At 67.5% G+C, this 55418-nt stretch carries 57 protein-coding genes, 1 other RNA gene and 1 riboswitch (1 of these 59 cut by a window edge); of the genes, 28 read left to right on the top strand and 30 right to left on the bottom strand.

Annotated features, from left to right (window positions below; all coding sequences use genetic code 11):
- Positions 1-315 precede the first annotated feature (315 nt).
- The 4 genes from LGY53_RS22955 (at position 316) to LGY53_RS22940 (ending at position 3882) form a co-directional block, all read left to right on the top strand.
- Entirely contained in the window at positions 316-960 is a 645-nt protein-coding gene (locus tag LGY53_RS22955) for a hypothetical protein (RefSeq protein WP_225728748.1), read from the top strand.
- 200 nt (positions 961-1160) lie between these two features.
- Positions 1161-1898, top strand: coding sequence for a zinc ribbon domain-containing protein (locus LGY53_RS22950; RefSeq protein WP_225728895.1), 738 nt, complete (start codon positions 1161-1163; stop codon positions 1896-1898).
- Positions 1856-3025, top strand: coding sequence for a bifunctional RNase H/acid phosphatase (locus LGY53_RS22945; protein ID WP_255663945.1), 1170 nt, complete (start codon positions 1856-1858; stop codon positions 3023-3025). The genes LGY53_RS22950 and LGY53_RS22945 overlap by 43 nt, the downstream gene beginning before the upstream one ends.
- 152 nt (positions 3026-3177) lie before the next feature.
- Positions 3178-3882 carry a S1 family peptidase gene (locus LGY53_RS22940; RefSeq protein ID WP_225728746.1) on the top strand — a complete coding sequence of 235 codons (705 nt, stop codon included), beginning with the start codon at positions 3178-3180 and terminating at the stop codon, positions 3880-3882.
- Positions 3883-3907: 25 nt separating this feature from the next.
- Here LGY53_RS22940 and LGY53_RS22935 read toward each other — a convergent pair whose 3' ends face one another.
- Positions 3908-4714 (bottom strand): helix-turn-helix domain-containing protein, encoded by an 807-nt coding sequence (locus LGY53_RS22935; protein ID WP_225728894.1) that lies wholly within the window; start codon positions 4712-4714, stop codon positions 3908-3910.
- 202 nt (positions 4715-4916) lie between these two features.
- Between LGY53_RS22935 and LGY53_RS22930 the strand changes: the two genes are divergently transcribed.
- The 3 genes from LGY53_RS22930 to LGY53_RS22920 all read left to right on the top strand — a co-directional run bounded on the left by LGY53_RS22930 (position 4917) and on the right by LGY53_RS22920 (position 6354).
- On the top strand, positions 4917-5339 hold the full coding sequence (locus tag LGY53_RS22930) for a hypothetical protein (protein WP_225728745.1): 423 nt from the start codon (positions 4917-4919) through the stop codon (positions 5337-5339).
- Positions 5340-5373: 34 nt separating this feature from the next.
- Positions 5374-5790: an SgcJ/EcaC family oxidoreductase gene (locus tag LGY53_RS22925; RefSeq protein ID WP_225728744.1), complete on the top strand. Its 417-nt coding sequence runs from the start codon at positions 5374-5376 to the stop codon at positions 5788-5790.
- Positions 5791-5865: 75 nt separating this feature from the next.
- Complete coding sequence (locus LGY53_RS22920) at positions 5866-6354, top strand: GNAT family N-acetyltransferase (protein WP_225728743.1); 489 nt, start codon at positions 5866-5868, stop codon at positions 6352-6354.
- Positions 6355-6404: 50 nt separating this feature from the next.
- On the opposite strand, the gene LGY53_RS22915 is transcribed toward LGY53_RS22920, so the two are convergent.
- The 5 genes from LGY53_RS22915 to LGY53_RS22895 all read right to left on the bottom strand — a co-directional run bounded on the left by LGY53_RS22915 (position 6405) and on the right by LGY53_RS22895 (position 9526).
- On the bottom strand, positions 6405-6932 hold the full coding sequence (locus LGY53_RS22915) for an NUDIX hydrolase (RefSeq protein ID WP_225728742.1): 528 nt from the start codon (positions 6930-6932) through the stop codon (positions 6405-6407).
- Between the two features lie 70 nt (positions 6933-7002).
- Positions 7003-7857 carry a TIGR03619 family F420-dependent LLM class oxidoreductase gene (locus LGY53_RS22910; RefSeq protein ID WP_225728741.1) on the bottom strand — a complete coding sequence of 285 codons (855 nt, stop codon included), beginning with the start codon at positions 7855-7857 and terminating at the stop codon, positions 7003-7005.
- A gap of 5 nt (positions 7858-7862) precedes the next feature.
- Positions 7863-8258, bottom strand: a complete 396-nt coding sequence (locus tag LGY53_RS22905) for a MerR family transcriptional regulator (protein ID WP_225728740.1) — start codon at positions 8256-8258, stop codon at positions 7863-7865.
- A gap of 49 nt (positions 8259-8307) precedes the next feature.
- Positions 8308-8871, bottom strand: coding sequence for an NUDIX hydrolase (locus LGY53_RS22900; RefSeq protein ID WP_225728739.1), 564 nt, complete (start codon positions 8869-8871; stop codon positions 8308-8310).
- A gap of 40 nt (positions 8872-8911) precedes the next feature.
- Positions 8912-9526, bottom strand: a complete 615-nt coding sequence (locus LGY53_RS22895) for a TetR/AcrR family transcriptional regulator (RefSeq protein WP_225728738.1) — start codon at positions 9524-9526, stop codon at positions 8912-8914.
- 117 nt (positions 9527-9643) lie between these two features.
- Here LGY53_RS22895 and LGY53_RS22890 point away from each other — a divergent pair, with 117 nt between their 5' ends.
- The 3 genes from LGY53_RS22890 to LGY53_RS22880 all read left to right on the top strand — a co-directional run bounded on the left by LGY53_RS22890 (position 9644) and on the right by LGY53_RS22880 (position 13908).
- Positions 9644-10885: a cytochrome P450 gene (locus LGY53_RS22890; protein WP_225728737.1), complete on the top strand. Its 1242-nt coding sequence runs from the start codon at positions 9644-9646 to the stop codon at positions 10883-10885.
- Positions 10886-10955: 70 nt separating this feature from the next.
- Positions 10956-11127: riboswitch (M-box (ykoK) riboswitch) on the top strand.
- Between the two features lie 220 nt (positions 11128-11347).
- The gene (locus LGY53_RS22885; protein WP_225728736.1) at positions 11348-12550 is read left to right on the top strand and encodes an FAD-dependent monooxygenase; all 1203 of its coding nucleotides are present in this window, start codon (positions 11348-11350) and stop codon (positions 12548-12550) included.
- A gap of 608 nt (positions 12551-13158) precedes the next feature.
- Positions 13159-13908: an aminoglycoside adenylyltransferase domain-containing protein gene (locus LGY53_RS22880; protein WP_225728735.1), complete on the top strand. Its 750-nt coding sequence runs from the start codon at positions 13159-13161 to the stop codon at positions 13906-13908.
- 15 nt (positions 13909-13923) lie between these two features.
- Here the strand turns inward: LGY53_RS22880 and LGY53_RS22875 are convergent, their stop codons facing one another.
- The 3 genes from LGY53_RS22875 to LGY53_RS22865 all read right to left on the bottom strand — a co-directional run bounded on the left by LGY53_RS22875 (position 13924) and on the right by LGY53_RS22865 (position 16709).
- Positions 13924-14970 carry a hypothetical protein gene (locus LGY53_RS22875; protein WP_225728734.1) on the bottom strand — a complete coding sequence of 349 codons (1047 nt, stop codon included), beginning with the start codon at positions 14968-14970 and terminating at the stop codon, positions 13924-13926.
- 703 nt (positions 14971-15673) lie between these two features.
- Positions 15674-15958, bottom strand: a complete 285-nt coding sequence (locus LGY53_RS22870) for a hypothetical protein (RefSeq protein WP_225728733.1) — start codon at positions 15956-15958, stop codon at positions 15674-15676.
- A 46-nt stretch (positions 15959-16004) separates the two neighbouring features.
- Positions 16005-16709, bottom strand: coding sequence for a DUF4386 family protein (locus LGY53_RS22865; RefSeq protein WP_225728732.1), 705 nt, complete (start codon positions 16707-16709; stop codon positions 16005-16007).
- Between the two features lie 37 nt (positions 16710-16746).
- Here LGY53_RS22865 and LGY53_RS22860 point away from each other — a divergent pair, with 37 nt between their 5' ends.
- Positions 16747-17367, top strand: a complete 621-nt coding sequence (locus LGY53_RS22860; RefSeq protein ID WP_225728731.1) for a TetR/AcrR family transcriptional regulator — start codon at positions 16747-16749, stop codon at positions 17365-17367.
- Between the two features lie 30 nt (positions 17368-17397).
- Here the strand turns inward: LGY53_RS22860 and LGY53_RS22855 are convergent, their stop codons facing one another.
- Both LGY53_RS22855 and LGY53_RS22850 read right to left on the bottom strand, forming a co-directional pair.
- The gene (locus LGY53_RS22855; RefSeq protein WP_225728730.1) at positions 17398-17916 is read right to left on the bottom strand and encodes a TrmH family RNA methyltransferase; all 519 of its coding nucleotides are present in this window, start codon (positions 17914-17916) and stop codon (positions 17398-17400) included.
- Between the two features lie 151 nt (positions 17917-18067).
- Complete coding sequence (locus LGY53_RS22850) at positions 18068-18955, bottom strand: alpha/beta hydrolase (RefSeq protein ID WP_225728729.1); 888 nt, start codon at positions 18953-18955, stop codon at positions 18068-18070.
- Between the two features lie 36 nt (positions 18956-18991).
- Here LGY53_RS22850 and rnpB point away from each other — a divergent pair.
- From rnpB to LGY53_RS22835, 3 genes are all read left to right on the top strand, one after another.
- Positions 18992-19422, top strand: an RNA gene (rnpB, locus tag LGY53_RS22845) — RNase P RNA component class A.
- Positions 19423-19492: 70 nt separating this feature from the next.
- Positions 19493-19966 (top strand): GNAT family N-acetyltransferase, encoded by a 474-nt coding sequence (locus LGY53_RS22840; protein WP_225728728.1) that lies wholly within the window; start codon positions 19493-19495, stop codon positions 19964-19966.
- Positions 19967-20047: 81 nt separating this feature from the next.
- On the top strand, positions 20048-20896 hold the full coding sequence (locus LGY53_RS22835; protein WP_225728727.1) for a slipin family protein: 849 nt from the start codon (positions 20048-20050) through the stop codon (positions 20894-20896).
- A gap of 179 nt (positions 20897-21075) precedes the next feature.
- Here LGY53_RS22835 and LGY53_RS22830 read toward each other — a convergent pair whose 3' ends face one another.
- Complete coding sequence (locus LGY53_RS22830) at positions 21076-21462, bottom strand: hypothetical protein (protein WP_225728726.1); 387 nt, start codon at positions 21460-21462, stop codon at positions 21076-21078.
- A gap of 437 nt (positions 21463-21899) precedes the next feature.
- On the opposite strand from LGY53_RS22830, the gene LGY53_RS22825 reads away from it, so the two are divergent.
- Together LGY53_RS22825 and LGY53_RS22820 are read left to right on the top strand one after the other, a co-directional pair.
- On the top strand, positions 21900-22232 hold the full coding sequence (locus LGY53_RS22825; protein WP_167473734.1) for a hypothetical protein: 333 nt from the start codon (positions 21900-21902) through the stop codon (positions 22230-22232).
- Positions 22233-22242: 10 nt separating this feature from the next.
- The gene (locus LGY53_RS22820) at positions 22243-23727 is read left to right on the top strand and encodes an RNB domain-containing ribonuclease (RefSeq protein WP_225728725.1); all 1485 of its coding nucleotides are present in this window, start codon (positions 22243-22245) and stop codon (positions 23725-23727) included.
- Here the strand turns inward: LGY53_RS22820 and LGY53_RS22815 are convergent.
- From LGY53_RS22815 to panB, 5 genes are all read right to left on the bottom strand, one after another.
- A complete protein-coding gene (locus tag LGY53_RS22815) occupies positions 23724-24602 on the bottom strand; it encodes a CHAD domain-containing protein (RefSeq protein ID WP_225728724.1) in 879 nt (292 codons plus the stop codon). The two genes, LGY53_RS22820 and LGY53_RS22815, sit on opposite strands and share 4 nt — an antisense overlap.
- 2 nt (positions 24603-24604) lie before the next feature.
- Positions 24605-25567: a prolyl aminopeptidase gene (pip, locus tag LGY53_RS22810; RefSeq protein ID WP_225728723.1), complete on the bottom strand. Its 963-nt coding sequence runs from the start codon at positions 25565-25567 to the stop codon at positions 24605-24607.
- Positions 25567-25932: a hypothetical protein gene (locus tag LGY53_RS22805; RefSeq protein WP_225728722.1), complete on the bottom strand. Its 366-nt coding sequence runs from the start codon at positions 25930-25932 to the stop codon at positions 25567-25569. Before LGY53_RS22805 ends, pip begins: the two co-directional genes overlap by 1 nt.
- A 144-nt stretch (positions 25933-26076) precedes the next feature.
- The gene (locus LGY53_RS22800) at positions 26077-26928 is read right to left on the bottom strand and encodes a phosphotransferase (protein WP_225728721.1); all 852 of its coding nucleotides are present in this window, start codon (positions 26926-26928) and stop codon (positions 26077-26079) included.
- A 3-nt stretch (positions 26929-26931) separates the two neighbouring features.
- Positions 26932-27801: a 3-methyl-2-oxobutanoate hydroxymethyltransferase gene (panB, locus tag LGY53_RS22795; RefSeq protein WP_225728893.1), complete on the bottom strand. Its 870-nt coding sequence runs from the start codon at positions 27799-27801 to the stop codon at positions 26932-26934.
- Between the two features lie 145 nt (positions 27802-27946).
- On the opposite strand from panB, the gene LGY53_RS22790 reads away from it, so the two are divergent.
- The 5 genes from LGY53_RS22790 (at position 27947) to LGY53_RS22770 (ending at position 36566) form a co-directional block, all read left to right on the top strand.
- Entirely contained in the window at positions 27947-29464 is a 1518-nt protein-coding gene (locus tag LGY53_RS22790) for an alpha/beta hydrolase (RefSeq protein WP_225728720.1), read from the top strand.
- A 68-nt stretch (positions 29465-29532) separates the two neighbouring features.
- Complete coding sequence (locus tag LGY53_RS22785; protein ID WP_167473740.1) at positions 29533-30873, top strand: glutamine synthetase family protein; 1341 nt, start codon at positions 29533-29535, stop codon at positions 30871-30873.
- 101 nt (positions 30874-30974) lie between these two features.
- Positions 30975-33986 carry a bifunctional [glutamine synthetase] adenylyltransferase/[glutamine synthetase]-adenylyl-L-tyrosine phosphorylase gene (locus tag LGY53_RS22780; RefSeq protein ID WP_225728719.1) on the top strand — a complete coding sequence of 1004 codons (3012 nt, stop codon included), beginning with the start codon at positions 30975-30977 and terminating at the stop codon, positions 33984-33986.
- 72 nt (positions 33987-34058) lie between these two features.
- A complete protein-coding gene (locus tag LGY53_RS22775; RefSeq protein WP_225728718.1) occupies positions 34059-35006 on the top strand; it encodes an endonuclease/exonuclease/phosphatase family protein in 948 nt (315 codons plus the stop codon).
- Positions 35007-35111: 105 nt separating this feature from the next.
- The gene (locus LGY53_RS22770; protein ID WP_225728717.1) at positions 35112-36566 is read left to right on the top strand and encodes a metallopeptidase; all 1455 of its coding nucleotides are present in this window, start codon (positions 35112-35114) and stop codon (positions 36564-36566) included.
- Here the strand turns inward: LGY53_RS22770 and LGY53_RS22765 are convergent, their stop codons facing one another.
- The 3 genes from LGY53_RS22765 to LGY53_RS22755 are packed head-to-tail and all read right to left on the bottom strand — an operon-like array spanning position 36567 to position 40541.
- On the bottom strand, positions 36567-37412 hold the full coding sequence (locus LGY53_RS22765; protein ID WP_225728716.1) for an alpha/beta hydrolase: 846 nt from the start codon (positions 37410-37412) through the stop codon (positions 36567-36569).
- A 28-nt stretch (positions 37413-37440) separates the two neighbouring features.
- Positions 37441-38874: a M20/M25/M40 family metallo-hydrolase gene (locus tag LGY53_RS22760; protein ID WP_225728715.1), complete on the bottom strand. Its 1434-nt coding sequence runs from the start codon at positions 38872-38874 to the stop codon at positions 37441-37443.
- Positions 38871-40541, bottom strand: a complete 1671-nt coding sequence (locus LGY53_RS22755; protein ID WP_225728714.1) for a CocE/NonD family hydrolase — start codon at positions 40539-40541, stop codon at positions 38871-38873. The genes LGY53_RS22760 and LGY53_RS22755 overlap by 4 nt, the downstream gene beginning before the upstream one ends.
- Positions 40542-40588: 47 nt before the next feature.
- Between LGY53_RS22755 and LGY53_RS22750 the strand changes: the two genes are divergently transcribed.
- Positions 40589-41590 carry a DMT family transporter gene (locus LGY53_RS22750; RefSeq protein ID WP_225728713.1) on the top strand — a complete coding sequence of 334 codons (1002 nt, stop codon included), beginning with the start codon at positions 40589-40591 and terminating at the stop codon, positions 41588-41590.
- A 14-nt stretch (positions 41591-41604) separates the two neighbouring features.
- Here LGY53_RS22750 and LGY53_RS22745 read toward each other — a convergent pair whose 3' ends face one another.
- Both LGY53_RS22745 and LGY53_RS22740 read right to left on the bottom strand, forming a co-directional pair.
- Positions 41605-42711: a glycosyltransferase gene (locus tag LGY53_RS22745; protein ID WP_225728712.1), complete on the bottom strand. Its 1107-nt coding sequence runs from the start codon at positions 42709-42711 to the stop codon at positions 41605-41607.
- Positions 42711-43451 (bottom strand): DUF2334 domain-containing protein, encoded by a 741-nt coding sequence (locus LGY53_RS22740; RefSeq protein ID WP_225728711.1) that lies wholly within the window; start codon positions 43449-43451, stop codon positions 42711-42713. The genes LGY53_RS22745 and LGY53_RS22740 overlap by 1 nt, the downstream gene beginning before the upstream one ends.
- Positions 43452-43700: 249 nt before the next feature.
- Here LGY53_RS22740 and LGY53_RS22735 point away from each other — a divergent pair, with 249 nt between their 5' ends.
- Positions 43701-44159, top strand: coding sequence for a hypothetical protein (locus tag LGY53_RS22735; RefSeq protein WP_225728710.1), 459 nt, complete (start codon positions 43701-43703; stop codon positions 44157-44159).
- Between the two features lie 46 nt (positions 44160-44205).
- On the top strand, positions 44206-44940 hold the full coding sequence (locus LGY53_RS22730; RefSeq protein ID WP_167473749.1) for a DUF4191 domain-containing protein: 735 nt from the start codon (positions 44206-44208) through the stop codon (positions 44938-44940).
- Positions 44941-45040: 100 nt separating this feature from the next.
- On the opposite strand, the gene LGY53_RS22725 is transcribed toward LGY53_RS22730, so the two are convergent.
- Complete coding sequence (locus LGY53_RS22725; protein WP_167473750.1) at positions 45041-45496, bottom strand: RDD family protein; 456 nt, start codon at positions 45494-45496, stop codon at positions 45041-45043.
- A 286-nt stretch (positions 45497-45782) separates the two neighbouring features.
- On the opposite strand from LGY53_RS22725, the gene glnA reads away from it, so the two are divergent.
- The 3 genes from glnA to LGY53_RS22710 all read left to right on the top strand — a co-directional run bounded on the left by glnA (position 45783) and on the right by LGY53_RS22710 (position 48721).
- Positions 45783-47219, top strand: a complete 1437-nt coding sequence (gene glnA, locus LGY53_RS22720; protein ID WP_167473751.1) for a type I glutamate--ammonia ligase — start codon at positions 45783-45785, stop codon at positions 47217-47219.
- 129 nt (positions 47220-47348) lie between these two features.
- Complete coding sequence (locus LGY53_RS22715; RefSeq protein ID WP_225728709.1) at positions 47349-47867, top strand: hypothetical protein; 519 nt, start codon at positions 47349-47351, stop codon at positions 47865-47867.
- A 281-nt stretch (positions 47868-48148) separates the two neighbouring features.
- The gene (locus LGY53_RS22710) at positions 48149-48721 is read left to right on the top strand and encodes a hypothetical protein (protein WP_225728708.1); all 573 of its coding nucleotides are present in this window, start codon (positions 48149-48151) and stop codon (positions 48719-48721) included.
- Between the two features lie 78 nt (positions 48722-48799).
- Here LGY53_RS22710 and LGY53_RS22705 read toward each other — a convergent pair whose 3' ends face one another.
- The 3 genes from LGY53_RS22705 to LGY53_RS22695 all read right to left on the bottom strand — a co-directional run bounded on the left by LGY53_RS22705 (position 48800) and on the right by LGY53_RS22695 (position 50383).
- Positions 48800-49426 (bottom strand): hypothetical protein, encoded by a 627-nt coding sequence (locus LGY53_RS22705; protein WP_225728707.1) that lies wholly within the window; start codon positions 49424-49426, stop codon positions 48800-48802.
- Between the two features lie 47 nt (positions 49427-49473).
- Positions 49474-49728, bottom strand: coding sequence for a hypothetical protein (locus tag LGY53_RS22700; protein ID WP_225728706.1), 255 nt, complete (start codon positions 49726-49728; stop codon positions 49474-49476).
- A gap of 133 nt (positions 49729-49861) precedes the next feature.
- A complete protein-coding gene (locus tag LGY53_RS22695) occupies positions 49862-50383 on the bottom strand; it encodes a hypothetical protein (protein WP_225728705.1) in 522 nt (173 codons plus the stop codon).
- A 107-nt stretch (positions 50384-50490) separates the two neighbouring features.
- Here LGY53_RS22695 and LGY53_RS22690 point away from each other — a divergent pair, with 107 nt between their 5' ends.
- Complete coding sequence (locus LGY53_RS22690) at positions 50491-51456, top strand: purine nucleoside permease (protein ID WP_225728704.1); 966 nt, start codon at positions 50491-50493, stop codon at positions 51454-51456.
- Position 51457: 1 nt separating this feature from the next.
- Here LGY53_RS22690 and LGY53_RS22685 read toward each other — a convergent pair whose 3' ends face one another.
- The 4 genes from LGY53_RS22685 to LGY53_RS22670 all read right to left on the bottom strand — a co-directional run.
- Positions 51458-51961 (bottom strand): GNAT family N-acetyltransferase, encoded by a 504-nt coding sequence (locus LGY53_RS22685; protein ID WP_225728703.1) that lies wholly within the window; start codon positions 51959-51961, stop codon positions 51458-51460.
- Positions 51962-52050: 89 nt separating this feature from the next.
- Positions 52051-53073: a winged helix-turn-helix domain-containing protein gene (locus tag LGY53_RS22680; RefSeq protein WP_225728702.1), complete on the bottom strand. Its 1023-nt coding sequence runs from the start codon at positions 53071-53073 to the stop codon at positions 52051-52053.
- A gap of 80 nt (positions 53074-53153) precedes the next feature.
- Positions 53154-53525 (bottom strand): hypothetical protein, encoded by a 372-nt coding sequence (locus LGY53_RS22675; RefSeq protein WP_167473761.1) that lies wholly within the window; start codon positions 53523-53525, stop codon positions 53154-53156.
- A gap of 87 nt (positions 53526-53612) precedes the next feature.
- A protein-coding gene (locus LGY53_RS22670; RefSeq protein ID WP_225728701.1) for an elongation factor G-like protein EF-G2 crosses the window boundary here: on the bottom strand, positions 53613-55418 show its 3' portion. Its footprint extends 372 nt past the window's final position; 1806 of the gene's 2178 nt are visible here — the last part of the coding sequence; its start codon lies off the right edge, out of view; it ends in the stop codon at positions 53613-53615.

Genomic DNA, 55418 nt, shown 5'->3' with positions numbered 1-55418 from the left:
CAGAGGGGGTCCGCGATGCTATCGCGGAGTTGGAAATGGGCGTGTCGAGTGTGCGTACTGATCCATGGACAATCGGGGCGAAGGGTTGATGCCGCGGCCCCGCCCGGGTGAGCCCACCGAATTCCCTTGGTGCGCATAGGCACAGAGCGTGGTCCGTAATGCCACTATCCGGAGGTTGGGACGCGCGTCTCGACCTTGTGCACCGATCGGTGGGTGGTAGGGGCGGAAAGGTAGCGGGCGGCGTGTCTTGGCGTGTTCGGATCCGATCTGGCGGGTCTGCCGAGTGATGGCGGCGTACCGGGGTACAACTACCGCATGAATTTCCCGGTGGAATTCGGGTTCGTGCAAGTCGGCCTGATTCTCATCATCGTGGTCGGGCTCGCGCTGCTGGTGACGGCGATCCTGCGGGTGCGCAAGGTCGGGCTGCGGGTGCTCATCGGACGCGGCGCGAGCGGGCTGGTGCTGCTGCTCACCGCGGTGGTGCTGCTGTGGGTGGCCACGCTGATGCAGACCTATCTCGGTCTGACCGGCGAGATCAAGGCCGCGCACGTGGTGGCGAGCGCGGTGCCCGGCCAGGATCACCAGCTGAAGATAGACCTCACCCTGTATGGCGACGACGAGCATCCGGAGCAGCGCAAGACCTATCAGGTCGAGGGCGATCTGTGGGTGCTGCAGGCCAATATCGTCGAATTGGAGCCGTGGGTGAACGCGCTGGGTTTCCACTCCGGATACAAGGTGTCGCGGCTGTACGGCCAGCGGCTGGACGGGGTGGCCACCAGCCAGCACCAGATCTTCCTGAACGGTGACGACCAGGATTTCTTCAGCGATATGCGGTCCGGCAAGTGGTGGACCGATCCGTTCGTCCGCTCGGCGTACGGCAATGCGGTGATCTCGATGCCGGGCGACTACGACGTCTATATCTCGCGCGATGCGATCAAAACACGCAGTGCTGGTCATTGAGCAACGCGTGGTGTCGGCCGTTGACCGGAGTTCCGGCCATTGAGCGCAGTGTCGACTGTTGAGCGCGATGACGGCCATTGAAATTATGGGTGCCGGAAATTAACTACCACCCGTGCCGGGTGGCCAGGAGCCGAACAGGTCGGTGCGCGAGGTACGGTTGAGGACCCGACCCGTCCATAGCGTGCAGGAGTTTGTCCGCGTTGAATGTCGAACCATCCGTCCAGGCCAAGCTGCTCCAGCTCGCCGCCGTCGACGCCGAACTGACGCGGATCGCGCACCGGCGCGCCGTGCTGCCCGAGCAGCAGGAGGTGGCGCGGCTGGAAGCCGAGCGCAATGCGCAGAAGGACGCCGCGGTCGCGGTGGAGATCGTGCTCGACGACCTGGACCGCGATATCCGCAAGCTGGAGGGCGAGGTGGACGCGGTGCGCAAGCGCGAGCAGCGCGACCGTGGCCTGCTCGACGCGGGATCGGTTGGCGCCAAACAGTATTCGGATATCCAACACGAGCTCGGCAGCCTGGAGCGGCGCCGCTCGGTGCTGGAGGACGAACTGCTCGAGGTGATGGAGCGGCGCGAGGCGTCGGCCGCCGATCACGAGCACGCGGGCGCCCGGCTCAGCAAAGCCGAGGCCGATCTGGCCGACGCGGAACGCCGACGCGATGAGGCGCTCGCGGATCTCGAAGTGGCGCAGGGCCGTTGCGACGGCGAGCGGACCGGCCTGATCGGGCTGTTCCCGGCCGAACTGCTCGCCGTGTACGACAAGCAGCGGGCCCAGCACGGTGTCGGCGCCGCGCTGCTGCAGGCGCGTAAATGCGGCGCCTGCCGGATCGAATTGGACCGCGGCGAGCTCGCCCGGATCGCCAAGACGGCGCCCGATGTGATCGTGCGCTGCCCCGAATGCGGTGCGATCATGGTGCGCACCAAGGAATCCGGTCTGTGACAGAACTGTCGGTGATCGTCGAGGCCGATGGCGGTTCGCGGGGTAATCCCGGGCCGGCGGGCTACGGTGCGGTGGTCTATGACGCCGACCATGTGCGGGTGCTCGCCGAGCGCCGGGAGAGCCTGGGCGTCACGACCAACAATGTCGCCGAATACCGGGGCCTGATCGCGGGTTTGGCGGCCGCGGCCGAGTTGGGCGCCCGCACGGTCGCGGTGCGGATGGATTCCAAACTGGTGATCGAGCAGATGTCGGGGCGCTGGAAGGTCAAGCATGCGGCCATGATTCCGCTGGCCGAGCAGGCAAGGGCGCTGGCCGCCGGATTCGACCGCGTGACGTTCACCTGGATTCCGCGCGAACAGAATTCGCACGCCGACCGACTGGCGAATATGGCGATGGATGACGCGTCGCTGGTCGACGAGGTGCGCGCGGCGAACGGCGCGGACCTGCGCGACCCGGCCGAAAACCCGCTCATAGCAAGGGAACCGGCCGCCGCACCGGGTTGGACCGGCGCGACTGGGCGGCCGACCCGATTGCTACTGCTGCGCCACGGCCAGACCGAATTGTCCATTCAGCGCCGGTATTCCGGCCGCGGCAATCCCCCGCTCACCGAGCTGGGCCGGGAACAGGCCGTGCGTGCCGCGAAAATGCTTGCGGCGAAAGGGGATATCGCCGCGATCGTATCGTCGCCGCTGGACCGGGCCGTGGCGACCGCCGAGGCGGCGGGCGCGGCGCTCGACCTGCCGGTGCGGGTGGTGGACGGCCTGATCGAAACCGACTTCGGCGAATGGGAAGGGTTGACCTTTTCCGAGGCGGCGCAACGGGATCCGGAGTTGCATGCGCGCTGGCTCGGCGATCCCGCCGTGGCCGCGCCGGGCGGCGAAAGTTTCGACGCGGTCCGCGAGCGGGTGGAGGCGGTGCGCCGCGATCTGGTCGCGCTGCACCCGGGCGCGAATGTCGTTGTGGTGAGCCACGTCACGCCGATCAAAACGTTGTTGCAGCTGGCACTGGGAGTCGGGCCCGCGCTGCTGTACCGTCTGCATCTGGATCTGGCGTCGCTATCCATCGCGGAGTTCTATCCGGATGGTGGGTCGTCGGTGCGATCGGTCAACGACACCTCGTACCTATAGAGCCGTGTGGCGCGACCCGAAGCTGTGATAACTGAACACTAGCTGGTTCCGCGTTCCCGGACTTTCACCTGCCGCTATTCCGCGACCGCGCCTATCTTTGATCTTGCAGGAGATAGCCGCGCGATTCGGGGGGACCGTCATAAGGAGAAGTTGTGGCTAGGACATTCAGGTGGGTCACCGCGGTGACCGCATCCTTCGCGGGTCTGGCCGTGGCGGGCGCCGGGGCCGCACAGGCCGATCCGAGCGCTGTGCTCGGCGGCAGCTCCGGCATCATCTTCGACACGGACGCCGCCTGCTCGCTCACCACGATCGGCCACGACAGGGCCGGCAGGCTGGTCGGGCTGACGGCGGGCCACTGCGCACCCGTCGGCGCGAACCTGATCGCCGAGCGGACCAGGGAGGCCGGGGTGGTCGGCCGGGTGGTCTACTCCGATAACGGCGACGGAATCGACTACGCCGTCATCGAATTCGATCCGGACCGGGTGATCCCGGTGCGCACCGTCGGCCCGACCACCATCGACGGCATCGGCGCCGCGCCCGGATTCGGCGGCACCGTCTGCGCCAACGGGCGCAGCAGCGGTTTCGGCTGCGGTGTGGTGTGGGGTGTGCTCGACGGCACCACGATCAACCAGGCATGTTCACGGCCCGGCGATTCCGGTGGTCCGGTCACCGTCGGCGACCGCCTCGTCGGCATGAACCAGGGCAGGCTGACCGGGCTCGGCCCGATCGGCTTCGACGTGCCGTGCACCATCGCCGCCATCCCGTACCACTCGCCCGCCTTCTTCGCCTCGATCGACCAGATCCTGGGTGATATCGATGCGCGCGGGGAGGTCGGCGCCGGATTCCAGCCGATCTGACGAAAACCGTTGTCCGGGTGGATGATCACCCTGCCGCAGTATTCGCCGCCGCCAGCCCGCGCAGGGCGGCGGCGGTGAATTCGTCCAGGGGATAGAACAATTCGATCGCCAGCTCGGAGAGGGTGACATCGGCGGGTGCGCCGAAGGTGGCCATCACGCTGAACATGGACAGCTCACCGTGCGGCGTCCGGATGCGCACCGGCACCTCGAACGGACTCGGTTGCGCGTCGGCGTCTTCCGGGCCATCCGGCGGGAGGGGATACGCGGACACCTCGTCGAGCAGCGCGCGCAGTTCCGGATCGCCGGTGGCATCGGCCTGCCGGGTCAGTCGCTCCAGGAACAACTCTCGCACCTGAACCGGATTGGCGAGGCTGCGCGACAGACCCTCCGGATGCAACACCAGCCGATAGACATTCGGCCGCGGCAGCAGCAGGTGCTCCGGAATGCCTTGCATCAGTACGGACATCGCGGAGTTGCCGAGGTGCACGTCCCACCGCCGGTCGACGACCACCGCCGGATACGGTTCGTGCGCGGCCAGCATGGTGTCCAGCGCGCGCCGGGCGGCGGCCAGACCCGCGTCACCCAAACCGGATTCGCGGTAGGCGGGTGCGTAGTCGGCCGCCAGCAACAGCGTATTGCGTTCGCGCAGCGGCACATCCAGCGCCTCGGACAGCCGGAGCACCATCGCTCGACTCGGTTTGGCCCGGCCGGTCTCCACATAGGACAGATGCCGCGCCGAGGTGTCCGCCGACAGCGCCAGATCCAGTTGGCTCAGCCTGCGCCGCTGCCGCCACTCGCGCAGCAGCGGGCCGATTCGCGACGGGTTCTGCATGGATGCCACCTGATCAGGCTAATCGCCGGCAACGATGCCCGGCCATGACCTCAGAGGTTATTGAGACGCATACCGCACGGCGGCAGGGTGGATAACGGGCGGCTGATCTTTCAGGCCAACCCGGCCGAAGGAGAGTTCTGGGTGATTTCGACGCCCACGGCCGACAAGCTCGAACTCCCGCCGAGAAAGGTATGGAACCTAGATGAGCACATCGACGATGCAGGCCCAGCCGTTGGCTATCCGCGCCGAACAGGGTTTTCTGCGCATGGCGCTGCGGACGGACGGCTGGGGCACCGGCGCGTTCGGCGTGGTGCTGCTGGCTGGGGCGGTCGCGCTGCGTGATCCGCTCGGGCTGCCGACGGGGTGGTCGATTCCGTTCGGCGTCGCCATGGTCGGCGGCGGTTTGGCGCTGCTGCTCATCGCCGGTTACCCGGTGATCGCGGTGCGGCAGGCGGCCACGGTCGTCGTGGTGAACGCGGCCTCCGCGGTCGGCATGGTGGCACTCGCGTACTCGGGCCTCATCGACCTGACCGGTCTCGGCGTCGCCTTCTGCTGGGTCGGGGCCGCCGTCGTCGGCGCCTTCGCCGCCCTCGAGTACACCGGTCTGCGCAAGCTGCGCGATTGATCATCTGGAAGCTCGAAACATGATGTACGACAACATGATCGAATCCGGTGATCGCGCGGCGCTGCTCGCCCTGGAGCGGGCTCAGGCGGCGGCATGGGCGGCGGGTGACGGAGCCGCCTTCGCCGCCACCTGCACCGAGGATGCCGACTTCGTCTCAGTTATCGGCGAATTCATCAGGGGCCGAAGCGAACTCGCAAAGGTGATGCAGGAAGGCTTCGATGGCTTCATGAAGGGCACCCGCTGGTCGGAACCGCGCGAGGTGACAATCCGCTTTCCGGCGCCCGATCTCGCGATCATGGTGACCAACGGCCTCTGCGTGTTGCGCGACGGCGTCGAAACCTGCCGCCCGGAAGACCTTTCGATCCAGACGAGGACCGCCGTAAAGGCGGATGGCAGCTGGCTGTTCACCTCGTTCCAGAACACGCGCATCCGGCCATCGGGGCCCGCCTGATCCGGGTGCGTTGAAAACCGTTGGTGCACTTGCTTGGAGCCGTCGTACGATCCAGTATTCCGAGAGCGAGGTGCGGTGGACAGTTCGGAGATCGGCATCAGGCGGCTCGGCCCGGACGAGTGGGCGACCTTCCGCCGGTTACGGCTGCTGTCCCTCACCGACGCGCCACACGCCTTCGGTGCGACGCTGGCCGAGGCGCAGGGGCGTACCGAAGCGGTGTGGCGGGCGCTGCTGGCCGGGCGCGTCCAGTTCGTCGCGACCGTCGACGGTGTCGAGGTCGGCACGATCGGCGGCCTGGCCGATCCGGAACGCGATGGAGCACACCTGATTTCGATGTGGGTAGCGCCCGGGGCGCGGGGGACCGGTGTCGGTGACGTCCTGGTGCGCGCGCTGCTCGACTGGGCCAGGGGAGCGGGATATCGCAGGGTGTGGTTGGAGGTTGCGGAGGGGAACGTTGTCGCCGAAAAGCTTTATTTGCGAAATGGATTCGCGCGTACGGGGGTGCGATCCATTATCTCGCCCGTGAATCCGCGCCCGGAATTCGAGATGGTGCTGGAGTTCTGAGCCGGTGGGCTCGGTGACGCGCGCTGGCCGCCGTACATGCTCGGATCGGCTCAGTCGTTGCGGCGTTCGTGCAGCAGCAGGAGGGTGTAGGCGGCGACGGTGTGCGAGTCGGTGATCTCGCCGTCGGTCAGCATCGCCTCGACGGTCTCCCGTGGGAACCAGGCCGAGCGCATGTCCTGTTCGGAGTGTTCGCGTTCGGGTGCGCCGTCGGTGAGTTCGGTGGCCAGGTAGATCCAGCCGCGCTGGCTGCTCATACTCGGCGCGCTGTCCACCGTGCCCAGGTGGATGAGTCGCCCGGCGCGCAACCCCGTCTCCTCGCGCAATTCGGTGTGCGCCGCGGTGACCGGGTCGTCGGCGGGGCAGGAACCCGCCGGAAACTCCCAGCGCCGCAGCCCGAGCGGATATCTGAACTGTTCGACGAGATGAAACATGTTGTCCCGCAATGGGATGATCATGGCGAAGTCGGGGAGATCGACCACGCCGTATATCCCGGTCGAATCGTCGGCCCGGCGCACCACATCCTCGCGCACCGAAATCCACGGATTCGTGTACATCGTCTGCGATCCCAGCGTCTCCATGGCTCGATACTGCCGGAGATCGCGCCGGTCCGGCGACTCGAGTGGGATCCGCTGCTGACTCGGCGCGAGACTATTCAGCCGATAGCTCGAAACGTGCGGCGAATTCGGTCATTTCGTCGAATAGTTCGGTGAGGTCGTCCGCTGGTACCGGGATCACGATCCGGGTGACGCCCTGGGCGGCCAGACCTGCCACCCGTTCGGCAGGCATATCGAGCGAACCCCAGCGGGTGTATTCCAGTGCGGCCGGATCGCGCCCGGCGGCGGCCGCCTCGTGTCGCATCAGCTCCAGTTGGGTGGTCCGTTCGGCCGGGGCGGGCATGCCGCCCGCGAAATAACCGTCGCCGCGCCGCCCGGCCCGGCGGGCGGCGGCTCGACTGCCGCCGCCGATGTGAATCGGCAACCGGCCCAGCGGTTTCGGGAAGCTGCACAGGTTCTCGAAGTCGAAGAACTCGCCATGGAAGCTCACGCCGTCCGCGTCGCCGGACCACAGCAGCCGCAGCACATCGATGGCCTCGTCGGCGCGCCTGCCCCGGCTGCCGAAATCGATACCGGCCGCCCGCGCTTCGCCAGGCAGCGCGCCGACCCCGACGGTGAGCAGGCGCATGCGGCCCTTGGACAGCACGTCGATGGTCGCCAGCCGCTTCGCGAGTTCGACCGGGTTGCGGTGCGGCAGTAGGAGTACGCCCGTGCCGAGCAGGATTCGTTCGGTGGCCGCGGCGACGAAGCTCAGCGCGTCGAGCGGTTCCAGATAGGGGAGCTGGGCGGGTAATTCCACTGCGCCGAACATCGCTCCCGGATAGAGCGCGAGATGATCGGGCAGGTACAGCCCCTCGAATCCGCACCGCTCGGCGTGCCGTGCGACCGCGATGAGCCGGTCCGGATCCACGCCGTGGAACGGCGAACTATAGCTGATGGCGAAACGCATGTCGGTCAACGGAATTCGCATTTCGGTGCGGCGGTGCGCAGCCGGTCGAGCAGTTGTTCGCGCAGCGCGGCGAGCTGGCCCATCGTCGCGTCGACCTGATCCAGCTTGCGGCGCAGGGCCTCCCGCGAATCCGCGCATTCGGCGCTGATGTCGTCGCTATCCGGAGTCGCTTGTTCCGGCATCGCGGTCGCGCGCAGGCAGGCGACGAACGGCTGGATCTCGGCGAGATCGAATCCGGCGGCGAGCAGCGTCCGGATCTCGTGTACCACCGGTAGTTCCGTCTCGTCGTAGATCCGGTAACCGTTGGCCGAGCGGCGCGCCCGCACCAGACCGTGCTGTTCGTAATACCGCAGGGTGCGGGTGCTGGTGCCGACCCGCTCGGCCAGTTCGCCGATGAGCATGCGACCTCCTTCGATGCGTCGGCCGCAACGGTAAACGTTGTCACCGGCGTCAAGGCAAGATCGCGGCCTCCAGTTTGCCTAGGAAACGCCCGAAATGCGGATCGGATTCCGGGACGGCGAACCGGTCGATATCCCACCACCTGCCGTCGTCGAATTCTCTTGGATCCAGCCGATATTCGCGGGTGCGGTCGCCGCGGACGACGTACCAGAGGCTCACGTCCTCGTGCCCGGCGTCGATTCCGACCGTGGTGGTGATCGTCAGGAACAGCGGTGCGGTGCCGACGACGCCGAAGTCGGGCTCGATGCCCAACTCCTCCAGCGTCTCCCGGCGGGCCGCCGCGAGCGGATGTTCACCGGGCTCGACATGGCCGCCGGTCGGCAGCCACAGCCCGGCCAGTCGGTGCAGGCCGAGCAGGACTGCCCGGCCGTCCGGGTCGACGAGCACCGCGTAGGTGACCAGATGTCGCGGCGGAGTCGCGGGTTTCGCGCGGCGGAAGACATCATCGGTCGCATCCAGCCAGCGCAGCGTTCGGGCGATGTGTTCGCATTCGAGCGCGTCGAACGGTTCGATCCCACACACGATTTCGGCGATGGCTGCGGTGGCAGGATGCATGGCGGGACTGTAACGCCGCCCACCGACAGGAATCTCGAGGTCAGCGCCGGTCGAAGTGGGTGCGCACCAGGTCGGTGTAGTAGGCGATGACACGCTCGGGCGGGAACTCGCCGGGTTCGGCGAGAGTGAGGCGTCCGGCGTTCCAGACGAGCGCGTCGATGGCGCGGGCGGTCATCGCGACGTCGAGGTCGGCGGTCGAGGCGCGGACGAAATCCTCCAACGCGGTGACGAGTTCGCGTCGCCAATGCTCCATCCGGCGGCGGAAGTACGGTGTCGCGCTGTCCACCAGTACGAAGGCGGCTCGCCAGCGGTCCGGGGCCTCGGTGACCGCGCGCAGGAATCCCGCCAGGTAGCGCAGTGCGTCGGCGGCCGGGTCGCCGGTCGGGCGCAGCGGCACGATATCGGAAAGTTGTCGGCGGGCAAGTTGTTCCTCCCGCTCGAGCGAGCTGCGCAGTAGGTCGTCGGTGTCGGCGAACTGGCTGTACACCACCGGCCGGGTGACACCGGCCGAGCGCGCCACCGCATCCATCGAGACCTTGTGGATGCCCTGTTCGACGATGATCCGCAGCGCCGCGTCGAGTAGTTGGGCGCGCCGCTGCTCGGGGGCCATGCGCGGCGCGTAGGTGCGATTGCGCCGGGTCGCCGGTTCGGTCATCGCTGGTTCTCTGTTCTGTGTGGAAGGTCTTCTCGGGGCTCTTGACAGCGGGTGGCCCATTCCAGGATGCTACAAGGACTGTAGCTACAGTATATGTAGCATTTCTGGAGGATCGTGATGACCACGACGGACGAGCCGATCGGCATCGCCGACTACCTGAGCCTCATCGACCCGGCCAACCGGCCCGATCCGTACCCGCTGCTCGCGCGGATGCGTGCGGCCGGACCGTTCCGGCTCGGTTCCGCGCCCGTCGTCGTCTTTCCGGGGTACGCGGACTGCGCGACGGTGCTGCGGCATCCGGATGCCCGCGTCGACCGCAGGCTCAGCGCCTTCGAACTGTCGCAGTTCCCGGACCCCCGCACCGGCGACGACGAACGCGGACCCGCCTTCCTGTTCCGCGATCCGCCCGACCACACCCGGCTGCGGCGGCTGGTCGCGAAGGCGTTCACCCCGCGCGTCGTGCAGACCATGGAACCGAGGATCACGGCGCTGGTGGACGGCATACTCGATCGGGTCTCCGGAACCGAATTCGACGTCGTCGCCGAGCTGGCCTATCCGCTGCCGGTCACCGTCATCTGCGAATTGCTCGGTGTCCCATTGGAAGACGAGGCGCGGCTGGGTCGCTGGTCGGCGCTCATGTCGCGCAAACTGGATCCGGCATCGCGCTCCACCGCCGAATTCGCCGCCGATCCCGCGGCCGTCGACCAGGCGAGCGACGAATTGTACGAATATTTCGAGGAATTGACGGTTCGCAGGCGCGCGGACCCCGGGCCGGACCTGCTGTCCGAACTCATCGCCGCCGAGGAGGCCGGCGACAAGCTCAGCCACGACGAATTGATAAGCACCTGTGGGCTTTTGCTCATCGCCGGGCACGAGACGACGGTCAACCTGATCGGCAACGCGGTGCTCGCGCTGCTGCGCAACCCCGAACAACTCGCCGCGTTGCGCGCCGACCCGGCTCTCGCCGCCGCCGTGGTGGAGGAGACGCTGCGCTACGACCCGCCGGTACAGCTCGCCCCGCGAATCGCCGCGGCGGACCTGCGGATCGGCGATTTCCCGGTGCGCCGCGGCGAGGTCATGATCATGCTGCTCGCCGCCGCACAGCGCGATCCGCGACTGAATCCGGACCCGGACCATTTCGACCCACGGCGCGACATCCGGCATCTGGCCTTCGGTGCGGGGGCACACTTCTGCCTCGGGGCGCCGCTCGCGCGATTGGAGGCGCGAGTCGCGTTGACGCGCTTCGCATTACGGGTTCGCCAACCACGCCTGCTGCTGGACCCGCCGCCCTACCGCGACCACGTCACCCTGCGCGGTCCGGCCGCGCTGCCCGTCGGTTTCGCGGAGATCGCACCCTGAGCGCGAAAACTCCTTCGCGACAGTAAGAATCGCTTGACTTCACCGGCGAGCGCGGGTCAGTATTTTCAGGTCAGCACCTCGCTAGGCGAGGCTCCTGTACGAACACAGGCCACTGATCCGACGACGTCGAGAGACGCCCAGGGTCAGGACAGATCTCCCCGGATTAAGGGGTTATCCGAAGTGGCTTCCCCGGCAACGGGATACGTCGTGCAGTGCCGAAGCTCTGACGAGAGGGGTGCCAGCCCGTCTTCGGGTTCCCCTTTGTGCCTTCATGGTGATTGCCGCGGCGAGGAGGTGGGGGACGACATGATGTCCGGCGATAGTCCGTATCCCAGTCCGGTTCCGACATATACATTCCCAGCTCGCTGCGACACTCCGATCGCCTGACGAACGTTGGCGCGGTATCTCTTGCCGTGCCTGGAAACTGTTGCAGTGAACGGGTTTTCGCAAAGGAAGTGCAATATGCAAATCCTCGTCTCCCGCGCCAGCATCGCCGGACCCGTCCTGTCCTACTGGCTCACCCGGTACGGATTCACCGTAACCGTCGTCGAAAAGGCGCAGACACTGCGCAAAACCGGTGGCCACGCGGTCGACCTGTTCCGGCCGTCCGTGCAGATCTCCGAACAAATGGGTGTGCTGCCGCGAATCATGGAGCGCGCCACCGGAACCGACTACCTCACCGTGCACACGGGCAGCCGCCGGGTGCGCTTGGACCAGGCCAAGCTCGCCCGGGTCGCCTCCGATCGGCACGTGGAGATCATGCGCGACGATCTCAGCGAAATCTATTACGACGCAACACGAAACGATGTGGAGTATCGGTTCGGCGATTTCATCACCGCGATCACCGCGGACGGCCGCGTCAGCTTCGAGCACAGCGAACCGCGGGAATTCGATCTCGTGGTCGGCGCGGACGGGCTGCGCTCGAATGTCCGGCGGCTGGTCTTCGGGCAGGTGCCGGAACGGTTTCTGGGCGGCTACCTCGCGGTGGCCTCGGCGCCACGCGAACTCGCGGTGCCCGGCGAGTTCGAGGCGCGGTTGGCGGTCGGCCGGGTCGCGGGGATCTACACCGCCCAATGCCTGACCGACTCCCGGATCATCTTCCTGTTCCGGCCGGAACGGGAGCTCGATTACGACCACCGCGATATCGATCAGCAGAAGCGGTTGGTGCGCAAGGCATTCGCCGGTTCGGCGCCCGAGGTCGACCGGTGGCTCGCGGTGCTCGACGATACGCCCGCCTTCTATTTCGACTCGATCACCCAGCTTCGGCTCGACCGCTGGTCCCGGGACCGGGTCACGCTGGTCGGCGATGCCGCCTACTGTCCCGGTCCGGTGGTCGGCGGCAGCACCAGCCTGGCGATCGTCGGCGCCTACACCTTGGCCGGGGAACTCGCCGCGGCCGGTGGCGACCACACCGTCGCGCTGCCCGTCTACGAGGCGGTGATGGCGGAATCTGTCCGGCGTAGCCGGATATTCGCCGCGCGGGCGGCCGCGACGATCGTGCCCACCTCCCGCCTCGGCATGTGGGCATTCATCCAAGCCGGACGACTGGTCACGGCCCTGCCCACCGGGTTGGCTCGCGCCGCAACGCAACTCGGCGCCCGCGGCCTGCGGATTTACGACTCGATGCCGGTCAAGCATTACGACACTCCGCTGGCGTCGGTCTAGGGACTGGATCTCTGGGTACGCGAGAACTGACCGGCGGGAAATGGTCAGGAGGTGATGATTGTGATGTCACCGATGTTTATGCAGTTGATGGACATGTTGCGCGACTGGTGGAACATGATGTTCCCCGATATGCCCATGTAGTGACACCGATCGATCGGCCGGACAGCGCAGCCTCGGCACAGCGCTGTCCGGTTGATTGATGCTCACATGCCGTCAGCGCTTCGAACCCGCCGTCCGTTGCTCAGAAGCCGCAGCGGGAGTTGACCGCGTCCCTCGCGCCTTTGGATTCTTGCCTGTGCAGGATGTTCACGACCTGGTCGTCGGGGGCCGAGGCCGCGCGATTCAGTTGTGCCACATCCGCTTTGAGCGTCCATTCGGATTATTTCCGAACGACAACATAGGCAGATATGATCCGTCATCACCTAATTCTGTTCCCAGGCCTGGGAATTGGGTCGATCCGGTGAGATATCGACACCGCGAACGGTAACGGATCTTCGGGTGATATGTGCGGTGCGAAATGAGCCGGTGATATATCGACTACCGAGCGGCAACGAGTCCTCGGGTGACATACGCGCCGTGCGAAATGAGCCGGTGTCTAGAGTTGCGGCATGGATGCCGCCTCGGACCGTTACGCCGGTGATGTCGCATCCGCGATGGCGACGGTGTTCGGTTCGCGCCTGGTGGGCGTCTATCTGCACGGCTCCGCGGTGCTCGGCGGCTTCGACGCGCGGCGCAGCGATATCGATGTCCTTGTCGTGTGCGCGAATTCGCTAACGGTGGCCGAGCGATCGGCCGTCGCCGCCGGGTTGAACGAGGAACGCCTGCCCTGTCCGGCGCACGGACTGGAATTGAGCGTCGTCACACTTCCGGTCACCCGGAATCCGACAGCTCGGCCGCGATTCGAGCTGCATGTGACGACGGCACCCGATGACAGCAAAGTAGTCGACGGCCATGAACATGCGGGAGATCCGGATCTGGTACTGCATTTCGCCGTATGCCAACAGGCTGGACGCCTCGCCGGATCAGGTGGGCCTGCGAGCGAGGTGTTCGCTCCGGTCGCCGCCGAACTGGTCCTCGCCCAGCTGGCGCGTGAGCTGCATTGGGCCGCCGAGCACGCCGCAGGCGAGTACGCGGTGTTGAATGCCTGCCGCGCTTGGCGATTCGCGGTGGACAGCACATTCGTATCCAAAATCGATGGCGGTCGGTGGGCAATGGATCGTGTGCCCCAGCCGGACCGCGAGCTGATCCGCACCGCGCTGAACCGTCAGCGCTGCCTACCCGCCGCCGAGCTGAGCCCCAGCGCTGTAGGGCAATTCGTGCATCGGATACTCGCCCGGGTCACCAGCGCATCGGCGTAGCGTCGGCGTGCGGACTTATTGCATCAGTTGGACCCGCGGGTGGTCGGACGAGGCCGGGCAAACGCTGATGATCTGGTTGTATCCGCGTGCGATGACAATCTTGGTCGGGTAACCCGGTCCGTCTGGATAGCCGATGCCCACTGCGGTGTCGCGATCCTCGTAAGGGATCCAGCTGTGCTGACTCGAATCCCATTCGGAGGTAGCGATGGTCAGCAGCGGCCGGGTGGGCGTGCCGCAGGTGGGACATGGCTGTGGGTACGGGTCGGTGGTGCCCCAGCCGATCCAGCCGCCCACCTTCCATCCCGGTGCCACCGCCAGATTCGAGTTGTACAGTTCTTCGATCACGCCGTCGGCGATGTCATCCGCTTCGACGCCTAGGCGGGCAGCGTGTTGTGTGAGCTGTTTCAGCTGTTCACGTAGGTCGTCGTCGAGTTCCAGCGAGCGGGGGTATTCGATCACCTGCTCCGGCGCGATCGTGCACGGTTCAGGCAGATAGTCCCCGGTCTGGATTACCGCCGGTTGTGGGGGATCGGTGCGGAGGTCGGTGACCTCGGCCGCGGACCGCCAGAACAGTGCGGTCTTGGGCATGTATTCGTCGTCTTCGGGGTGGTCGAACGGGCACCACAGCACCTGCAGCAGGTCCGCACCCGCGGGCGCGGGTAAATTGGGCACGTCACGCGCGTACAGCTGCGCGACCGGCAGCATCGCTATCGAACCGGGATACGGTCGGGGGACAGGTGATCGATCCTGCCACCGGGGATGAATGCGGTCGTAGGCCTCCCGCACCTGCGGAGTCATAGTTCCGCCGGATCGTGCGGCATCTCGTATCAGTCTCACGTCCGCCAGGGGTGCGGGCGAACCCAGTGCGTTCAAGTCGTGGGGGCCGTCGCAGTGCGGCCACGGCTCGGCCGCCGGCCACAGCAGCGGCCCGCCGACCGAACTGTCCTGCGGCGAGGGGTTTCCGGGGCGCGGGTGCAGGCGGGTCGCGGTGCGAGCGAACGGTGCCAGCGCGGGGAGTACGGCCGCAACGTCGACCGGCCGGGGCGGGGTGGTGTAAGCCATGGAACCTCCAGTGGGCAGCGATGTTCGATCTCTCGTGACAGCGATGCCCTGTGCCGCAGTCGATCTCTAAGCGCGACAACGACTGCGGTACAGGTGAATTCGCCATTGTCACCGAACTTACGGGGATAGACCGGCGGTGCGCGTGGTCGCATGCCGCCCGCAGTGAGAAGCCGGATATGGCGTTCGACGTCCGCGCCTTCGGCCTGGCTACCGGTTGACCGGGCTGCAAAAGGCGGGGGTTTTATGAAATCGGATCTGCCGGTGCGGGGTTCGAGCTTCCCTCTGTGGCTGGGCGCCCGGTATCGGCGCTGGGATGGGCGCTGACCGAATGGCGCGGTGCGCAGGCTGGACCAAATCCATCGGTGGCTATCGGTTTTCGGCGATTTGCCGAAGTGCTCATACATGGTGGTTGCTGCTGCGGTGCATCATCGCCGGTGCGGTACGGGATCGGCGTCAATTCAGGGTGTGGCTCGCGAATCCAACTTGGGAGCAACTGATTACGACGATGACCGGCACGGGACCGTATCACTGCGACGGCTTCGGGGGGCGCAGTGCTGCGGCCAAGCCGAATAACGGTGCAGAGGCCATCGCAGCAGCCGAAACGCTAACGGCGCGAATCTGGATGCGGGCTGGAACCCGATGAATCGAAAAATCCCGCACGCTGCCGCGAAAGCCTGCTGCGCGACCCGGTTTCGAAATCCGCTCAGTCGAAAACGACCGGACGTAAGCGTCCCGTGTATGTCGCGGCCCGGTTGAGCGCGTCGCCAGCCGCGTCGAGTTCGAGCAGCGCCTCCTCGAACACCTCACGTGCCCCCGCGATGCAGTAACCGGGGGTGGTGAGCGCGCCGATCCCGTCGGTATCGATCAGCAGACCCGAGGCGGGCAGCTCACCATAGTCGTCGGCCAAATCCGCCAGCTCACCGCGCAATTCACGCAGCCGCGCCAGCAACTGTTCTCGGCGCCCTTCCAGGGCAAGTGGATCGATCATCGCGGACTCCCGAAAATGTCGTTTGTCCGCAATCTACGCCCACGGCTCAGGATGCGACCGCAAGCCGGTTGGCGCGCAACCGGATCAGCGTGATGCCGTAGACAACCAGCCACACCGTCCAAATGAGCCACCCGACCAGTCCGACCAGCGCGAGCGGACTCGGCCGGTCGAGCATCAACGGGGTGAGCAGCGTCCAGGTGAATTGCAGTGCGGCGGCGATGAATCCGAGTGCCGCATGCCACGGTTGGATGAGCCGGGCGCGCAGGCCGCCCATCGAAAGTCCGATCATGGCCGTCGCGAGGAAGGTGCCGTTGAGGTTGAACACGGCATTGTGCAGCGCGAACAGACCGGCCGCCGTAGCCGAGGTGTGTTCGGGAATCGTGGTGAGCGCCAGGCGCAGCGCGCTCACCACCGTGAAGGTCGCGGTTTGCAGGATCAGGCCCGCGAGGCCGACCAGCGACCAGGCGGAGATGTCGGCGCGCTCGAACTCGCGCAGTGCCGCGAACGCACCCGCGCCGAAGGTGACGACGGCGAAGAACGCGACCGGTGTCGCCGCGAGTGCCCATCGGACGACCTCGCCGTTGTCGTCGAAAAACCTTGTCGTATCGGCGATACCGGTGCGGCCCTCGGGCAGCCCGGCGGGGAAGAGGATGAGGTTTATGCCGATGATGGCGGCGGCGAAGACGATCGCTCCGATGCCGCCGATTCGAGTGAAGGGCCAGGTCGGCCCGCCAAGAGCTTTACTAACCATGTATTCAATATAATAGGTGTAAACTGAAAGGGGAACGATGAAGGAGCGGCGGCGCTACGACTCGATACGTCGCGCGGCGCAGGCGCAGCAGACCAGCGCGGCGATCGCCGATGCCGCGCGCGAGTTGTTCGTCACGCGCGGCTGGGCGGCCACCACCATTCGCGAGGTAGCCACGGCGGCAGGCGTTTCCGTGCCGACCGTCTACGCCGCATACGGCAATAAGGCAGGGCTCGCCCGCGCACTGGTCGATGCGGCCGATCTGTCCGCGGACCTGGATCGGATGCTCGGCGAATTGGATTCCGCCGCAGGCGATCCTGCTAAACAGTTGGCCGCGATGGCCGGTTACGACCGCAGGCTTTACGAACGCTCCGGGGATGTGATTGTGCTGCTGCGCGAGGCCGGGCGCACCGAACCCGAACTGGCACACGCCTATCGGGAGGCACGCGACCGTGCCGACGACGCCCACCGTCAGGTGTTCGCCGCCTGGCCGAAAGGCACCCTGCGCCAGGGGCTGGACCTCGACACCGCCTTGGATATCTATGCCGCGCTGTGCAATATCGATATCTATCGCACGTTCATCGACGAACGCGGCTGGACGCCGCAACGGGTGCAGCGGTGGTGGGCCGCCGCACTGCCGAGGGAACTGCTTGCCGAATGACGCACCAAAGCCCATGCGGCCGAGGCGGATTCAGCAGAGACCGGCCAGCTTGTAGAGCACCAGCGAACCCGCCACCGCGACATTGAGGCTGTGGCCGGTGCCGACCATCGGGATCTCCACCGCGACGTCGAGCCTTTCGAGCCCCTCCGGCGGAATGCCGTCGGATTCGTGGCCGAGCAGCATGATCGTGCGGCGACGGGCCGGGGGCAGATCGGCCAGCCGGATGGACTCGTCGGTGAGTTCGACGCCGACCACGGCCGAACCGCCGTCGCGCTGACGATCCAGCCAGCGATCGACCCGGCCGTCGATCCAGTGCACGCATTGCCGGTGCCGCAGGGTGTTTCCGTGCGCGAGCGCATCCGGAATCCATGGCCGCCGCGGCACCGCGAGACAGGCGCCGACGGCATCGCAGGTGCGCAGCAGGGTGCCCAGGTTCACGCCGTGCTTGGGCCACAGCGGTGCGGCGATCAGATGATTCCAGCAGCCGTGCGCCCGCCTGCGGCGCTGCCGACGCAGCTCCGGACGCGTCCGGAGGCGCGCCGCGGTCATCGGCGGACGGGAAGACCCTTCCCGAAAGGCTGGGGGACAACGAGATTCATATACGGGGATGCTTCGCGGCGCATCGGGCCATCGACGAGGTCTGCCGACGAACAGGCCGGACCGGTGGTCCCAGGATACCCGGCGCGCCGCGAGCTCGATCTCACGGGCGCAGCACCGAGACCAGGAATTCGATCTGGTCGTAGACCGCCCGCTCGAAATGATCGTCGAAGTAGACGTCGAAATGTCCCACCGGATAACGCTTCACGATCGCGTGCTTGGTGCGTTCGGCCGCCCGCAGCGCCGATTTGGCCGGCGCGATCGAATCATGGTCGGCCACCGCGTACAGCACCGGCATCTTCAGCGCCTTCGCCCGGCGGCCCGGCGCGTCGAACAGCGCCGAAAACGCGATCCGCGCAGCGACTTTCGGCTCATACCTCGGGCTCTCCTCGGCCAGCCTGCCGTAACCCTCCGGCACATCCGACGCGCTCATCAGCGCCGCCGAACGTTTGCGCCCGGCCAGCCGGATGCGAACCGGCTTGCGCCGCAACGGCCCGATCAGCAGATCGGTGGCCGCGATCGTGGAAACCTTGGTCAGGCTGATCGGGCCCTTCGCCAGCGCCGATGCCCACCCGCTGGTGAACGGGACCTGCGCGACGACGGCGGCGATGTAGGCGTCGTCGGGCGCCACCGATAGCACGTGCCCCCCGCCGAACGAGGTGCCCCACAACGCGATTCGGGTCGCGTCGATACCGCGCAGGGTGCGCGCGTACGCGATGGCCGCATGCCAGTCCTCGCGCTGGCGCGCGATATGCACCAGCTGGCGCGGGGAACCCTGGCTGGCCCCGAAATGCCGGTAATCGAAGACCAGCACGGCCATACCGGCGGCGGCGAAGCGCCGTGCGTAACGATCCAAGCCCATTTCACGGTTGCCCCCGAGACCGTGCCCCATCACCACGAGTGGGCGGGGCTTGGGGACGCCGTCGGGTGGATACAGCCAAGCGGCGCACTGTTCGCCGCCCGACGGAAAACTGACCTCGACACGTTCCATGACGCCCGAGGGTAGCGGGTACCCTGTACCGGCGGACGAGTTGGCCGGGCGACCGCGGCGTTGGGAACGGGCACCTGTGTGCCGCCGCCCGCCGCCGAGGAAAGTCCGGACTCCACAGAGCAGGGCGGTTGCTAACGGCAACCCGGGGTGACCCGCGGGACAGTGCCACAGAAAACAGACCGCCCGCGGCGGCGGACCTCGCAAGAGGTGCGGCGTCGCGTGGTGAGGGTGAAACGGTGCGGTAAGAGCGCACCAGCGCCCCGGGTGACCGGGGCGGCTAGGTAAACCCCGCCCGGAGCAAGGTCGAAGGTCGCATCGCTCGCGGTGCGGCTGCGCAGGCGTTCGAGGGCTGCTCGCCCGAGCCTGCGGGTGGGCCGCTCGAGGCACCCGGCGACGGTGTGTCCAGATGGATGGTCGCCACCCGGCTCGGCCGGGGACAGGATCCGGCTTACAGGCCAACTCGTCCGCCTGTAGTTCGCATCACGGGGAAGCGGATCTTGTTGCCGAGATCCGGTGCAGCCGCGCACGATCGAAATCATGATCGTGCGCAGACTGGCCGTCGACGAATGGAAGATCACGCGGCAGATCCGGCTGGACGCCTTGCGGGGTTCGCCGCAGGGCACCTTCGCCACCACCTACGACATCGCGGCGGAGTGGACCGACGAACAGTGGCGCGACTGGCATCGCGGCCGTGAGCTCTTCGTCGCCGAACTCGACCGATCCCCGGTCGGCTGTGCCGGATTGCTCATTCAGGAGGGCCTGCCGGTGCTGGTCTCGATGTGGGTGAATCCGGTGGCCCGCGGCACCGGCGCATCCGACCACCTCATCGACGCGGTGATCGCCCGCGCCCGCGAAACCGGCCACCGGGAACTGCGCCTCTGGGTGCTGAAGGACAACCGCCACGCCGAAAAACTCTACGAGCGAAAGGGTTTCGTATTCACCGGCCGCGATCAGCCATCCAGGATGAACAATCCGCGCCGCGAACGGGAGATGATCATCGGCGTGGCGTGAATCCCCTCCCGGCCGCGAAGATCGGTGCCACGGGCCGCGTCTCGGTGCAATCATGAATTACAGCGAGATGGAAGTGACGCCATGGATATTCTGGAGTTTCTGGCGAGCATCGTGGGGATTGCCGTGGTTGGCGGCGGGATCGCGACGGCGGCGAGTGCGCGGGTGGTCGCACAGTACGAGAAGGGGTTGATTTTCCGGTTCGGGCGGGTGGTCGCGACGCGGGATCCCGGGCTGCGGTTGCTGATTCCGTTCGTGGACAAAATGCGGAAGGTGTCGACGCGGATCGTCACCATGCCGGTTCCGGCGCAGGAGGGCATCACCCGGGACAACGTCACGGTACGGGTGGACGCGGTGGTGTATTTCCGGGTGATCGATCCGCAGCGCGCGGTGCTGGAGGTGGAGAACTATCTGTTCGCGGTCGGGCAGGTGGCGCAGACCTCGCTGCGCTCGATCATCGGCAAGAGCGACCTGGACGACCTGCTGTCCAACCGTGAGGAACTGAACAAGGGCCTGGAGATCATGATCGACAGCCCGGCCCTGGCCTGGGGCGTGCACATCGACCGGGTGGAGATCAAGGATGTGGCGCTGCCGGACACGATGAAGCGCTCGATGTCACGGCAGGCCGAGGCGGAGCGGGAGCGGCGCGCCCGGGTGATCTCCGCCGAGGGTGAACTGCAGGCGTCGGACATGCTGTCGCGGGCCGCCGCGCAGATGGCGGAGACACCGGCGGCGCTGCAACTGCGTCTGCTGGAAACCGTGGTTCAGGTTGCGGCGGAAAAGAATTCGACGCTGGTGCTGCCGTTCCCGGTGGAGTTGCTTCGCTTCCTGGAACGCAACAGCCTGCCCGCGGCCGGCCCGAAAACCGAAGCGCCTCAGCCGAAATCCCCGGACGACACGCAGGCGACCGGCCCGACCGGAACACAGGCGTAACAGGGTCGGCGTATACCGATACGGGTGCGGCGCTCGCCGCACGTCGTATCGGCGACAACGTTAGGACCGGACCGATGTCGGTGCTGATTCCCGTGATCGCGATCGTATTGATGATCACGATCGGATATGTGCTGAAGTACCTGCCGCAGCGGCGGGAGATACCGCGCGATAACTGACGATCAGCCGCACATGAGCTTGGCCATCTGGTAGATGGCCTGCGACTCTTCGGGTGTGGGGTCGGCGCTGGGTGACTTGGCGCGCGCGCCGACGTTCTTCACCACTTCGGCCTCCGGCTTGCCCGCTTTAATGTCGGTGCAGGTATCCGTGAGCACACTCGCGATCTTGGTCTCGTCCTTGTCGACGATCAACTTCGGGAAAGCGTTCTTGAAGGCGACGACGAACGCGCCCGCCCTCATATTGTCGACTCCGGCCGGGGCGGCGGGCTTGGCCGAGGTGGTCGCCGCGGACGCGGGGGCGGAACTGGACGCCTTGTCGCTGCCGCAGCCGGTGAGCAGCAGAGCAAAGGCGGTGGCGCAGGCCGCGATTGCGGCGGTGGTTCGTATCACGGAGCGCGATGCTAGCGGGCCGGAACGAAAGTCGCCTCCCGTGAGGTTAACGGGAGGCGACCGGAACCGGGACGGTGAAAGCGCCGAGCTACAGAGGTCCGATGAGTAGAACCGATGCCCAGTAGGCGGCCTGATCGGCGCCGAGCACGGGGAGAAGGAAGTCGTAAAGGAACGAGGACATCTGCGTGGAACTCCCAATTCGTCGACGTACGGGAACACTTCGGAATGCGCGGGCCGCGAACGTATCCCGCGCCGTCCGGCCACACTAGCAACCGGCGCCCGCCCGTGTCCGGCGCGCCGGGCCGGCACCGTGATTCCCGGGTAACTGGCCTAGAACGTGAGCGACGTCATAAAGTATTCGCCGTTGGCAAGGCCCGTTGCCGGGCGGCAGCGGGCCACTCACATCTCGATCGCTCCGAAAGCAGGTCTCAACACATATGCGGGTAGTTCGCTCCTTGGTCGCCGGTGCGTTGATCGCCGGGGCCGCTTCGCTTTTCGGCATGCTGGGCGCCGGTTCCGCCGGTGCAGTCGCGGTTACTCCGCTACCGGGTGGGGTGCAGGTCGACCTCAGCCCGGCCGACACGGTTTGGGTGCACCAGACCCACTTCGGTCAGGTGATCGCGGGTCTGCCGCATCCGTCCGCCCCCTCGTTCGGGGCGGCTTTGGACGCGGCGGCCGATGTTTCGGCCTCGGTTCCCAACGGCCGGGTCACGTTCACCGTCTACGGTCCGTTCGATCAGTTGAACGGCACCATGCTGGCACTTCAGTAGTTCGGACTCCGTGGAACTACATCAGCGGATCGTCTCGGCGCCGGTGGATTTCGGCGCCATCCGTTCCGAATTCGGCCTCGCCTCGGCATATCCCGCCGAGGCGAGTGCCGAGGCCCGCGACGCGGTCGACGCGTTCGCGGGCGCCCGGATCGATCGCACGGACATCCCGTTCGTGACGATCGATCCGCCCGGCGCCATGGATCTGGACCAGGCGCTGTATCTCGAACGCACCGGCACCGGATTCCTGCTGCATTACGCGATCGCCGATGTGGGTGCGGTGATCGAACCCGGCGGCGCGCTGGCGAAGGAGTCGGGCGCGCGCGGCCAGACCTACTATCTGCCCGACGGCACGGTGCCGCTGCATCCGCCGGTGCTCTCGGAGGGTTCGGCGAGCCTACTGCCCGATCAGGTGCGCCCGGCCGCGCTGTGGACCATTGAACTCGACGAAAATGCTGAGCCGCAACGGTTTTCGGTGGTACGCGCCACCGTCCGATCGCGGGCCCGGCTCGATTATCAGCGGGTGCAGGCCGCCGTGGACGCCGGGCGGGCGCTGCATCCATCGATCGCGGCCCTGCCGGAATTCGGCAAGCGGCGCATCGAGGCCGGGCTGGCCCGCGGCGCGATCGGTTTGCGGTTGCCCGCGCAGAGCGTGGTGCGCGACGACTCGGCCGAGGGACATTGGCGGCTGGTGGTGGAGCCGCGCACCGCCGCCGACGACTGGAACGAACAGGTTTCGCTGCTCACCGGTATGTGTGCGGCGCGAATCATGTTGGACGGCAACGGTTCCGGTGAGCGCATCGGATTGCTGCGCACCATGCCGCCGCCCGCCGACGCGGCCATCGAATCGATGCGGCGGACCGCGCACGCGCTCGGCGTGCCATGGCCGGACGATCAGCCGGTGGGACGGATGCTGGCCGGGCTGGATCCGAATACCCCTGCGGCGCTTGTCCTCATGTCCGAGGCCACCGGCCTGCTGCGGGGCGCCGGCTACACCGTGCTCACCCACCCCGTCGGCCCCGCCTCCGATCGTGCGCTGGCCGGGGTGGACCCGGATGTGGTGCGGCACAGCGGGATCGGCGCGCCCTACGCGCACGTCACCGCGCCGCTGCGGCGGCTGGCGGATCGATTCGCCACCGAGATCTGTATCGCGCACTGCGCGGGAACCGAAGTGCCGCAATGGGTTCGGGACGGGCTCGGGACCATCACGGAAAGTATGCGGCGCAGCGACGGTTTGGCGGGCAAGGTGGAGCGCGCATGCATCGACCTCACCGAGGCGACGCTGCTCGCCTCCCGCGCGGGCGCCGAATTCGACGCGGTGGTGGTGCGGGAGGCCAACGGCAACCGTCCCGCGGAGATCTTCGTCGCCGATCCGCCGGTGCTCGGCCCGTGCGTCGGCGGGCCACCGGAAGGGGAATCGGTTCGGGTGCGGTTGATTTCGGCCGATCCGACAGCGCGAAAGGTCACCTTCGCCTTTCCCGCGCAGGTACGGGATTAGCGGCCCGACACGAAGGCCGCGGCCGACGGATATCTGGCAAGCGCCTGCCCGGCGGCGAGATCCTCGGCGGCGGCCAGTATTTCGTAGATCGACGCCTCATCCCGCGCATCGGTCCGCTCGGCCGTGGTCAGCAGCGAATCGCGGGATTCGACGGCGTCGCGATGGTCGCCGAGCACGCCCTGCAGCTGTTTGGCCTGGCCGCCCAGCTTCTCGGCGTCGCGGCCGAGCACATGCGCGGCGGCATCGCAGGAATACCGTAACCGCTTGGCGCCCTTGCGGATATCGTGCAGCAGCTCGATGCGCTCGGCGGCCGGAGCACTCGGCTCGGCATAGACCAGCCTGCGCAGCCGTTTCAGATCCTTGCGCAGCACCCGTTCGAAGGCCTCCTCGGCCGGTAGCCCGGCGCGGTCGGGACGCAGCGGCGGCGCGGTGCGCCAAGCCGAGAGTTCGCCGCGCAGTTTGTGATAGCGGCTGCTGTGCAGGACGTCGCGGATCCGGTCGTGCGCCGAGGCGTACCTGGCCCGCTCGGCCTCGACGAGGTCGGCGGTGACATGTTCGATCGGCGCGGATTCCGCCGCACCGGCGGATGTGTTCTCGGCCAGTAGGGTCTCGAAGCGGTCCGCGCGCACCTCCGCGTCGCGCGCGACGCCGAGGACACCGGCCAGCCACTTCAGCTCCTCCTGCACATCGGCGACCGGCGCGGCATCGAAAAGGCTTCGGTACGAGCGCAATACGCTGCGCAGCCGGCGGGTGGCCACCCGCATCTGGTGCACGGAATCGGGTGCGTCGGCGCGCACGTCGGGTTCGGCGGCCAGCAGCCGGTCCACATCGTCGCGCAGTGCCTTGACGATCGCGGATCCGGCCGTGGCTGCCATCGTCAGCTCGCTTCCGCGAATCCGTCGGTGGCCTCGACGAGGCGGTCGACGATGCCGGGTTCGTTGGAGGCGTGCCCGGCGTCGGGCACGATATGCAACACCGACCCGGGCCAGGCCCGATGCAGATCCCATGCGCTGGTCGCCGGGCAGACCACGTCGTAGCGGCCCTGCACGATCACCGCCGGAATGTGCGCGATCTTGCCGATATCGCGCAGCAGCTGCCCCTCCTCGAGAAAGCCGCCGTTGCGGAAATAGTGGTTCTCGATGCGGGCGAAGGCGAGTGCGAACCGCGGTTCGGCGGATTCGCTGACCCGATTCGGTTTGGGCAGCAGCGAACTCGTCGAACCCTCGTAGACGGACCAGGTGATGGCGGCCTCCTGCGCTATCTCCGGGTCGGGGGAGTGCAGCAGGCGGTGGTATGCCTCGATGAGATCGCCGTCGCGCTCGGCGGCGGGTACGGGCGCGAGGTACTTCTCCCACTCGTCGGGGAACAGCGCGGCGATACCGCCGTTGTAGAACCAGTCGAGTTCCTTGCGGCGCAACAGGAATATGCCGCGCAACACCAACTCGGTGACGCGCTCCGGATGGGTTTGCGCGTAGGCCAGGCCCAGCGTGGAACCCCAGGAGCCGCCGAATACCTGCCAGCGCTCGATGCCGAGGTGTTCGCGCAGCAGCTCCATATCGGCGATGAGGTTCTGGGTGTTGTTGGCGTCCAGGCTCGCGCCGTCGGCGATGTGCGGGGTGGATCTGCCGCAGCCGCGCTGGTCGAACAGCACGATCCGGTAGCGCTTCGGATCGAAGAACCGCCGGTGGAACGGTTCGGTGCCGCCGCCGGGGCCGCCGTGCACGAAGATCACCGGTTTACCGGCCGGATTGCCGCTGACCTCCCAATACACCTTCTCGCCCGCGCCGACGTCGAGCATGCCGGTGTCATACGGTTCGAGTTCCGGGTAGAGAATCCGCATCAAAACGCCAATCCCGAGGCCAGGTCCGGGATCTGCAGCGCGTCGATGGCCTGCGCCCGGACATCCGAACAGCTTTTCGTGGTGACCCGATCGATGATCGGTTTATCGGCGAGCACGGCACCGTTGATGGCGCCGTTGCGCAGCGCCCACTCGTGCACCGCCGCGTTCAGGCCGATCTTGCCGAGGGTCGGCCCCTGCACCCGCCAGTTGGACAGCTCCGGACGGATCATGTCGCACAGTTGCGCGGCCGCCTGGTCGGAGATCTCCGGGCCGGCCGGCTTCGACGGGCTCGCCGAGGAGGTCGTCGAGCCGGAGCTGCCGGTCTGCGCGGGATTCGCGGAGTTGCCGCAGGCGGTGACGGTCACCGCGACCAATCCTCCCGCGAATAGCAGCAGGCTACGGGGCATCCAACGGCGTTGCGGCATAGGCACCTCATGCTCGAGTCGTGTTTGTCCGCATCTACTCTGCCACCTTTTCCCGGACGGGTCGCGGGCGAACTTTGGGGATCGTCAGCCGAAGCCGTCGCGAACCTCGTCGAGCAACTCGCGCAGCACCCTGGCCCACTCCGGCGCCGACGCGTCGATCGTGCGCCAGGAATTGAGCACGACCAGCGGGGCGAGGCGATCGGCCAACGCCACCTCGGTGGACGAGACCGGACCGTACTCGCGCCACCGGTCGAGATAGCGGTTCCGGTGCGGACCGCGCAGGGTGCGATGGGACAGGAAGGGGTGGGTGAGCACCGCGTCGCCCCAGTCGAAGATCAGGCCGCGGTCCGCGAACACATTGCCGGTGTGCAGATCGTTGTGTTCGACGCTCAGCCTGCCGAATTCGGCCAGGGCGGCGGCGGATTCGGCGATCCGCGGGCCGAGGCCGGGTATCCGAGATTCGAAGTGCCGATAGACCGTGATCAGTTGTGGCGGCGCGAGATCGGGGATGCCGGTGGCGCGCAGCTCGTCCAGGTGGCTTGCGGCGGCGTGCTGCAGATCGACGTAGGAGTCGATCAGCGCGGCCCATTCGGCCGGGCTGTCGCGGGCCGTCACGCCGCCGTCCGGGCTGAGCAGCCAACCGCGATCGGGTTGAACGGCAAGGGGTTCCAGCACGCTGCCGGGTCGCAGCCGGGCCAGTGCGGACAGCAGCGGACCCTCGTGGGCGAAGGCGCGCGCGTTCGCCTTCACCCACACCTGGCCCGCATCGGTGGGGATGCGGGCCAGCAGCGACCAGTCGCGGCGGCGGATTTCCGTTGCGGGGCCGGTGATTTCGATTCCCAACCGCGCGAGTTCGGTTGCCGCCCAATCGATCAGCGGATCGATCGGTTGGCCGAGCAGCGAAACGGGAGCATTCGCCGCCCGGTCGTCCGTCACGGATCAGAAGGTGTGCTCGGGTCCGGGGAAGACGCCCCGGCGCACCTCGTCGGCGTAAAGTGCCGCCGCGGTACGCAATTCGTCGCCGACATTGCCGAAACGCTTGACGAACCTGGCGGTCTTGCCGCTGGTGTAGCCCGCCATGTCCTGCCAGACCAGCACCTGGGCATCGCAATCCCGGCCTGCGCCGATGCCGACGGTGGGAATGGTGAGCTTGCGGGTGATCTGACCGGCCAACTCGGCCGGAACCATCTCCATCACCACCGAGAACGCACCGGCCTCCTGCACCGCGATGGCGTCGGCGATGAGCTGTTCGGCGGCGTCGCCGCGACCCTGCACCCGGAATCCGCCGAGGGTGTTGACGCTCTGCGGTGTGAAGCCGAGATGCGCCATCACGGGGATGCCTGAGCTGGTGAGCAGCGCGATCTGCTCGGCGACGCGCTCGCCGCCCTCCAGCTTGATCGCGTGCGCCTGGCCTTCCTTCATGAACCGGGTGGCGGTGGCCAGCGCCTGCTGTGCACCGCCTTCATAGGTGCCGAAGGGCAGGTCGGCCACCACCAGCGCATGCGGCGCGCCCCGCACCACGCCGCGGACCAGCGGCAGCAGCTCGTCCACCGTGATCGGCACGGTGGTGTCGTAGCCGTACACCACATTGGCCGCCGAATCGCCGACCAGCAGCACCGGGATACCGGCCTCCTCGAACAGCCGCGCCGAGGAGTAGTCGTAGGCCGTGAGCATGGCCCACTTCTTGCCCGCGGACTTCATCTCCTGCAGGTGCTGCACCCGGGTCTTGCGCCTGGCCGCCTTCGCGGTCGGACCGGCCGTACTGGGCGCAGCGCCGTAAGCAGGGGTTTCCGTATCGGATACGGACATCATCGTCCCTTTCGTCGAATGCCTCGGGGCCCGTAACGGGTCCCCGGGTTTGTCTGACGCATTCAGTCTGCCAGCCCGATGACGGCCGGATTAAGGGCCGTGACCGGTGCTATTGGTCACAGGGGGATGGTGCAATATCTTTGCCATGTCGTCGGTGCGGATGGGTGTGTTCGGGGTCGCGGTGCTGGCGCTGGTCGCGGGTTGTGCGAGCACGGGCGATCCGATGCCGCCCGCACCCGCGGGACTGGAGAAGTTCTACGCGCAGACGGTGCACTGGGGTGATTGCGCCGGATTCACCGACGGTTCGACCCGATTCGCGCCCGCCACCGAATGCGCCCGGGTCGCGGTGCCGATCGACTACGCCGCACCGGACGGCCCGACCGCGCAGATCGCGGTGTCGCGGCTGCGGGCGACCGGCAAGAAGATCGGCTCGCTGCTGATGAATCCGGGCGGGCCGGGTGAGGCGGGGCTGGCGATGTCGGCGCTCGGCGGGCGCACGCCGCTGGCCGAACGTTTCGACCGGGTCGGCTTCGATCCGCGCGGCGTCGGCGCGTCCACCCCGGCGATCCTGTGTCAGACCGCGCAGGAGAACGACGCGGAGCGCAGCGAACCGCCGAAGGACAATTCGCCGCAGGGCATCGCCGATATCGAGGCCGAGAACAAGCGATATGCCGATCGCTGCGTGCAGCGCAGCGGCCTGAATTTCCTGGCCCATGTGGGGACCAAGGAGGTCGCGCAGGATATGGATGTGCTGCGGGCGGTGCTCGGTGATCCGAAACTCACCTATCTCGGCTATTCCTATGGAACCCGGCTCGGTTCGGCGTATGCCGAGAAATTCCCGACGCGGGTGCGGGCGATGGTGCTCGACGGCGCGATCGATCCGACACAGGATCCGGTGGCCGAATCGCTGCGCCAGGCCGCGGGCTTCCAGACCGCCTTCAACGCCTACAGCGCCGACTGCGCCAAACGTGCGGACTGCCCGCTCGGCACCGACCCCGCCGCGGCGACCGCCCGATTCCGGGAACTGCTGAATCCACTGTGGGACAAGCGGGTTCCGACGTCCGACCAGCGCGGGCTCGGCTACGACGACGCCATCACCGGCGTGCGGCAGGCGCTCTACTCCGACGAGCTGTGGCCCGGTCTCACCCTCGGGCTCGCGGAATTGCGCGACGGCCGCGGCGACACCCTGCTGCGGTTCGCCGACATGTATGAGGCGCGTCGCGACGACGGCACCTACAGCAACCGGATCGACGCGTTCAACGCCATCCGCTGCGTCGACGATCCGCGCGTCACCGATCGGGCGGTGGTCGCCAGGCAGGACGCCGATGCGCGGCGCGCCGCGCCGTTCGCCGACGACGGGCGCGGCACCGGCGTCTCGGCGCTGGAGCTGTGCGCCACCTGGCCGGTGCCGAATACCACTGTGCCACACCATATTTCGGCGCCCGGCCTGCCGAAGACGGTGGTGGTGTCGACCACCGAGGATCCGGCGACCCCGTACCAGGCCGGTGTCGACCTGGCCGGGCAGTTGGGGGCCTCGCTCATCACCTACAAGGGGAGCAGGCATACCGTCGCGCTGGTGGCCGGCGAACAATGCGTCGACAGCGCGGTTTTCGACTATCTGGTGTCGCTGAAGGCCCCCGCCCCGAATCTCACATGCGGATGAAACGCGCGGGCGTAATCCGGACTCCGTATGTAACACGGATTTAACGCCGCGCACCTACGCTCGCGGACATGGATCGCCAGAAGGAATTCGTGCTGCGGACGCTCGAAGAGCGGGATATCCGCTTCGTGCGGCTCTGGTTCACCGACGTGCTTGGTTACCTGAAGTCCGTTGCCATCGCCCCCGCGGAACTGGAGGGCGCCTTCGAAGAGGGTATCGGCTTCGACGGATCGGCCATCGAGGGCTTCGCCCGGGTCTCCGAGGCCGATATGGTCGCCCGCCCGGATCCGTCCACCTTCCAGGTGCTGCCGTGGGCCACCAGCAAGGGCCACCAGCACTCCGCGCGGATGTTCTGCGATATCACCATGCCCGACGGCTCCCCGTCCTGGGCCGACCCGCGCCACGTGCTGCGCCGTCAGCTGAACAAGGCGGGCGATGTGGGCTTCAGCTGCTATGTGCATCCGGAGATCGAATTCTTCCTGCTGGAGAACGGTCCGCTGGACGGCTCGCGGCCGACCCCGGCCGATAACGGCGGCTTCTTCGACCAGGCCGTGCACGACGCCGCGCCGAACTTCCGCCGCCACGCCATCGACGCGCTCGAATCGATGGGCATCTCGGTGGAGTTCAGCCACCACGAGGGCGCGCCCGGCCAGCAGGAGATCGACCTACGCTACGCCGACGCGCTGTCCATGGCCGACAACGTGATGACCTTCCGCTACCTGATCAAGGAAGTGGCCATCGACGAGGGTGTGCGCGCGACGTTCATGCCCAAGCCGTTCGCCGAATATCCGGGTTCGGCCATGCATACGCATATGAGCCTGTTCGAGGGTGAGGCGAACGCCTTCCACGATCCGGACGATCCGATCAACCTGTCGGAGACGGCGCGCGCGTTCATCGCGGGCATTCTGGAGCACGCGCCGGAGATCAGCGCGATCACCAACCAGTGGGTGAACTCCTACAAGCGGCTGATCCACGGCGGCGAGGCGCCGACGGCCGCCTCGTGGGGCCGGTCGAACCGGTCGGCGCTGGTCCGGGTGCCGATGTACACGCCGAACAAGTCGTCCTCGCGCCGGGTCGAGATCCGCAGCCCAGATTCCGCGTGCAACCCGTACCTGACCTTCGCGGTGCTGCTCGCGGCCGGTCTGCGCGGTATCGAGAAGGGTTACACGCTGCCGCCGGAGGCCGAGGACGACGTGTGGTCGCTCACCGCCGCCGAGCGGCGCGCCATGGGCTTCCGCGAGCTGCCCGGCACGCTGGACGAGGCGCTGCAGGCGATGGAGCGCTCGGAGCTGGTGGCCGAGACGCTCGGCGAGCACGTCTTCGACTTCTTCCTGCGCAACAAGCGCCGGGAATGGGCCGATTACCGCAGCCAGGTGACGCCGTATGAGCTCAAGGAATACCTGGGGCTTTAAGAGCGGATGCGCATACCGCCCGCCTGGGCGGTATGCGCATAATGTCACAGTTGCGGGTGCCCTGGGCATGTCGTTGGTCAATGACAGGTAATTTGAACTTTATGGTCCGGCCACCGTCTGCCCGCTCCGCTGTTCCAGGTGTCGGTCGACTCGGATTGCTCGAGCCGTCGGCCGCCGATTCGTTACGCGAATTGGCCTGGGACAACGTCGAAAGCGTTCCCGTCCTCTGGGCGCTATCCCGCGCGCCCGACGCCGATCTGGCGCTGAGCACGCTGGTCAAACTGCGGGAAGGACTCGGAACCGACTGGGCGGCCTTGGATTCCGTGCTGCGCACCGATACGTCGTTGCGTGGCAGGCTTTTCGCGCTGCTCGGTTCGTCGAGTGCGTTCGCCGATCATCTCGTCGCCACGCCGAGGTCCTGGGAACTATTGCGGCGCAAGGGTTTGCCGACGCGTGACGAGATATTCGCCGAACTGCTGGACGCGGTGGACGCGGTTCCGGAGAACGGTCCGTACGCGGGGCCCAACCTGTTCCGCGCGACGGTCGCCGGGCCCGAGGCTGTTCCGTTGCTGCGCAAGCGGTATCGCGATCAGCTGATGCTGCTCGCCGCGCTCGACCTGGCGGCCACCGTGGAGAACGAGCCGGTGCTGCCGTATCAGGTGGTCGGCCGCCACCTGACCGACCTGGCCGACGCCGCGCTCACCGCGGCGCTCGCCGTCGCGATCGCGCGGGTGTGCAAGAGTGGGCCGTGCCCGGTGCGGCTCGCGGTGATCGCCATGGGCAAAAGCGGTGCGCGCGAACTCAACTACGTCAGCGATGTCGACGTGGTGTTCGTCGCCGAACCCGCCGACGCCACCGCGACCCGGCTGGCCGCCGAGATGATGAGCGTGGCGAGCGCGGCCTTCTTCGAGGTGGACGCGGCGCTGCGGCCGGAGGGCAAGGCGGGTGCGCTGGTGCGCACGCTGGAATCGCATCTGGCGTACTACCGGCGGTGGGCGCGGACCTGGGAATTCCAGGCACTGCTGAAGAACCGGCCGATGACCGGCGATATCACATTGGGCGAGCAGTACCGCGACGCGATCATGCCGATGGTGTGGGCCGCGTCCGAACGCCCGGACTTCGTCGCCGACGTGCAGGCCATGCGCAGGCGGGTGGAGGATCTGGTGCCCGCCGAATTGCGCGAGCGCGAGCTGAAACTCGGGCACGGTAGCCTGCGCGATGTCGAATTCGCGGTGCAGCTATTGCAATTGGTGCACGGCCGGGTCGACGAGACGCTGCATGTGCAGGGCACCGTCGAGGCGCTCACCGCGCTGGCCGCGGGCGGTTACGTCGGCCGCGACGACGCCGCGAACCTCACCGCCTCCTACGAATTCCTGCGCCTGCTCGAACACCGGTTGCAGTTGCAGCGGTTGAAGAGAACGCACACACTGCCCGCCGCCGACGACGAGGAGGGTATGCGCTGGCTGGCCCGCGCCGCGCATATCCGGCCGGACGGCAGGCAGGATGCGGTCGGCGTGCTCGCCGCCGAGATCCGCCGTAATGCGGTGCGGGTGCGGCGATTACACGCGAAGCTGTTCTACCGGCCGCTGCTGGAATCGGTGGTGCGGCTGGATCCGGACGCGCTGCGGCTCAGCCCCGACGCGGCCGTGCGTCAGCTGGCGGCGCTCGGCTACGCCGCGCCGGAAAACGCGCTCGGGCACCTGAAGGCGCTCACCGGCGGGGTGTCGCGCAAGGGGCGCATACAGGCGCTGCTGCTGCCGACCCTGCTCGAATGGCTCGGCGACACACCGAATCCCGATGCCGGGCTGCTCGCGTATCGCAGGGTGTCCGAGGGTCTCGACGACCAGATCTGGTTCCTGCGCGAACTGCGTGACGAGGGCGCCATCGCGCAGCGGCTGATGATCGTGCTCGGCTCCTCGGAGTACCTGCCGGACCTGCTGATCAACGCGCCCGACACCATCCGCATGTACGCCGACGGACCCGGCGGCCCGCTGCTGCTGAGCCCGCGCCCCGAGGATGTCGCGAGCGGCATCCTCACCGCCGCCGCCCGCTACGAGGATCCGAATCGCGCTGTCGCGGCGGCCCGTTCGCTGCGCAGACACGAACTGGCCCGGGTCGCCTCCGCGGATCTGCTCGGCATGCTCGACGTGCCCGCGGTGTGCGGGGCACTGTCCTCGGTGTGGGTCGCGGTGCTGGAGGCGTCGCTGCAGGCGGTGATCCGGTCCACCGAGGCCGAACTGGGCGCGCAGGCGCCCGCCGATCTCGCGGTGATCGGCATGGGCAGGCTCGGCGGCATGGAACTCGGCTACGGTTCCGACGCCGACGTGCTGTTCGTCTGCGATCCGCGGCCCGGCGAGGACGAGACCAAGGCCGTCAAATGGGCGATCGGCGTCGCCGAGCGGGTGCAGCGGATGCTCGGCGCGCCGAGCACCGATCCGCCGCTGCACGTCGACGCCGGGCTGCGGCCCGAGGGCCGAAACGGTGCGCTGGTCCGGACTTTGGCCGCGTACCAGGCCTATTACGAGCAGTGGGCGCAGCCGTGGGAGGTGCAGGCGCTGCTGCGCGCCCACCAGGTGGCGGGCGATCAGCAGCTCGGGCTGCGCTTCCTGCACGTCATCGACAAGGTGCGCTATCCGGAGGGCGGCGTTTCGGCCGACGCGGTGCGCGAGATCCGCCGGATCAAGGCCCGGGTGGATTCGGAACGCCTGCCGCGCGGGGCGAATCCGGCGACGCACACCAAACTGGGCCGCGGCGGGCTCGCCGATATCGAGTGGACCGTGCAGTTGCTGCAGCTGCGGCACGCGCACGATGTGCCCGCGCTGCACAATACGTCGACGCTGGAATCGCTGGATGTGATCGAGCGGACCGAACTGCTCACCGCCGAGGATGTCGCGCTGCTGCGGGAATCCTGGCTCACCGCGACGAAGGCGCGCAACGCGCTGGTGCTGGTGCGCGGCAAACCGGCCGATCAACTGCCCGGTCCCGGGCGGCTGCTCTCGGCGGTCGCCAAGGTGGCGGGCTGGCCGAACGACGACGGCAGCGAATTCCTGGACAACTACATGCGGGTGACGCGCCGGGCGAAGGCGGTGGTGGAGCGGGTATTCGGCGCGTGAGCCGCGATATCCACACAAGATCGGCACAGCTCGGCCACCGCCGACACATATCGCCCGCTTAGGGTTTCGGGCATGCGAATGTGGTTGCGGCGGTTGATGCTCGGGGCGGGATGGTGCGCGGTCCTCGCGGGAATCGCCGGAATCGCACTGCATTTCGGGTCGGCGCGGCGGCAGTCGACCGTGCTGCTGGCGGCGGGCGCACCGTATCTGATGGCCGCGGCGCTGGCCGGATTCGTATTGTGCGCGACGACGCGTGCCTGGCGCAGCGCGGTGCTCGCCGGTGGGGTGGTGGTGGCCGTTATCGGCACCTGCGTGCCGTGGTTCGTCGCCGACGGCAAGGCGGCCACCGGTATCGCGGTGAATGTCCTGCAATCGAATCTGCGGCACGGCAACGGGGATGCGGAGACGCTGGTGCGTGCCGTGCATGCCGAGTCGGTGGATCTGCTGACCCTGGAAGAACTGACCCAGGCCGAGGTGGACCGGCTGGCCGCGGCGGGTATCGAACAGGTGCTGCCTTACCGATACGTGCAGCCGACGGCGAAAGGCGGTGGCGGCACCGGAATCTACAGCCGTTATCCGTTGCGGGACACCAGGAAATACGACGGCTTCGTGCTGAACAACCTCTCCGCGACGATGGAACACCCTGAGCGCGGCCCGATTTCGGTATTCGCCTTCCACCCGGTACCGCCGACGGCCGATTTCGCGATCTGGCGCACGGAATTGGGACGGATCCGGGAAATCCTCGATGCCGTGCCGGGTCCGGCGATAGTCGGCGCGGATTTCAATGCGACCCGCGATCATTCGCAATTCCGCGACCTACTGACCGGGCGGTTCGCCTCGGCCGCCGATCAAGCCGGTGCGGGTTGGTTGCCGACTTTTCCCGCGGACCGGCGCTGGGGTCCGGTGATCGGCATCGATCACGTGCTCGTCGCGGACGGCAATACGGAAGATATTCGGACACTGACGATTCCGCGTTCGGATCATCGGGCACTGTTGGCGCGGCTGCGGATGACTCGTTGACCCGGCCCGACGCGCCGATTCTGATACGTACAACAGCCCCGTCGCTATTACGATGAGACGGGCTCGGCGGCAGGTGGTACCGGGCGGACTCGGGGAGGGAATCCGATGACTGGCAAACGGTTGCGTTTCGCGGCGCTCGCGGTGTTGCTCATGGTCACCGCGGCAGCGACGGGCTGCGGGAAAACCGCGACCGTCGGCACCCCGGCGACCCCGTCCAGCGCCGAAAACCCGTGGCAGCTGGCCGCGGGCGCGGCATCGAACGCGGGCGCCAAGGGCCCGAACGGCCCCCGCCCCGGCGTCCCGGACGCCAACCGCACCGCGGAGAACGGCGACGGCGGGCAATACGACAAGCTCTCACTCGACGCGCTCGCCGATCTCGACGAATTCTGGACCACCGAATACGGCAAGAACTTCTCCGGCACGTTCACGCCGGTCACCCGCTACATCTCCTGGGACGCCAACGCGTCCAAGGAGAAATCGGTGACCTTCTGCCGCGCCAACACCTACCACGTGGTGAACGCCGCCTACTGCGACCTCGACCACACCATCGGCTGGGATCGCGGCGTGCTGCTGCCCGCGCTGGTGAAGCGGTACGGCCCGATGTCGGTGGTGATGGTGCTCGCCCACGAATACGGTCACTCGGTGCAGTCGCAGGCCAAACTCAACGGCTACCGCACCCCGACGCTGGTGCTCGAACAGCAGGCGGACTGCTTCGCCGGAGTGTTCATGCGCCAAGTGGCCGAAGGCAAGTCGAAGCATTTCACGTTGAACACCACCGACGGGCTCAATTCCGTACTGGCCACCACGGTCGCGGTGCGCGACAAGGATCCGAACAATCCGAAGAATGTGCACGGTTCGGCGTTCGAGCGGGTCACCGCGCTGCAAATCGGTTGGAACGACGGCGCTCCCGGCTGCAAGAAGATCGACAAGGCCGAGATCACCCAGCGCCGAGGCACTTTGCCGACCACCTTCGAACCGGGCGATCAGGATCAGCAGCTGCCGGTCGACCAGCCGTCGCTGACGCTCACCAGCCAGGCCCTCGCCAAGATCTTCCCGCTGAAAACTCCGCCGCAGTACGACTTTTCGGGTCTGGTGCGCAACTGCCCGCAGGTGACGCCGACGGATCCGGTGTCCTACTGCCCGAATTCGAACAAGATCGGCGTCGATCTGCCGACGCTGGCCAAGCGCGGCGCGTCGATGGTCGACAAGGATCCGCTCGGCGCGACGGTATCCGGCAACTACGCCGCGTTCGTCGTCTTCATCTCCCGCTATGTCCTTGCGGTGGAACAGGATCGGAAGCTGTCGCTGACCGGCGCCGACACCGCGGGCCTGCGCACCGCGTGCCTGTCCGGCGTCGCCACCGCCAAACTCGCCGACCCGAGCAGTGATCCGCGCCTGACCGCGGGCGATCTGGATGCCGCGGTATCCGGGTTGCTCGCCGACGGCGCGGCGGCCGCCGACGTCGACGGTAAGGTCGCCGCCAGCGGTTACGAACGCTTGGAGGCCTTCCGCTCCGGCGTCCTCGACGGCGAATCCGCCTGCCTCAGCAAGTACAAATAGTCACAGGTGGGCCTGTAGCCAGGCGACCACATCGCCGAGCACCTTGTCCTGTTCGGGTTCGTTGAAGACCTCGTGATAGAGGCCCTCGTACCGGATGACGGTGAGATCCTTTGCGGCGGCGCCACGTTCGATCATATCGGTGCTCGACGGCGCGGCCAGCGCGTCGGCGGTGCCGTGCAGCACGAGCAGCGGCACCGTCAGCCGGTTCAGCCGCTGCTTGACCGTCGCCGTGGCATTGAGGATTTCGGTCGCGGTGCGGGCGGGCAGCGGGCCGCGGTAGACCAGTGGATCGCTGTCGTATGCCCGGACGACGGCGGGGTCCCGGCTGATCATCGACGAATCCAGGGTCAGCACACCGAGATTCGGGGTGAGGCGGCTCAGCACCGGAGCGAACAGGCGCTGCACCGGATTGCCGACCGGGATATCCAGCGGCGGCGCGGAGAGCACGATGCCCGCCACATCGATCGGTGCGCGGGTGGCCAGATACAGGATGACGAGGCTGCCCATCGAATGCCCGACGAGAAACCTCGGCACGCCGGGATGTTCGCGCCGGGCGATATCGAGCATGGCCGCGACATTGTCGGCGGCGCCGTCCATGGAACCGATATTGGCCTTACCGCCCGCCGACTTGCCGTGGCCGATGTGATCGAGCGCGTAGGTCGCGAAACCCGCGTCGGCGAAACGCTTTCCGACGTGCGCGTAGCGGCCGGAATGTTCGGCGACGCCGTGTACGAGCACGATGGCGGCCGTTACCTCGGTATCCGGCAGCCAAGCGCGCCAGGCGACGCGGCTGCCTTTGCCGTCGAAATCGCCGGTGCGTTCGCTTGCCCTCGGCTCGGTTGTCATGGCGCTCCTGCATCTGGAGTCATGGCGGTCAGTCCTGGTGCACGGTCACCGAATCGTGCGCCAGCCGGTCGATGAGCCGCCGGTTGAATTCGATGAGTCGAGCGTAGTTGACCAGCGAGATCCGCTCGTCGGTTCCGTGGATCGTCGCCAGGTCGGCGGCGGTGAGCACGATGGGGGCGAAATTGCAGCGGGTCTCGGCCAGGTCGTCGTAGTACCGGGAATCGGTCGCGCCGGGGACGATGCCGGTGGTCACCGCGATGCCCGGGACGATGGCGGTGGTCAGCTCCGCGATCATCCCGAAGGACGGACCCGGCCCGGTGCGGCGCGACGGCTCGGACGACATGCCGACCAGATCGAGTTCGACGCCGGGATCGCGCACCACCCTGCGGCAGTGCTCCAGCACCCCGGCCACCGAATCCCCGGGCAGGATACGGAAATTCACCAGCGCCTCGGCATGCTGGGGCAGCACGTTCGACTGCACGCCGCCGCGGATGACGGTCGGCGCGGTGGTGGTGCGCACCAGCGCTTCGGTCTGCGGCCGCGCCGCGAGCACCCGGGTGACCAGCGGCCCCGCGTAATCGGCGAAGCGCATCAGCTTGCGGCGGGCCTCCGGCATGTGGTCGCGCAACCGCAGCAGCATGTCCGTGACCACCGGCGTCATCCGCAGCGGCATCGGATGATCCTGGACGCGGGCGACGGCCCTGGCGATCCGGCCGACCGCGGTCTGCCCGCCCGGCATCGACGAATGCCCGCCCACCGCCGAAACACGCAATCGGACTGTGGCATAACCCTTCTCGCCCACCATGATGCCGGCGACCGGGATATCGATACCGTCGGCGATGCCCTCGGTGATCACCCCGCCCTCGTCGAGCAGGAGGTCGGCGCGCACGCCTTCGGCCCGCAGGTGCGCGGCCATCGCGGCCGCGCCCGTACCGCCGAACGCCTCCTCGTCGTGCCCGAAGGCGAGGTAGACGGTCTGCCGCGGCCGCACCCCGGCGGCCAGCGCGGCCTCCACCGCCTCCAGGATCGCGAGCACCCGGCTCTTGTCATCGATCGCGCCACGGCCCCAAACGAATTCGTCGTCGACGACGCCCGCGAACGGGGGATGGGTCCAGCCGTCGCGATCATCGGCGGGCACCACGTCGAGGTGCGCCAGCAGAATGGCCGAGACACCCGGCTCGGCGCCCGCCCAGCGATACAGTCTGCTGTGGCCGAACATGCGCAACTCGAGCTCGGTGTGCACCCGCGGATAGGACCGCTCCAGATGCGCACCGAGCCGGACGAATTCACGCTGTGATTCCGGAGATGCGTCGGCTTGCGCCAGGTTCGCGCTGAGAGGGGCGGACTCGTGCTGTGGTCCAGCAGACGCAGCCTGCGCGCTGACCCCCTGTTCAGCCGAGACAGTGGCGCAGCGCAGCGCGGCGGCCAGGCGCTCGGCTACCTCGCGGTCGGCAGGGTTCATCGGTCGCCGGTACGGCTCGGCAGATTCATCGGCACCACTGCATTGTTCACCAGCGCAGGATCGATCGGGATCGTCTTCTCGGCGCGCCATTTCGTGATGCCCTCGCCGATCCCGCCCGGCAGGTCGCCGTGCCGGTAGGCGGACAGCAGCGGCAGTTCCGCCGTCGCCGCGGTGACGGTGACCCGCGCGTTGGTCGCCGCGTGCGCCCACTGATCGTCGGCGACATCGGTGATCCGGATGCCGATCCGGTGCCCGGCGGCAATCGGCCAATCCTGGGCGAGTAGGCGGATCTGCGGCTTACCGTCGCCGACGGGTGCGATGCCGCGGGTGATGACGGTGGCGGTGCCCGCCGGATCGATGTCGTACACCTCGGCCGTAATGCTCGCCGCCGCAGGGCCGTTCACCTGCGCCGACACCGAAGGCGCGCCCGCGATGTGCTGCTGCTCGGCCAAAGGTTCGGAGATGGACCAGATTTCGCGGTCCGGCCCGGGGATCAGGCCGCGGTCGGTGTACTCACCGGTGCGCAGCGTGATCGGAACGCGCTGGGAATCCGCGGGCGGCCAGGCCGTTTCGGAGCGCCACGAGCCGTCGAAGGCGCCGACGGTGATGCGCGGGCCCGGCACCGTCACATCCCGGCCCGCCACATGTTTGTCGAAGAAGGCGAGCACCTCGCCGTCGAAATTCGGTGTGCCGCATTTATCGTGGCAGTCGCGGTGGCCCCATTCGCCGAACCAGGCCTTGTGGTCGCCCGGCCCCATCGCGTTCCAGGCGTCGAACTGGCGGTTGGCCCTGGTGTTGGGATCGACGAAGCCCTGAACCAGGAAGGTCGGAATCGTGTTGCCGCGCAAGTCGTTCAACAGGTTGCGCTGCTGCCAGAACGAGGTGTCGGCGTTGTGATCGGCGATGCTCTGCGCGTAGCGCGCGTAGCAGTCGCGCGGGCGGCCGATGGCATTGGCCCGGTATTCGGGGAGGTCATCGGGGCGCGGCGGGGTGGAAGCGATAAGCAGATGTTCGTATCCGGCCCAGTCGCCGGGGCGAATTCCGCTCTCCGTCACCGGTTTTCCGCCGAACTTCCACGCGATGCCCTGCATGTACAGGTAGGAGTTGGGGTCGACGACCGCACCGGCGGCCACCACCGCCGCCAAACCCCTTGGCTTGGCGGCCAATCCGAGCATGCCGGTCCATGCCTCGTAGGAGGTGCCCGCGAGCCCGACCTTGCCGGTGGACCACGGCTGATCTGCGGCCCACTCCACCGCGGTCTTCACATCCAGCCGCTCGCTGGGGCCGCCGTAGTCCGGGCAGCCGGTGGAGCCGCCGAAGCCGCCGAGATCGACGATCACATAGGTGTAGCCGGCGTTCAGGAACATCTCGACATTGAGGTTGTCCACCGACGGGCCGCCCTCGGGCCGCGGCACGCTCAGATACATCAGGTGCGCGCGGTACGGGCTCACCGTCATGATCACCGGTGTCTTGGCGTCGTCGGGAATGCCCGCCGGACGCAGGATGTCGGCGTGCAGCCGGGTGCCGTCAGGCGCGTCGAAGAAGGCCTGCTTCCACTGGTAGGGCACCTTTACCGGATCCGCGGCGGCGGTGGCCGGGACGGTCGCACCGAGTACGAGCAACAGCCCGAGCAGCACGCGCGACAAGACGGTTCGATCGATCACCATAGGACCTTCGAGTTTGCCTCGGACCCGGTCCAGCCCCCAGAACCGGGGTGGGTTCGGGGGTATCCGTTGCCGACTCGCCGATCTTCGGCCACCCCGCGTTCACCCGGCCCGGCAAACATGGCGGTATGCCGCATGCCGTCGGGGCGCCCGGCCTCGAAAACGTCGACCTGCGTGCGGTACCCGCGATCGGGCTCGCGCTGCTGGCCGCACTGCTGTTCGCGGTGTCGGCCGCGCTGCAGCAGGGTGCCGCCCGTCAGGCCGCCGCCGACGCCGGGCAGGCGCGTTGGCTGACCGTCGCCGCCATCATCCGCAGGCTGATCGCCGACCGCCGGTGGCTGATCGGGCAGGGTGCGCTGGTCGCCGGGTTCGCGCTGCACGCGGCCGCACTGCGGCTCGGCGCGATCTCCGTGGTGCAGGCACTGCTGGTGGTGCAGCTGCTGTTCGCGCTGCCGCTGGCCGCGGCCCGGCGGCGACGCGGGCTGCTGTTGCGGGACTGGGCGGGCACCGTACTCGTCTGCGCCGGGCTGATCCTGCTGGTGAGTCAGGGCGTACCGGAGCATTCGCAGGTGCGGACCGAGCTGTTGCCGAGGGCCGCGCTCGTCGTCGTATTCGCCATCGGCGGGCTGGTGCTGCTCGGCAGGCCCGCCCGGTCGACCCAACTGCGGTCGGCGATGTTCGCGATCGCGGCGGGTTGCTGCTTCGCCAGCACCGCGGTGCTGGTCGTCGTCGCGACGAACGCACTGCCGCATCCCAGTTGGGCGCTGCTCGGCATCCCCGTCACCACCACCCTCGGCGGACTGCTCACCCAAGAGGCGTACGCCCGCGGTTCGCTACCCACCGCACTCACCGCCATGACCATCACCGACCCGGTGCTCAGCTACACGGCGGGCGCAACGCTTTTCACCGTCGCGGTCCATCCGCAACCGCTCTGGCTGGCCGGTGCGGCGCTACCTGTGCTCGCGGGCATCGCGCTGCTGGCGAATTCGCCGACGCTACACGACGAACGCGAGCCGACACCGGAACCCGTTGTCCCAGTAGCGGTTTCCTAGCGGCGCGAAGCCGATCACGCGGTGCGCGACGGGCTCTCGTAATCCGCGTACAACGCCAACATCCCCGCGACGGTCGCCGACCACGGAAACCGCTCGGCCGCCGTCCGCGCCGCGATACGGCGTTGCGGCGCAGGCACTTCCAACAGCTCCCGAACCCCTGCCGCCAGCCCGCGCGGTGAACCGTCCGAGACGACACCCGATCCCGGCGCCCCGACGAGTTCACCGGCCGCCCCGGCCTCCGGCACGACGACCGGTGTCCCGCAGGCCAGCGCCTCCAGCACGGCGAGTCCGAAAGTTTCTGCGGGGGAGGGGAATACCGCGATATCGGCGTCGGCCACCAGGGCCGCCATGGTGGCGCGATCGGTGAGATGCCCGCGGAAGTCGACCGGTAGCCCGGCGGCCAGGCGCTCCATGCGCGGACGCAGCGGACCGTCGCCGATGACGGTCAGCCGACAGTGGATTCCGGCCGCCCGCAGCTCGCGAACCGCCTCGATGGCGCGTTCGGCCCGCTTCTCCCGCGACAGCCTGCTCACCAGCACCAGCCGCACCACATCGGCGGCGGAATCGCTTTCGGTGGGCCGGAAGGTGGTCAGGTCGACGCCGAGCGGGATGCGCCGGACGTTGGTCGCGCCGATCCTGTCGAATTCGGCGGTGGCGAAATTCGAGGTCACCACCACCTTTTCGGCGCGGACGCAGAGTCGGCGGTTGGCCAGGTCGGCGGCGGCGGCGAGCGGGAAGCCGCGCGGCACCCTGGAACGCAGTATGGCGTCGATGCGCTCGTGCGAGAACAGCACCAGCGGCACCCCGGTGCGGCGGGCCCATGGCGCGAGCCATCGGACGCTGAGTTTATCGCTGCATTCGAGGACGTCCGGGTAGAGCCGGTCCAGCACGACGCGGGTGCGGCGCGCGGTCAGCACGTGGTATCCGGCGGCCCCGAATTTGGGGCTGCGCACCGTGATTCGGCGTCCGGCCGGGGTCTGTTCGTCGGAGTCGGCGGGCCCCGGCACCACCAGCACCCGCTCGTGACCGGCGACCGTGTAACCGCGCCCGATCTCGTCGACGCAGGTGCGTAGCCCGCCGGAAGCGGGGGTGTAGAAGTTGGCCAGTTGGACGATGCGCACTAGCCGACCGCCGATCCGACCAGATCGGCATAGGTGCTCGCCTGCGCGCCCGCCGTGAGTGCCGCGTCCACGGCTCGCAGCGTAGTCTCCCGCAGCCCCGGACGGGTGAGGTCGTCGGGATGCAGGGCAAGCCGCACCAGCCCGCCACGGACCGCGGTGCGGCGCGCGAACCGCTCGAACAAGTCGGCGCCGAGCCGCTCGGACCAGCCGCCGCCGGGGCGGTGCGAGAGCGCGAAGCCGCGGTGCAGCCGCCCGGTGCGCAGCTCCTTCGCGCCGAAGTGATTGGTGGTGTGGGTGAATCCGGCATCGCGCAGCGCGCGCTCCGCCGCGGGCGATGCCAACCAGCCCGGCGGGGTGAAACCCGTTGTGGACAGCCCGAATTCGGACATGACCGCGGTGGCCGCGCGCAGCTTCGCCGCCGCGGTCGCGGCATCGAGCGCCGCGAATTCGGCCGCACCTCGCGCGACGGCCCGGCCGACGGCGCGGCGGGCCAGCGGACCCTCCGGTCCGGCGCGGTGGATCCAGCCGTGCACCATGAGCTCGTCGCCGCCCGCCCGCCGCTCCCGGAGGAACGCCGCGTAATCCGGATGGTCGGCGAGCCGCTCGCCGCGCCACGGACCCGGGATCACCAGCAGCGACACCGGAATGCCGAAGGCATCCGCGTCGGCGCACCAGCGCGCCGTCTGCGCCGCACTCGCCGGTGCGACGTCATGGATGCTCACCACCAACCGCGCACACACGCCCGGAAGGTAACACCGCCCGGTAGCCGCAACTTGAACACCAAGGTGGTGTCGTTTGAAGATCATCGTTCGCGTCCACCCGATTACCGGACCTTCGCGCTCGCCGAATTTCAATTGCCGCAGTGGCCGCCAATTGCCCGTATCGGCGGCGAGAAGTTCATGCGAATCTGCTATGGACGAAGGTGAACGGGGTAGGCGGGCAAGGGAATTCGAGTAGTGTCCCAGGCGGCGCGGCGTATGATCGGGCCAATGCGAGTTCCCGGGGGAAATATGAGTGAGCCGGTGACCGCGGACTGGGACGGGTTCGTGCGAGCACTGGCGCGCTGTTTGAACGAACTACCCAGCCGGGCGACCCTGATCATCGCGGCGCCCGGCAATCGCTATGTGCAATTCGTGCAGTACGACATCAAACTTTCCGCCGAACTCACCGGCAATCAGTATCTGGCTCGGCCGATTTCGGAAGACGCCGCCAAGGCGCTGCGCGATTACGGTTGGACCGAGCCCGCGGTGGATAATTGGACCCGCACCCTTTTCTGGCCGATTTCCGGCAAAGGCATGCTCGCGTTCGCCCGTTCGGTGGCATACGGCCTGCACGACGCGCTCGGCGTGCGCACCCCGGCCGAACTGCGCGCCATGGGCTGGACCGAGGCATCCGGTGATCTGGATCTCACCGTGCTCGGACCCATCGCCCGGCGCGGACTGAACTGACCTGCCGCCGCTCGGCGGTTTCGCGCCGCTCACTAAGCTGGACGGTATGGCAGCAGGTAAGCCCACCAAGGAAGCGAAGGCCGCGGCGAAAGCGGCCCGCAAGCAGCAGTCGAAGGAACGCCGTCAGCAGCTGTGGCAAGCGTTCCAGATGCAGCGCAAGGAAGATAAGCTGCTGCTGCCGCTGATGATCGGCGCGCTGGTGGGCAGCATCGTGGTGTTCCTGGTGCTCGGCCTGATCTTCGGGCTGTCCTGGTTCCTGGTGCCGGTGGGTGTGCTGCTCGGCGTGCTGCTCGCGTTCATCATCTTCGGCCGCCGGGTGCAGAAGAATGTGTATGCCAAGGCGGAGGGTCAGGCGGGCGCCGCCGCATGGGTGTTGGACAACCTGCAGGGCAAGTGGCGGGTGAGCAACGGTATCGCCGCGACGACGCAGCTTGACGCGGTGCACCGGGTGATCGGCCTGCCCGGCGTCATCCTGGTCGCCGAGGGCGCCCCGCAGCGGGTGAAATCCCTGCTGGCACAGGAGAAGAAGCGGACGGCGCGGCTGGTCGGCGACACCCCGATCTACGACATCATCATCGGCAACGAGGAGGGCCAGGTTCCGCTCAAGGACCTGCAACGGCACCTGACCAAGCTGCCACGCAATATCGACGCCAAGCGGATCGACCTCATCGAAGGCCGTCTCGCCGCGCTCAACTCGCGCACCGGCCCGGCGCTGCCGAAGGGTCCGATGCCGACGGGCGCGAAGATGCGCGGCGTGCAGCGCACCATCCGCCGTCGCTGATCGGCGAAACTGTCAAGGCCCGTATCCCGCTTGGGGATACGGGCCTTCGCGCTATTCGGCCGAGGTGATTTCAGCGGGCGTGATTTCAGCGGGGGCGATTTCAGCGGGCGCGGACCAGTGCGGTGCCGGTGGCCCTGTCGTGCATGCCACGCCCGTCGGCATCGGTGAACAGCGCGGGCACCACGAACACCAGCAGCGCCTGGCGGGCCAGCGCGCGCACCAGGCCGACACCCACCGGCGCATCGATCCGGATGGTCCGCAGCCGCAGGAAGTACTGGCCCGGCGTGTAACCGAACAGCGTCACCGCGCCGACGCCGATCACGAACCACACCAGCAGCGTCAGGCTGGAGGTCGAGCCGCCGCGCACGAACAGAGCGGAAATGCCGAGCGCGATAAGCCAATCCACGAGCAGCGCGACCACCCGGCGACCCAGCCCGACCAGCGAACCGGCGCCCTCGCGCGGGAGGCCGAGCAGTTCACCCGGATAGTCGGAGGTCGGCGAATCACCGGATTCCGCGGAAGGTCCGGAAAGCCAGGAGCCGGTCGTACGTCCCATACCTTCAGGATAGGGGAGCGTCGCGCGCCGGAAATCCGGCCCGGCGCGGGCGGCCGGGGTGCGACACACATCGAGCAACTACCCAGTGCCTGTTGCCCGTTCATAGCCGGGTGGCAGGATCTAGCATGCTGTTCGCTCCGGGCGGGCAAACCCGCCCGATCAGCCGCACGTGTAACACTGGCGAAACACGGTCTTGACTACTGGGAAACTTCGCGTCCATAGCGTCAGGTCGCGACGTGCCCATGCAATCGACACTCGCTGGGAACCGATCCGTTAAGGAGAACAAGTGACGTTCAGCACGGCCGACGAGGTCATCAAATACATCAAAGAAGAGGAGGTCGAATACGTCGACATCCGCTTCAGCGATCTTCCGGGTGTGCAGCAGCACTTCTCGATCCCGGCCAAGGCGTTCACCGCTGACCTCGCCGAAGAAGGACTAGCCTTCGACGGCTCCTCCGTTCGTGGTTTCCAGTCCATCGACGAGTCGGACATGCTGTTGCTGCCCGACTACGGCACCGCCCGCATCGACCCGTTCCGCGCGGCGAAGACGCTGAACCTCAACTTCTTCGTGCACGACCCGTTCACTCGCGAGGCCTACAGCCGCGACCCGCGTAACGTCGCGCGCAAGGCGGAGGAGTACCTGAAGAGCACCGGCATCGCCGACACCGCGTACTTCGGGCCCGAGGCGGAGTTCTACATCTTCGACTCGATCCGCTACGACTCGGCCATGAACGGCGCCTTCTACGAGATCGAATCGATCTCCGGCTCCTGGAACACCGGCGCCGAATTCAACCCGGACGGCACGCTGAACCGCGGCTACAAGGTTCGTAACAAGGGCGGCTACTTCCCGGTCGCGCCGTACGACCACTACGTCGACCTGCGCGACAAGATCTCCACCAACCTGCAGAACGCCGGTTTCGAACTGGAGCGCGGCCACCACGAGGTCGGCACCGCCGGCCAGGCCGAGATCAACTACCGGTTCAACACCCTGCTGTCCGCCGCCGACGACCTGCAGCTGTTCAAGTACATCGTCAAGAACACCGCATGGGCCGAGGGCAAGACCGTCACCTTCATGCCGAAGCCGCTGTTCGGTGACAACGGCTCGGGTATGCACGTGCACCAGTCGCTGTGGAAGGACGGCAAGCCGCTGTTCCACGACGAGGCCGGCTACGGCGGTCTTTCGGATCTGGCGCGCTGGTACATCGGCGGCATCCTGCATCACGCGCCGTCGCTGCTGGCGTTCACCAACCCGACCGTGAACTCCTACCACCGCCTGGTGCCCGGCTACGAGGCCCCGATCAACCTGGTGTACTCGCAGCGCAACCGCTCCGCGGCCGTGCGCATCCCGGTCACCGGCAACAACCCGAAGGCCAAGCGCATCGAGTTCCGCGCGCCGGACTCCTCGGGCAACCCGTACCTGGCGTTCGCCGCCATGATGATGGCGGGCCTGGACGGCATCAAGAAGAAGATCGAGCCGGCCGCCCCGGTCGACAAGGACCTCTACGAGCTGCCGCCCGAGGAGGCCAAGAACATCCCGCAGGCGCCCACCAGCCTGTCGTCCGTCATCGACCGGCTCGAGCAGGACCACGACTACCTCACCGAGGGTGGCGTCTTCACCGACGACCTGATCGAAACCTGGATCCAGCTCAAGCGCGACAACGAGATCGCCCCGGTGAACCTCCGCCCGCACCCGTACGAGTTCGAACTCTACTTCGACGTGTAAGTCGTTGTAGCACAAGGCGTTACGTCCAAAGGCCCTCCCGCAACGGCGCGGGAGGGCCTTTTCTGTCAGGTGCCGCTGCTTCGAATATGTGCTGGCGGGTTGGGCCGCAGAGCGAAAGACTCAGCTGCTGTGGATATGGGGATCTCTGGTTTCGAGCCGTCCTGCCTGGTCGGGGTCGAGGCGGTTCGGCAGGCGCACTGGCCACGTCTGGCGATGCTCACCGGTAGGGCGCTGACGGGGTTCGCCTTGGTGCGCTTCATCGAGGACGGGGACTGGTACGCCGAATGCCCGGTGGTGTTGGACTTCGACGGCGTCCAGGTGGAGATCTGCCATACGAAGTTCGACGAACTCTCGATCGGCTGGGACACGATCGATACTGCGGTGGCCATTACCGGATGGGAATGGTTCGAGCTCACGCCCGAGTGGTCACACCGCGATGAACGCCTCGAATCATTTGTCGGTCAAGAACTGCGAGAAGTCGCGTTGCTCGAGTGGCGGCCGAAAGACTACGACCTGGCAGCTGGAACCGTGGCGGTGGAGTTCGCCTTCGCCGGAGGCTGTCTACGGATCGTCAACGGTCTCGACGAGAACCGTATCGAGGTCGGGGCGCCCCACCCGGATTACATCCGACACCAGCTGGGGCGCTGAGCTCTATCGCTCTGTCGAATGCTGCTCGATCTCAATTCACGCCGAACTGCACCATCAGATAGCGTGGTCGCTCCGAGGGCTGCCGGATTCTCAGGGGCGAGCCGAATTCGTTGTGGCTCGGTAATATTCACTTGCTGAGCAGCTTCTCTTGCGAAGGCGCGCGATCGCGGCTTCTGGGTCAGAACCACAACGGTGGCAAAAACATCGGCACGGGAGGGTTGCGCCGGGCGATGGGCTTCGGATCCGAATAGGATTGTGGGAGCAATCTCGGGGAGGGTGCTGTGGTGCGGTTCTTGCGGCCGTATACGATCGATCTGGACGGGGTGCGATGCGTTGGGGCCTATGGGGGTGAGTTCGCGGATGTGGTTGCGGACGAGGTGGGGGAGTTGTTCGGTCCGCTGGACGGGGTGCTGCGCGAACGTGGTTCGGCGCTGACCGGGCGGGATGTGTTGCGGCAGTTGCTCTGTGGTGAACCCAAGCGGGATGAGCTCGGGCCTTGCTATGGATATGCGTTGCATCTGCTCTGCGAGTACGGCGGATGTGCGCTGTCCGGTTGGGCGGTGCGGGCGGGGTGGTCGGATGCGGTGCGGGACGGGTTGGCCGCTGTGGGAGTGGATTTCGATCCCATGTGTTTGGTCGGCTCGGGTGCTCCGGTCGAACTGCCGCCCTATGATGGGTCGCCGCGGATCGGATCGCTTACTTGCGGCGAAATCGCCGCGTTGTCAAACGAATTCGCTGGTTTGCGGTCGGCGCGCTTGCGCGACCGGCAGATTGCCGAAGCGGTGGACGAACTGATCGATTGGTTGCAGATCTGCCTCGATCGGGATCTCGATCTGATGTGTTTTCTACTGTAGGACTGATCGAAACCGGCTCCGGCGCAACGGTTCGAGGCGGGTCTCTACCCGACCGCGCACTCGGCGTGACTGTGGCTCTCAATCGACCGGCTCCCAAACGAGTTCGGCGTATCCGTCCCATCGGTCGGTGCTCCAAGCCCAGATCAGGTCCGCTACCGTCAGCGGGTCATGCACCGTCGCGCCGACATGTTCGTCGTCACGAACCTCCAGGCGGTAGTCGTCGGGTGCGTTGCGATAGGTCTGGATGAACGAGTCGGTCCCGGCTCTGTCGACGGTCAGGAACGGCGCCGGCGCCAGTTCGGCCAAGCGCGGCAACCAGTTCCGCAATCGGCGGTGCGTCAGCGTCGAGAACGTTCTGACACCGCCGAGGCTCACTCGCACGTCACGCCGCATCTCCACCGGACCGAGCGTGCTGTCCCCGGCGTCGTACAGCAGAAACGCGGTATCCGCGAGCAATTCCTCCAGCGTCGCCAACATTCGCCACCCCGCGTGGTCCGGCACCGCTACCCGCAGACAATCCCCGATGATCTCGAACATCGCTCGCGCGTTCCACACCGGGATCGCGGTATTCCAGTCGCACACCCCGGCCGCGATCGGCGTGAGCGCAGGGTCTTCCGCCTGGCCTCGCTGCGAATCGATATGTGCGGCAACGTCATCCGCCGTGGCCGCGACCCCCGGCGGCAACACCGCGAACTCGTAGCCCATACAACCAACCTAACTGGTGTCGAGCGCGCCCCGGCTCGGTTCGGAGTTTATCCGCGCCGACCCACTTCACCGCCCGCCTCGGGGTCTCCCGCCTTCAGACCGGCTATTTGATTGTCCAGCCCGACGTCGCCGAGGTCCTTGCCACCCGCGACGGTGTCGAATACATCGGGCTCGAGTCCGGTCAGCAGCTTGTCCGGGTACGCCTTCACGGCAAATCCCAGATCGCCGAAAAGACCTCTGGCCCACTCGATACATTCGTCGAGTTCGGTCAGGCGCTGGCCGCAGGCCGATTTCGGCACCACGAAACAAGCGGCATAAAGCCGAGACGACGAATATGAATGACAAATTCGATAAGACCATTGCGGCCCAAGATCATTCGCCCATAGCGTACCAGGGATCCGGCCACCGCCGCCGTCGGTATCGACGCAGCAGTGGTCACCGCGCGGGCGATGTGCCACCCCGCCGCGCACCCGCGACCGCGAAGCCGAGCAGAACCACACCGGCGGCGACGCCCGTCCACGACGGCCCGGTCGACAGCACCGCTGACAGTCCGGCCCCAGCGATCGCGACCACGATCAAACTCCAAGCGAGCCAACGGAACAGCGGCGCGCCGAAGGTCGCGGCGAACGGCAGGAAATGCACACCGACCACGAAAACCACCCACGGCACGGTGAGGTCGGCCCGATGGAAACCACGCGCCAGAACCTGCGCGCCGACCACGATGGCAAGCACCTCTATGGCCACGGCCAGCCAGTAGATCCGCAGCGCGCGACGATCCGGTCGCCGGGCGTCGTCGGCGGGCCGACGCATGATGTACCAGATCGCCGCGCCGAATCCGGCGACGCCGAGCACCCGGGCCACCGCGACAACCGCGCCGCCGAGCGGCCCGGCATTGAGAACGACGAAGATCAGCCCCGCGATCGCGCCGATCAACGAGCCGGTACGCCTGCTACCCATCGGCTAATTGAACACCGAGACACGCGGACCGGCACCCCGGCAGACCGGGTGATAAATACAGCCCATACGGTATGCGTATTACCTATTTTTCGACGGCAGGAGGATCGATGGTGGCCAGGACGTTCGCGGGGGTGGCGGCGGTGGTGCTGCTCGGCCTCGGGGCGGGCGGGTGTTCCGCGCATTCCGGTGACGATCGGATCCCGGTGCGGGCGATGGTCATCACCATGTTCGATCCGGAGGCGAAGCCGTGGGTGGAGCGGCAGCAGTGGACGCACGAAATCCAGGTGGCGGGTGTGCGGACGCCGGTGCGCTGCAACGATTCCGGCCTGTGTCTGATGGTCACCGATATGGGCAAGGTGAATGCCGGGTTGTCGACCGAGGCCGTGCTCGCGAGCCCGAAGCTGAACCTCGACAAGGCGTACTTCATCACCGCGGGCGTGGCGGGCACCCCGCCGGCGGCGGGCACGCTCGGCTTCGGCGCCTGGGCGCACTGGGTGGTGGATGTCGATTTGGGGCATCACGTGCTGGTGCAGGACGATCCGAGCATCCCGAACGGGTATCTCCCGCACGCCAAACCGAGCACCCAGGTCTACGAGTTGAACGGCGCGCTGGTCGACGCGGTGTACCGCAACACCAAGGATGTCGCACTGGCCGAAAGTCAGGAAGCGACCGCGGCACGGGCCGCGTACCCGGGGCTCACCGAGATGAAACCCTATGTCGCGCAATGCGATACGGCGACCGGTGACAACTTCTACTCTGGCGCGCAGTCCTCGGCGCAGGCCGCCTACATCGTCGGGCTGCACACCGGCGGCAAGGGCAAGTACTGCACCACCCAGATGGAGGACAACGGCACGGCCGCCGCGCTGGCCCGCGCGGGCAAACTGGACCGGTATGTGAACCTGCGCACCGCAAGCAATTTCGACCAGCCCCCGCCGGGACGCACGGTGGCTCAGGCGATGGCCGATGTCGAATCCGGCGGCTTCTCACCGGGTTTCCCGCTGGCCATCGAGAACGCCTACCGGCTCGGCCTGGCGGCGGCGGACTACCTGACCAAACACCCGGATCTCAACTGAGTCACACCGCGCGCAGATACCAGTCGACGCGGCCGTCATCGTCCTCGGTGGTGTGGCTGAAGGCGAATCCGGCGCGCCGGGCCACGCCCGCCGAGGCGACATTCTCCGGATCCACCCGGATCACCGCGCATTTCGCGAGTTCCGATTCGGCCAGGAAGCGGCAGACGAGTTCGACGGCACGGGTGGCATAGCCCCGCTTACGCCAGTCGGGGTACACGCCGTACGCCAGATTCGCTTGTCCAACAGCGAGATACGGCTGCCTGGTGTGCGCGTCGATGGTGCCCGCGAGCGTGCCGCTCACCGCGTCGACGATCGCGAAGGTGCGGCTGGCCCCATTGTTGCGCCACCGTAGCTCGCATCGATCGAAGTGCGCCACAACGGATTCCAACGTGCCCCGGCCGCCGTTGAGCCAGTGCGCCAACTCGTCGTCCTCACCGGCGAGATGCGCCTCGGCGTCCGCGATCACGATGGGCCGCAGCGTGACAACCCCGTCCGACACAACCACTCGCCCATCGTCGCGAGTCGTCCGACGGGTCCGCAAGCCCTTTATCCCGGTGGCCTCGCGGGCAGACGGGCGCCCCCCGCGAGCGCCCGTCAAGCGATCCGCACTCCGGTGTCGAGATCGCCGTCGAGGAGTGCGGCGCCGAGGGTGGTGAGCTGGTGCCGCACCGAATTGCGGTGCCGTGTGCTCTCGATCAAGCCCGCATCGCGCAGGATCGAGGCATGCTCGCTGGCGGTCGCCGGCGAGATGGCCAGTTGCCCGGCCAATTGCGTGGTGGTGCAGCCGTCGGCGATGGCCTGGAGCGCGGCGGCGCGGGTGCGGCCGAGCAGCGCGGTGAGCGCCTCGTTGGGCGGCCGGGGACCCCACGCGGTCGCGAGATCGCCGATATCGCGCAGCACCGGAACGAGCAGGGTGTACGGCCCGTCGGTTTCGATGCTCGACCGCAGCAGCAGCGGCTCGGGCCAGACGAAAAGCGAAGGGACGACGACCAATCCGCGGCCATTCGGCCGTATGTCGTGGCAGCCGCGCAGCCGCATCACCTCCAGCACCGGCGTATGCCACCGCACATGCGGCCGCAGCGCGGCGAACAGCCCGTGCACACCTTCGGTCGCCATGACGCGGGCCATCCGGTCCGCCGCCGACTCCAGATACGACTGCACGTGCGCCCAGCGCCCGCCGAACGCCACCTCGTGGAATGCCTCCACCGCGGTCGCGAGCTCGCGCAGCGCGGCACCGTCGGCGTCCGGCAGCTTGGCGGTCCAGCCGGGCAGCGGCCTGTCCCCGGACGCGGCCAAACGGCCTACCGTGCAACCGATTTCGCGCCGCAGCTCCTCCCTGGACACCAGCCGCAGCGCTTCCAGCCCCTCCGGCAGCGAGCGCGCGCCGCGGGTCGGGGTGATCAAATCGACGAACTCGTTGATATTCGGTACCAGATCGGCGAGCATCCCGAAATCGCACGGGATTTCGCGCAGCACCGTGCTGCGCCATCCGTCGAATATGGCCAGGCGGGCCCGCCGCAGCATCCGCGAAGCGAGCATGGTTTCACCGAGCGCGCCGAGCGGCGCGCCGACGCGCACCCGCAGCAGATCCTCCGAGGTCAGCACGACCCGCTTCATAACGGCCCCTGAGGAGTGTCCATAGGGGCAGCCTACGAACCGGTACGCCCGCCGCGCACCCTCTTTCGGCCACGGCCGAATCAGATGTTGCTGGGGAATACCGTGATCGAGGTAGCGGCGAACCGGATGCGCTGTCCCGGCCGCAGTTCGGGCATATCCTCGACGGGATCGACCACCGCGAGCCCGGGTTCGAGGTCCACCGCGAAAACATCCTCGTCGACGCTCGCCACCACGCCGCTGACCACCACGGCACCGTTCACGCCGGCGATGCCCGACCACTCCGGCTCGGCGGGCAGCCACCGTGCGACACCGTCGATATCGACCTCGATGTCGTACTCCCGGCCGGGTTCGGCGGGATCGTCACCCTGCCATACCGCGGGCCACTCCCGCCCGCGCTCGCCGAGCAGCGCCGTGGAACCGGCCGCCGCGCCTTTCGCCACGAATACCCGCATGAGCAAGCAACTTTCGCTCCGACAGTCCGGATGAGCAGGGGCGTACGACATCTCCGCCCCGCGCTCGACCATACTCGCAGGCCCGGGTCAGGTGTTGGCTTTGGTCTGTTCGCGCAGCGTCTCGGCGAGCTGGGGCGGCATCGATTCGTGCCGCAGATAGGCGCGGGTGAAGCGGCCGGTGCCGTGCGAGAGCGAGCGCAGATCTATTGCGTAGCGGGCGAGTTCGAGTTCGGGCACCTCGGCGCGAACCGTGGTGCGGCCGGTCCCGGATGGTTCGGTGCCGACGACGCGGCCGCGGCGCCCGGACAGATCGCTCATCACCGGGCCGAGATAGTCGTCCGAAACCTCGACGCTCACCTCGGCTATCGGCTCCAGCAGGCTGATCCGGGTAGCGGCGGCGGCCTCGCGCAGTGCGAGCGCACCCGCCATCTGGAAGGCCGCGTCGGAGGAGTCGACCGAATGCGCCTTCCCGTCGTAGAGCGTTATCCTGATGTCCACCAACGGATTTCCGGCGACCAGTCCGCGCGCGGCCTGCGCCCGCACACCCTTCTCCACCGACGGTATGAACTGCCGGGGCACCGCGCCGCCGACCACCTTGTCCACGAATTCGATACCGGATCCGCCGGGCAGCGGCTCCACCTCGATCTCGCAGATGGCGTACTGCCCGTGCCCGCCGGACTGTTTGACGTGCCGCCCGCGCCCGGTGGCCTTGCCCGCGAACGTCTCCCGCAGCGCCACCCGATGTTCCACCAGGTCCACCTGCACGCCGTAGCGGGTGCGCAGCCGCTCCAGCGCGACGTCGCGATGCGCCTCGCCGAGGCACCACAGCACGATCTGATGGGTTTGGCTGTTCTGCTCCAGCCGTATGGTCGGATCCTCGGCGACGAGCCTGGTCAGGCTCTGGGACAGCTTGTCCTCATCGGCCTTGCTGTGCGCGTGCACCGCGACCGGCAGCAGCGGATCCGGCATGGTCCACGGCTCGATCAGCAGCGGGGTCGCCTTCGCGGAGACGGTGTCACCGGTCTCTGCGTGCCCGAGTTTGGTGACGTAGGCGATATCGCCCGCGATGGCCTGGCCGAGCGGCCGCTGCTGCTTGCCGAACGGCGCGCTGACCGCGCCGACGCGCTCGTCGATATCGTGATCGGCCTCCGGACGGTCCGTGCCGTGTCCGCACACGTGCACCGTCTCATCGGGGTGCAGCGTGCCGGAGAAGACACGGACCAACGACACTCTGCCGACGTACGGATCCGACATGGTCCGGATCACCTCCGCCGCAAGGGGTCCGGCCGGATCGCAGGTGAGGGGTGTGGTCGCGCCGCCGTCGATGGTGTGCGCCGACGGTGCGGGATGTTCTGTGGGCGTTGGGAATCCGCCGACGATCAGCTCCAGCAGTTCGACCGTGCCGAGGCCGTGCCGTGCGCCCTCCGGCGCGGGCGCCGCGATGAGCAGCGGGTGGAAGCTGCCCCGGGCGACGGCCCGCTCCAGATCGGAAATCAATGTGGCCGTATCGATTTCGTCGCCGCCGAGGTAGCGCTCCATGAGCGTCTCGTCCTCGCTCTCGGCGATGATGCCCTCGATGAGGCGGTCGCGCGCGCCGTCGGCGTCGATGCCGTCGATGAGTTTGCGTTCGCCGGAGGAGTAGTCGACGGTCCGTTGCCCGAGCAGATCGATCAGTCCGGTGACGGTGCGGCTCTTCCCCTCGTAGATCGGAAGATGCAGCGGCAGCATACTTTCCGGGGAATCGGCGCCGAGTATGGTGCGGCAGGTCTGCACGACCTGGTCGAATTCGTCCTGCGCGGCGTCGAGGTGGGTGAGCACGATCGCCCGCGGCATACCGAGGTGCGCGCACTCCTGCCACAGCACATGCGTTGCGCCGCCGACGGTTTCGGTGGC

Origin of the sequence: Nocardia sp. JCM 34519.1, from assembly GCF_020361265.1 — a bacterium.
Classification (GTDB): Bacteria; Actinomycetota; Actinomycetes; order Mycobacteriales; family Mycobacteriaceae; genus Nocardia; species Nocardia arthritidis_A.
This window is presented reverse-complemented; position numbering and strand designations above follow the sequence as displayed.

Excerpts from the sequence above, each read along its gene's own strand:
- LGY53_RS22900 (WP_225728739.1), bottom strand. The coding sequence starts at position 8,871 with ATGCATCCTGCCACCGCAGCCATCGCCGAAATCGTGTGTGGGATCGAA.
- LGY53_RS22955 (WP_225728748.1), top strand. The coding sequence starts at position 316 with ATGAATTTCCCGGTGGAATTCGGGTTCGTGCAAGTCGGCCTGATTCTC.
- pip (WP_225728723.1), bottom strand. The coding sequence starts at position 25,567 with ATGCGGATTCTCTACCCGGAACTCGAACCGTATGACACCGGCATGCTC.
- LGY53_RS22725 (WP_167473750.1), bottom strand. The coding sequence starts at position 45,496 with ATGGGACGTACGACCGGCTCCTGGCTTTCCGGACCTTCCGCGGAATCC.
- LGY53_RS22895 (WP_225728738.1), bottom strand. The coding sequence starts at position 9,526 with ATGACCGAACCGGCGACCCGGCGCAATCGCACCTACGCGCCGCGCATG.
- LGY53_RS22680 (WP_225728702.1), bottom strand. The coding sequence starts at position 53,073 with ATGAAGCGGGTCGTGCTGACCTCGGAGGATCTGCTGCGGGTGCGCGTC.
- LGY53_RS22770 (WP_225728717.1), top strand. The coding sequence starts at position 35,112 with ATGACTGGCAAACGGTTGCGTTTCGCGGCGCTCGCGGTGTTGCTCATG.
- LGY53_RS22675 (WP_167473761.1), bottom strand. The coding sequence starts at position 53,525 with ATGCGGGTATTCGTGGCGAAAGGCGCGGCGGCCGGTTCCACGGCGCTG.
- LGY53_RS22910 (WP_225728741.1), bottom strand. The coding sequence starts at position 7,857 with ATGCGTTTCGCCATCAGCTATAGTTCGCCGTTCCACGGCGTGGATCCG.
- LGY53_RS22835 (WP_225728727.1), top strand. The coding sequence starts at position 20,048 with ATGGATATTCTGGAGTTTCTGGCGAGCATCGTGGGGATTGCCGTGGTT.
- LGY53_RS22860 (WP_225728731.1), top strand. The coding sequence starts at position 16,747 with ATGAAGGAGCGGCGGCGCTACGACTCGATACGTCGCGCGGCGCAGGCG.
- LGY53_RS22780 (WP_225728719.1), top strand. The coding sequence starts at position 30,975 with ATGGTCCGGCCACCGTCTGCCCGCTCCGCTGTTCCAGGTGTCGGTCGA.
- LGY53_RS22790 (WP_225728720.1), top strand. The coding sequence starts at position 27,947 with ATGTCGTCGGTGCGGATGGGTGTGTTCGGGGTCGCGGTGCTGGCGCTG.
- LGY53_RS22885 (WP_225728736.1), top strand. The coding sequence starts at position 11,348 with ATGCAAATCCTCGTCTCCCGCGCCAGCATCGCCGGACCCGTCCTGTCC.
- LGY53_RS22870 (WP_225728733.1), bottom strand. The coding sequence starts at position 15,958 with ATGATCGATCCACTTGCCCTGGAAGGGCGCCGAGAACAGTTGCTGGCG.
- LGY53_RS22765 (WP_225728716.1), bottom strand. The coding sequence starts at position 37,412 with ATGACAACCGAGCCGAGGGCAAGCGAACGCACCGGCGATTTCGACGGC.
- LGY53_RS22945 (WP_255663945.1), top strand. The coding sequence starts at position 1,856 with ATGCGGTGCGATCATGGTGCGCACCAAGGAATCCGGTCTGTGACAGAA.
- LGY53_RS22865 (WP_225728732.1), bottom strand. The coding sequence starts at position 16,709 with ATGGTTAGTAAAGCTCTTGGCGGGCCGACCTGGCCCTTCACTCGAATC.
- LGY53_RS22880 (WP_225728735.1), top strand. The coding sequence starts at position 13,159 with ATGGATGCCGCCTCGGACCGTTACGCCGGTGATGTCGCATCCGCGATG.
- LGY53_RS22755 (WP_225728714.1), bottom strand. The coding sequence starts at position 40,541 with ATGGTGATCGATCGAACCGTCTTGTCGCGCGTGCTGCTCGGGCTGTTG.
- LGY53_RS22785 (WP_167473740.1), top strand. The coding sequence starts at position 29,533 with ATGGATCGCCAGAAGGAATTCGTGCTGCGGACGCTCGAAGAGCGGGAT.
- LGY53_RS22840 (WP_225728728.1), top strand. The coding sequence starts at position 19,493 with ATGATCGTGCGCAGACTGGCCGTCGACGAATGGAAGATCACGCGGCAG.
- LGY53_RS22695 (WP_225728705.1), bottom strand. The coding sequence starts at position 50,383 with ATGGGTAGCAGGCGTACCGGCTCGTTGATCGGCGCGATCGCGGGGCTG.
- LGY53_RS22735 (WP_225728710.1), top strand. The coding sequence starts at position 43,701 with ATGCGAGTTCCCGGGGGAAATATGAGTGAGCCGGTGACCGCGGACTGG.
- panB (WP_225728893.1), bottom strand. The coding sequence starts at position 27,801 with ATGTCCGTATCCGATACGGAAACCCCTGCTTACGGCGCTGCGCCCAGT.
- LGY53_RS22775 (WP_225728718.1), top strand. The coding sequence starts at position 34,059 with ATGCGAATGTGGTTGCGGCGGTTGATGCTCGGGGCGGGATGGTGCGCG.
- LGY53_RS22875 (WP_225728734.1), bottom strand. The coding sequence starts at position 14,970 with ATGGCTTACACCACCCCGCCCCGGCCGGTCGACGTTGCGGCCGTACTC.
- LGY53_RS22690 (WP_225728704.1), top strand. The coding sequence starts at position 50,491 with ATGGTGGCCAGGACGTTCGCGGGGGTGGCGGCGGTGGTGCTGCTCGGC.
- LGY53_RS22760 (WP_225728715.1), bottom strand. The coding sequence starts at position 38,874 with ATGAACCCTGCCGACCGCGAGGTAGCCGAGCGCCTGGCCGCCGCGCTG.
- LGY53_RS22905 (WP_225728740.1), bottom strand. The coding sequence starts at position 8,258 with ATGCTCATCGGCGAACTGGCCGAGCGGGTCGGCACCAGCACCCGCACC.
- LGY53_RS22855 (WP_225728730.1), bottom strand. The coding sequence starts at position 17,916 with ATGACCGCGGCGCGCCTCCGGACGCGTCCGGAGCTGCGTCGGCAGCGC.
- LGY53_RS22915 (WP_225728742.1), bottom strand. The coding sequence starts at position 6,932 with ATGGAGACGCTGGGATCGCAGACGATGTACACGAATCCGTGGATTTCG.
- LGY53_RS22850 (WP_225728729.1), bottom strand. The coding sequence starts at position 18,955 with ATGGAACGTGTCGAGGTCAGTTTTCCGTCGGGCGGCGAACAGTGCGCC.
- LGY53_RS22825 (WP_167473734.1), top strand. The coding sequence starts at position 21,900 with ATGCGGGTAGTTCGCTCCTTGGTCGCCGGTGCGTTGATCGCCGGGGCC.
- LGY53_RS22925 (WP_225728744.1), top strand. The coding sequence starts at position 5,374 with ATGATCGAATCCGGTGATCGCGCGGCGCTGCTCGCCCTGGAGCGGGCT.
- LGY53_RS22930 (WP_225728745.1), top strand. The coding sequence starts at position 4,917 with ATGAGCACATCGACGATGCAGGCCCAGCCGTTGGCTATCCGCGCCGAA.
- LGY53_RS22815 (WP_225728724.1), bottom strand. The coding sequence starts at position 24,602 with ATGGCAGCCACGGCCGGATCCGCGATCGTCAAGGCACTGCGCGACGAT.
- LGY53_RS22730 (WP_167473749.1), top strand. The coding sequence starts at position 44,206 with ATGGCAGCAGGTAAGCCCACCAAGGAAGCGAAGGCCGCGGCGAAAGCG.
- LGY53_RS22705 (WP_225728707.1), bottom strand. The coding sequence starts at position 49,426 with ATGGGCTACGAGTTCGCGGTGTTGCCGCCGGGGGTCGCGGCCACGGCG.
- LGY53_RS22890 (WP_225728737.1), top strand. The coding sequence starts at position 9,644 with ATGACCACGACGGACGAGCCGATCGGCATCGCCGACTACCTGAGCCTC.
- LGY53_RS22935 (WP_225728894.1), bottom strand. The coding sequence starts at position 4,714 with ATGCAGAACCCGTCGCGAATCGGCCCGCTGCTGCGCGAGTGGCGGCAG.